This is a genomic window from Bacillus sp. USDA818B3_A (assembly GCF_009928415.1).
Classification (GTDB): Bacteria; Bacillota; Bacilli; order Bacillales; family Cytobacillaceae; genus Neobacillus.
This window is the reverse complement of the sequence record NZ_JAABNN010000004.1, coordinates 241,191-298,861: the sequence shown is the minus strand read 5'-3', so window position 1 is coordinate 298,861 and position 57,671 is coordinate 241,191. Positions and strand designations below refer to the sequence as shown.

General features: G+C 40.2%; 53 protein-coding genes (1 of these 53 only partly in view). 48 read left to right on the top strand and 5 right to left on the bottom strand.

What is annotated here, in order from left to right:
- A protein-coding gene (locus tag GXK58_RS11185; protein WP_160722733.1) for an Ig-like domain-containing protein crosses the window boundary here: on the top strand, positions 1-485 show its final stretch. The gene continues 2,692 nt to the left of window position 1, outside the view; the window shows 485 of its 3,177 coding nt (coding positions 2,693-3,177); the start codon falls outside the window, past its left edge; the stop codon is at positions 483-485.
- A 52-nt stretch (positions 486-537) separates the two neighbouring features.
- Here the strand turns inward: GXK58_RS11185 and GXK58_RS11180 are convergent, their stop codons facing one another.
- Complete coding sequence (locus GXK58_RS11180) at positions 538-1,524, bottom strand: LCP family glycopolymer transferase (protein ID WP_160722731.1); 987 nt, start codon at positions 1,522-1,524, stop codon at positions 538-540.
- Positions 1,525-1,784: 260 nt separating this feature from the next.
- On the opposite strand from GXK58_RS11180, the gene GXK58_RS11175 reads away from it, so the two are divergent.
- The 12 genes from GXK58_RS11175 to GXK58_RS11120 all read left to right on the top strand — a co-directional run bounded on the left by GXK58_RS11175 (position 1,785) and on the right by GXK58_RS11120 (position 13,755).
- Complete coding sequence (locus tag GXK58_RS11175) at positions 1,785-2,579, top strand: glycosyltransferase family 2 protein (RefSeq protein ID WP_202171335.1); 795 nt, start codon at positions 1,785-1,787, stop codon at positions 2,577-2,579.
- A 124-nt stretch (positions 2,580-2,703) separates the two neighbouring features.
- Entirely contained in the window at positions 2,704-4,059 is a 1,356-nt protein-coding gene (locus GXK58_RS11170) for an O-antigen ligase family protein (RefSeq protein ID WP_160722729.1), read from the top strand.
- Complete coding sequence (locus GXK58_RS11165; protein ID WP_160722727.1) at positions 4,056-4,901, top strand: glycosyltransferase; 846 nt, start codon at positions 4,056-4,058, stop codon at positions 4,899-4,901. The genes GXK58_RS11170 and GXK58_RS11165 overlap by 4 nt, the downstream gene beginning before the upstream one ends.
- A gap of 2 nt (positions 4,902-4,903) precedes the next feature.
- Positions 4,904-5,608 carry a glycosyltransferase family 2 protein gene (locus GXK58_RS11160; protein WP_160722725.1) on the top strand — a complete coding sequence of 235 codons (705 nt, stop codon included), beginning with the start codon at positions 4,904-4,906 and terminating at the stop codon, positions 5,606-5,608.
- 124 nt (positions 5,609-5,732) lie between these two features.
- Positions 5,733-6,605: a glucose-1-phosphate thymidylyltransferase RfbA gene (gene rfbA / locus GXK58_RS11155; RefSeq protein WP_160722723.1), complete on the top strand. Its 873-nt coding sequence runs from the start codon at positions 5,733-5,735 to the stop codon at positions 6,603-6,605.
- Positions 6,606-6,626: 21 nt separating this feature from the next.
- Positions 6,627-7,187 carry a dTDP-4-dehydrorhamnose 3,5-epimerase gene (gene rfbC / locus GXK58_RS11150; protein WP_160722721.1) on the top strand — a complete coding sequence of 187 codons (561 nt, stop codon included), beginning with the start codon at positions 6,627-6,629 and terminating at the stop codon, positions 7,185-7,187.
- A gap of 10 nt (positions 7,188-7,197) precedes the next feature.
- Entirely contained in the window at positions 7,198-8,220 is a 1,023-nt protein-coding gene (gene rfbB, locus GXK58_RS11145; protein ID WP_160722805.1) for a dTDP-glucose 4,6-dehydratase, read from the top strand.
- Entirely contained in the window at positions 8,220-9,062 is an 843-nt protein-coding gene (gene rfbD / locus GXK58_RS11140) for a dTDP-4-dehydrorhamnose reductase (RefSeq protein WP_160722719.1), read from the top strand. The genes rfbB and rfbD overlap by 1 nt, the downstream gene beginning before the upstream one ends.
- A gap of 382 nt (positions 9,063-9,444) precedes the next feature.
- Positions 9,445-10,539, top strand: a complete 1,095-nt coding sequence (locus GXK58_RS11135; RefSeq protein ID WP_160722717.1) for a glycosyltransferase family 4 protein — start codon at positions 9,445-9,447, stop codon at positions 10,537-10,539.
- A gap of 166 nt (positions 10,540-10,705) precedes the next feature.
- Positions 10,706-11,029, top strand: coding sequence for a hypothetical protein (locus GXK58_RS11130; RefSeq protein ID WP_160722715.1), 324 nt, complete (start codon positions 10,706-10,708; stop codon positions 11,027-11,029).
- Positions 11,010-12,581 (top strand): LTA synthase family protein, encoded by a 1,572-nt coding sequence (locus tag GXK58_RS11125; RefSeq protein ID WP_160722713.1) that lies wholly within the window; start codon positions 11,010-11,012, stop codon positions 12,579-12,581. The genes GXK58_RS11130 and GXK58_RS11125 overlap by 20 nt, the downstream gene beginning before the upstream one ends.
- 115 nt (positions 12,582-12,696) lie before the next feature.
- Entirely contained in the window at positions 12,697-13,755 is a 1,059-nt protein-coding gene (locus GXK58_RS11120; protein ID WP_160722711.1) for a glycosyltransferase family 4 protein, read from the top strand.
- A gap of 158 nt (positions 13,756-13,913) precedes the next feature.
- On the opposite strand, the gene GXK58_RS11115 is transcribed toward GXK58_RS11120, so the two are convergent.
- Positions 13,914-14,555, bottom strand: a complete 642-nt coding sequence (locus GXK58_RS11115) for a YigZ family protein (protein WP_160722803.1) — start codon at positions 14,553-14,555, stop codon at positions 13,914-13,916.
- A 235-nt stretch (positions 14,556-14,790) separates the two neighbouring features.
- On the opposite strand from GXK58_RS11115, the gene GXK58_RS11110 reads away from it, so the two are divergent.
- The 10 genes from GXK58_RS11110 (at position 14,791) to GXK58_RS11075 (ending at position 21,847) form a co-directional block, all read left to right on the top strand.
- A complete protein-coding gene (locus GXK58_RS11110; protein ID WP_160722709.1) occupies positions 14,791-15,933 on the top strand; it encodes a sensor histidine kinase in 1,143 nt (380 codons plus the stop codon).
- A 49-nt stretch (positions 15,934-15,982) separates the two neighbouring features.
- Positions 15,983-16,672: a response regulator gene (locus GXK58_RS11105; RefSeq protein ID WP_160722707.1), complete on the top strand. Its 690-nt coding sequence runs from the start codon at positions 15,983-15,985 to the stop codon at positions 16,670-16,672.
- A gap of 95 nt (positions 16,673-16,767) precedes the next feature.
- Positions 16,768-17,607, top strand: coding sequence for a DegV family protein (locus GXK58_RS11100; RefSeq protein ID WP_160722705.1), 840 nt, complete (start codon positions 16,768-16,770; stop codon positions 17,605-17,607).
- Positions 17,608-17,677: 70 nt separating this feature from the next.
- Positions 17,678-17,824, top strand: a complete 147-nt coding sequence (locus GXK58_RS11095; RefSeq protein WP_160722703.1) for a hypothetical protein — start codon at positions 17,678-17,680, stop codon at positions 17,822-17,824.
- Positions 17,825-17,857: 33 nt separating this feature from the next.
- A complete protein-coding gene (locus GXK58_RS27520) occupies positions 17,858-17,992 on the top strand; it encodes a hypothetical protein (RefSeq protein ID WP_272928140.1) in 135 nt (44 codons plus the stop codon).
- Between the two features lie 33 nt (positions 17,993-18,025).
- Entirely contained in the window at positions 18,026-18,181 is a 156-nt protein-coding gene (locus tag GXK58_RS11090) for a hypothetical protein (RefSeq protein WP_160722701.1), read from the top strand.
- Positions 18,182-18,214: 33 nt separating this feature from the next.
- The gene (locus tag GXK58_RS27515; protein WP_272928139.1) at positions 18,215-18,349 is read left to right on the top strand and encodes a hypothetical protein; all 135 of its coding nucleotides are present in this window, start codon (positions 18,215-18,217) and stop codon (positions 18,347-18,349) included.
- Between the two features lie 265 nt (positions 18,350-18,614).
- Complete coding sequence (locus tag GXK58_RS11085; protein WP_160722699.1) at positions 18,615-19,622, top strand: nuclease-related domain-containing protein; 1,008 nt, start codon at positions 18,615-18,617, stop codon at positions 19,620-19,622.
- Positions 19,623-19,628: 6 nt separating this feature from the next.
- On the top strand, positions 19,629-21,134 hold the full coding sequence (locus tag GXK58_RS11080; protein WP_337248174.1) for a DEAD/DEAH box helicase: 1,506 nt from the start codon (positions 19,629-19,631) through the stop codon (positions 21,132-21,134).
- Positions 21,131-21,847 carry a ComF family protein gene (locus tag GXK58_RS11075; protein ID WP_160722697.1) on the top strand — a complete coding sequence of 239 codons (717 nt, stop codon included), beginning with the start codon at positions 21,131-21,133 and terminating at the stop codon, positions 21,845-21,847. The genes GXK58_RS11080 and GXK58_RS11075 overlap by 4 nt, the downstream gene beginning before the upstream one ends.
- 19 nt (positions 21,848-21,866) lie before the next feature.
- Here GXK58_RS11075 and GXK58_RS11070 read toward each other — a convergent pair whose 3' ends face one another.
- On the bottom strand, positions 21,867-22,364 hold the full coding sequence (locus GXK58_RS11070) for a spore coat protein (RefSeq protein ID WP_160722695.1): 498 nt from the start codon (positions 22,362-22,364) through the stop codon (positions 21,867-21,869).
- 274 nt (positions 22,365-22,638) lie between these two features.
- Between GXK58_RS11070 and hpf the strand changes: the two genes are divergently transcribed.
- Entirely contained in the window at positions 22,639-23,187 is a 549-nt protein-coding gene (gene hpf / locus GXK58_RS11065; protein ID WP_160722693.1) for a ribosome hibernation-promoting factor, HPF/YfiA family, read from the top strand.
- A gap of 117 nt (positions 23,188-23,304) precedes the next feature.
- Positions 23,305-24,147, top strand: coding sequence for a DUF1028 domain-containing protein (locus GXK58_RS11060; protein WP_160722691.1), 843 nt, complete (start codon positions 23,305-23,307; stop codon positions 24,145-24,147).
- Positions 24,148-24,313: 166 nt separating this feature from the next.
- On the opposite strand, the gene secA is transcribed toward GXK58_RS11060, so the two are convergent.
- Positions 24,314-26,824 carry a preprotein translocase subunit SecA gene (gene secA / locus GXK58_RS11055; protein WP_160722689.1) on the bottom strand — a complete coding sequence of 837 codons (2,511 nt, stop codon included), beginning with the start codon at positions 26,822-26,824 and terminating at the stop codon, positions 24,314-24,316.
- Between the two features lie 497 nt (positions 26,825-27,321).
- Here secA and GXK58_RS11050 point away from each other — a divergent pair, with 497 nt between their 5' ends.
- The 6 genes from GXK58_RS11050 to GXK58_RS11025 all read left to right on the top strand — a co-directional run bounded on the left by GXK58_RS11050 (position 27,322) and on the right by GXK58_RS11025 (position 35,515).
- Complete coding sequence (locus GXK58_RS11050) at positions 27,322-28,737, top strand: cytochrome c3 family protein (RefSeq protein ID WP_237389631.1); 1,416 nt, start codon at positions 27,322-27,324, stop codon at positions 28,735-28,737.
- 24 nt (positions 28,738-28,761) lie between these two features.
- Positions 28,762-29,922 carry a NapC/NirT family cytochrome c gene (locus GXK58_RS11045; RefSeq protein ID WP_160722687.1) on the top strand — a complete coding sequence of 387 codons (1,161 nt, stop codon included), beginning with the start codon at positions 28,762-28,764 and terminating at the stop codon, positions 29,920-29,922.
- A gap of 29 nt (positions 29,923-29,951) precedes the next feature.
- Positions 29,952-30,641, top strand: coding sequence for a tetratricopeptide repeat protein (locus tag GXK58_RS11040; RefSeq protein WP_160722685.1), 690 nt, complete (start codon positions 29,952-29,954; stop codon positions 30,639-30,641).
- 18 nt (positions 30,642-30,659) lie between these two features.
- Positions 30,660-31,628, top strand: a complete 969-nt coding sequence (locus GXK58_RS11035; protein ID WP_160722683.1) for a 6-bladed beta-propeller — start codon at positions 30,660-30,662, stop codon at positions 31,626-31,628.
- 120 nt (positions 31,629-31,748) lie between these two features.
- Positions 31,749-33,545, top strand: coding sequence for a cytochrome c3 family protein (locus GXK58_RS11030; RefSeq protein WP_160722681.1), 1,797 nt, complete (start codon positions 31,749-31,751; stop codon positions 33,543-33,545).
- Between the two features lie 272 nt (positions 33,546-33,817).
- A complete protein-coding gene (locus GXK58_RS11025) occupies positions 33,818-35,515 on the top strand; it encodes a cytochrome c3 family protein (RefSeq protein ID WP_160722679.1) in 1,698 nt (565 codons plus the stop codon).
- A 28-nt stretch (positions 35,516-35,543) separates the two neighbouring features.
- Here the strand turns inward: GXK58_RS11025 and GXK58_RS11020 are convergent, their stop codons facing one another.
- Positions 35,544-37,466 carry an SEC-C metal-binding domain-containing protein gene (locus tag GXK58_RS11020; RefSeq protein WP_160722677.1) on the bottom strand — a complete coding sequence of 641 codons (1,923 nt, stop codon included), beginning with the start codon at positions 37,464-37,466 and terminating at the stop codon, positions 35,544-35,546.
- A 282-nt stretch (positions 37,467-37,748) separates the two neighbouring features.
- On the opposite strand from GXK58_RS11020, the gene prfB reads away from it, so the two are divergent.
- The 17 genes from prfB (at position 37,749) to fba (ending at position 57,139) form a co-directional block, all read left to right on the top strand.
- Positions 37,749-38,850, top strand: a protein-coding gene (gene prfB / locus GXK58_RS11015) for a peptide chain release factor 2 (protein ID WP_160722675.1) whose coding sequence is annotated in 2 segments (ribosomal slippage) — positions 37,749-37,820 and positions 37,822-38,850 — 1,101 coding nt in all. Because the reading frame shifts where the segments join, the coding sequence is not laid out codon by codon here.
- A 429-nt stretch (positions 38,851-39,279) separates the two neighbouring features.
- Complete coding sequence (locus tag GXK58_RS11010) at positions 39,280-40,146, top strand: YitT family protein (RefSeq protein ID WP_160722673.1); 867 nt, start codon at positions 39,280-39,282, stop codon at positions 40,144-40,146.
- A 55-nt stretch (positions 40,147-40,201) separates the two neighbouring features.
- Positions 40,202-40,549 carry a cytochrome c551 gene (gene cccB, locus GXK58_RS11005; RefSeq protein WP_160722671.1) on the top strand — a complete coding sequence of 116 codons (348 nt, stop codon included), beginning with the start codon at positions 40,202-40,204 and terminating at the stop codon, positions 40,547-40,549.
- Between the two features lie 274 nt (positions 40,550-40,823).
- Complete coding sequence (ftsE, locus tag GXK58_RS11000) at positions 40,824-41,510, top strand: cell division ATP-binding protein FtsE (protein ID WP_160722669.1); 687 nt, start codon at positions 40,824-40,826, stop codon at positions 41,508-41,510.
- On the top strand, positions 41,500-42,393 hold the full coding sequence (ftsX, locus tag GXK58_RS10995) for a permease-like cell division protein FtsX (protein WP_160722667.1): 894 nt from the start codon (positions 41,500-41,502) through the stop codon (positions 42,391-42,393). Before ftsE ends, ftsX begins: the two co-directional genes overlap by 11 nt.
- A gap of 259 nt (positions 42,394-42,652) precedes the next feature.
- Positions 42,653-43,996, top strand: coding sequence for a murein hydrolase activator EnvC family protein (locus tag GXK58_RS10990; protein ID WP_160722665.1), 1,344 nt, complete (start codon positions 42,653-42,655; stop codon positions 43,994-43,996).
- Positions 43,997-44,168: 172 nt separating this feature from the next.
- Positions 44,169-45,623, top strand: a complete 1,455-nt coding sequence (locus tag GXK58_RS10985; RefSeq protein WP_160722663.1) for a S41 family peptidase — start codon at positions 44,169-44,171, stop codon at positions 45,621-45,623.
- A gap of 267 nt (positions 45,624-45,890) precedes the next feature.
- A complete protein-coding gene (locus GXK58_RS10980; RefSeq protein ID WP_160722661.1) occupies positions 45,891-47,078 on the top strand; it encodes a PDZ domain-containing protein in 1,188 nt (395 codons plus the stop codon).
- 262 nt (positions 47,079-47,340) lie between these two features.
- Positions 47,341-48,099, top strand: coding sequence for a DeoR/GlpR family DNA-binding transcription regulator (locus GXK58_RS10975; RefSeq protein ID WP_160722659.1), 759 nt, complete (start codon positions 47,341-47,343; stop codon positions 48,097-48,099).
- Positions 48,100-48,246: 147 nt separating this feature from the next.
- Positions 48,247-49,002, top strand: coding sequence for a DeoR/GlpR family DNA-binding transcription regulator (locus GXK58_RS10970; protein ID WP_160722657.1), 756 nt, complete (start codon positions 48,247-48,249; stop codon positions 49,000-49,002).
- 211 nt (positions 49,003-49,213) lie between these two features.
- Positions 49,214-50,077, top strand: coding sequence for a sugar phosphate isomerase/epimerase family protein (locus GXK58_RS10965; RefSeq protein WP_160722655.1), 864 nt, complete (start codon positions 49,214-49,216; stop codon positions 50,075-50,077).
- 184 nt (positions 50,078-50,261) lie between these two features.
- Positions 50,262-50,651 (top strand): tautomerase family protein, encoded by a 390-nt coding sequence (locus tag GXK58_RS10960; protein WP_160722653.1) that lies wholly within the window; start codon positions 50,262-50,264, stop codon positions 50,649-50,651.
- Positions 50,652-50,873: 222 nt separating this feature from the next.
- Entirely contained in the window at positions 50,874-52,349 is a 1,476-nt protein-coding gene (locus GXK58_RS10955) for a CoA-acylating methylmalonate-semialdehyde dehydrogenase (protein WP_442862469.1), read from the top strand.
- 81 nt (positions 52,350-52,430) lie between these two features.
- Positions 52,431-53,249 carry a 5-deoxy-glucuronate isomerase gene (gene iolB / locus GXK58_RS10950; RefSeq protein WP_160722651.1) on the top strand — a complete coding sequence of 273 codons (819 nt, stop codon included), beginning with the start codon at positions 52,431-52,433 and terminating at the stop codon, positions 53,247-53,249.
- Positions 53,250-53,266: 17 nt separating this feature from the next.
- Positions 53,267-54,265 carry a 5-dehydro-2-deoxygluconokinase gene (gene iolC, locus GXK58_RS10945; protein WP_160722649.1) on the top strand — a complete coding sequence of 333 codons (999 nt, stop codon included), beginning with the start codon at positions 53,267-53,269 and terminating at the stop codon, positions 54,263-54,265.
- Positions 54,266-54,279: 14 nt separating this feature from the next.
- Complete coding sequence (iolD, locus tag GXK58_RS10940) at positions 54,280-56,190, top strand: 3D-(3,5/4)-trihydroxycyclohexane-1,2-dione acylhydrolase (decyclizing) (RefSeq protein ID WP_160722647.1); 1,911 nt, start codon at positions 54,280-54,282, stop codon at positions 56,188-56,190.
- An 82-nt stretch (positions 56,191-56,272) separates the two neighbouring features.
- Positions 56,273-57,139, top strand: coding sequence for a class II fructose-1,6-bisphosphate aldolase (gene fba / locus GXK58_RS10935; RefSeq protein ID WP_160722645.1), 867 nt, complete (start codon positions 56,273-56,275; stop codon positions 57,137-57,139).
- Positions 57,140-57,671 lie beyond the last annotated feature (532 nt).

Sequence of the window (57,671 nt, the reverse complement as noted above, 5' to 3'; positions counted from 1 at the left end):
CAAATAAGATCATCAATTTCCCAACTGGAATTTTGGCGAAAACCAATAGTTATTCGGTGAATTTTAGATCACTGCCGTATGTATCATCATCAACCATTTTGGAATCACTCGACCTATTCACAGTTGTGACAGTTAACGGATATAATACCGATGTATATTACAATCCATCAAGTTTAAATTATAATTCTTACCGTTGGTTCCGTGTCGGGGTGAATGGCCGGAGCGGCTGGTTGAATGGACAAAATATTACGATTGTTAATTTGCTGCAGGTGAACAGTGATGTCGATAGTTTACGAATTCGCAGCAGTGCTTCTACAAGTTCGGATTCGACCGTATTAACGTCTGTTGCAAGTGGAACATACCTAAAAGCAGTAACCAGTAATGATAACCTAGTTTCTAGTAATGGCTGGTATCAAGTCTACCTTCCTAATTCAACACAAACAGGCTGGGTTTCAGGAGAATTTGTGAAGCAAATTATTCACTAAATATATAAAAAAAATCCTTTAGGTCTTAGCCTAAAGGATTTTTTTTATTAGATTATTCGATGCTGTCCACTGTTTGTTGGGTTAAACCTAAATGTTCACGCAACTGGTTAGAAAGTTCTTGTCTTGTTTCATCGTCTACATAGTAGTACCAAATTCCATCAACAATTTTCCCTTCGCCGTCCACCTGAAGACTGTCCATTTTTTCAGCAGCAGGTTTATACGTAGATTGAATGCCGATCATATCATCAAGCGTAAGGTTGGTTTTTATATTATCTTCGAGTGCTTCCAAAATGTCGTCGTATTTGGTAAGGGTAGAAAATGATTTTCCTTTTGCGACAATTTTAGAGATAACCTCCCGCTGGCGTTGTTGGCGTCCAAAATCGCCTAGTGGGTCCTGGTGTCTCATTCTCGCATACATAAGAGCCTCTGTACCATTTAAATGGTACTTTCCAACATCAAGGGAAACTCCGTCTAATTCAAATGCATATTTATTGTTTACATCAATACCTCCAACGGCATCGACAATACCTTTGAAGCTTTCCATATTTACTTTAATATAATAATCAATTGGTATATTTAAAAAGTTCTCGACTGTAGCAATGCTTTCTTCGATTCCCCCGTAGGCATAAGCCGCATTGATTTTATCGTATCGTTTCTTATTCGGATTGTCTGGATTTATTAATAATGTTCTTGTATCACGAGGGATACTTAATAGTTTAGTAGATTTTGTTTTAGGGTTAATGGTAGCCACAATCATCGAGTCTGTCCGGCCGCTGTCGCCCTCCCGCTCATCTACCCCTACTAATAAAATGGAGATTGGATCGGAATTATTAAATTCGACCTGTGTTTCCCGCTTTGCGGAAACTTCCCTTGAAAGAGGTGAAGTCATCTTATTCACAGCCTTAGCTACATTATGAAACACACTGTATGCATAAGTAGCGCCGCCTGCCAAAAGGATAACAAGAAATAGCAATGTAACACGAAGCCATTTTACCTTTCTTCTCTTCCCCTGCTTAAGGCTCGATCTAGTTCTATTCATTTATATAATTCCCTTCTAAAGGTATTGATGTTAAAAGAAATACTAAGGGATATTATAATATTGAACAGTCTTAAGTTCAACAGGATTTAAAAAAATCCTCCATAAAAGTACAAGTTTCGCCACAATGATGCTATAATTTACACTTGGTAAGTTGACCATTGAGGAATTAATCATTAACTGTAAGGTTTTTCTAAATATACCTGCAAGATTACTTCCTAAAAAGGTTTAGCCTAGACATAAAAATTATGAGATGAAAGTGTGTGAAAAAAGTGTCTAATGCAAAAGTTGCAATTAGTATTGTGACCTACAATAGTAAACATATCTTTGACGTTTTAGATAATCTGAAAAAAGAATTTGGCCAAGATAGAAACTTTCGCTTTGTAATATTCGATAACCATTCCAATGAGGACTACCAACAGCAGCTTCGTGAGTATATGGATTTTGCAGAGATCACCTTCTATCATGAGAACAATGGTTTTGGATTTGGCCACAACTATAATTTATTGCATGCGGAGGAAAAGTATTTCCTAGTCTTTAATCCAGATATCGTTCTGGTAAGAAACGATTTACTTAAAATGATTGATATGATGGAAAAAGATCCATCGATTGCTTTATTAGTGCCAAAGGTGCTAAATCCTGATGGGACGGTACAGCATTTGATGCGTGACCGCGTATCAGTCTTTGACTATGCGCTCCGTTTTGTCCCTTTTCATTTTGTGAAAAAAATGTTTCACAAACGATTAGCCTCCTATGAACTAAGAAACATTTCTGATGATCACGATGTGGATATCCGGATTGGTTCCGGCTGTTTTATGTTATTGAGAGGTCAGGATTTTAAAGAAGTCGGCGGATTTGATGACCGCTATTTTATGTATTTTGAGGATTATGATCTTTGCCTTGAACTGAAAAAACGAAATAGAAGAATTGTCTATACTCCTTTTTCCCACGTGGTCCATTATTATGAAAGAGGAGCACATAAGAATAAAAAATTGTTTAAGATTTTTATGCAATCGATGTATAAATATTTTAATAAATGGGGATGGCGTTTGTTTTAAGGCTGGAAATGTTTGGGGTTGATTGATGAGATTATCTCCATCAGATTTAGATAAAAATAAAAAAAATGCCAGCACTCTCGGACCAATTTCTTTTGGCACGAGGTAATAGGAGAGGGTTATTTTTATGAATAGATTTGAAAAAGTATTGTTGACGATCTTTTTTATTGAAGTGTTTGTAGGCGGCGGCGGCCGGCTAATTGATTTTGGGATACTATCCATTCGTCAAGTGTTGTTTTTACTGTTGATATTGGTCTATCTGTTTCGACTTATCAAAGAAAAAGCGGTGTTTAATAGAGAAATCAATACATTTTTCCGTCTGAATCCGGTCACAATCGGGGTTTATTTGCTGCTTGGATGGTTTGTCGTAAGCTCCGTTATCGGCGTATTACACGGACACTCGTTAGGTGCCATTGTCACCGATTTTCTGAGGGTATCATACTTTATCGTTTATTTTCCATTGGCCTATTATATTTCTAAAGAACGATTCTCTCTTGAGCGAATCATTACATTATTAAAATATTCTGCACTTACTGTTGCCCTTTTTACGATTATAATCTCATTGATTGGAAAGACCATTGTTCCTGCACCGGATGATTTTAAGCCCTACTATGACTTTTTAAATCGGGTGTTTCCCGGGGATCTGTTCTTTAGACCAAGTCACAGTGTTTTTTATAAGAGCCACTTCTTTGTATTGGTTGGATTGGTGATTGCTTTAAATGACCTCTTCAATAAAAGTAAGAGCAAGCTCAGCATTGCCATTGTCATATTTGCTTCCATCTCTGTCCTTTGGTCAGAAACTAGGGGTTTCCTATTAGCCTTTATGCTAAGTGTATTTATGATTATCGTGTTAGACATTAAAGTTCTTGTCGATCCAATCAAGGGGATGGCAAGGAAAATCCAAAAGTTGTTTCACAATAAGCAATTTATTAAGAAATTTGCTATTTTAGTTATGGTGTTTGTTGCTGTTCCATTCTTGTATAAATATATGACACTCGAACGGTTTGAAGTGGTCAAGGTCGATCCATCTGCGAATGTTCAGCCAAATACGGAACTTGGGGAACAAGAGACAGAAGTCAATGATATAAGTGTGAACCACCGGATTGAATTTATTACTGCTTCTAAAGACATTTTAGTGCATCCTGCAAACCTAGTTTTCGGGACAGGTTATGGAACGGAAATAGCAGGCAGGGTTACTGGAATAGAAATGAGTTTTCTAGATATTTTGGTAGAACAGGGGTTAATCGGACTCGGTATCTGGGGTTTCTTATTTTTGATTATTTACTTTAATTACTATCTTGCCTACAAAAAAGGGCATCATTTATCAACCCTTGATGTCTCGTTATTAGCGGTATTTATGGGTGTGTTATTACTGACAAATATTAACCCTTTTATTAATAATCCGATTGGAATGAGCTTCTTCCTTGTTCTTTTAATTGTGTCCCAACAAAAAAAGGAATTAAAAGATGAGGTACTTCAATGAAAGTCACGGCTGTAATGGTTCTATATAAACAAGCTGTTGAAGAAAGCAAAACATACCGAACTTTACGAAAAACCCTGTTGAAAAAGGAAAATTTTTCCCATGAATTAGAACTAATCATTTATGATAATAGTCCAGAAAAGCAGGATTTCTCCCCTGATCATGACAAGGAGATCTCCATTGAGTATATTCATGATCCCCGCAATTTAGGGATTGCGGCTGCTTACAATTTTGCCTGGTCCATGGCAGCTAATAACGGGAGTGATTGGCTGCTTCTGTTAGATCACGATACCCAATTGACGAAGGACTATGCCCGAGCATTAGACGGCATGTCGGAAATAGATTCGGCTGTTGCTGCAGTGGTGCCGAAGATTACAAGTAACGGCACGATGATTTCTCCTGTATACAGCCGTTATCTGCGTCCCTTAGCTGGGGAGCAGCCACAGACGGGGCTTCAACCCGAACCGGTCATGGCGATCAATTCAGGTTCATTGATCAGGCTCGGATTTTTAACGGAGATTGGTGGGTTTAATTCGGCTTTTCCACTGGATTATTTAGATCATTGGCTATTTCATGAGATTTATAGACAGAGTCGTAAGGTTTGGGTACTGCCGGTTGTTCTTGAACATGAATTATCTGTGATGGATTACAGCCAGGTTTCGATAGGCCGTTATAAAAGTATTTTGGATTCAGAAATTAACTTTTACAAAAATTACAAAATGGATCTATATTCATCCTATCGGAAACAGCTAGTGATGAGATTTTTTAAACAAGTATTAACGGTTAAAAATAAAAAAATTGCCATGTATACGTTAAAGAGGATCTTGAACAGGAAAGAGGGTTAACTATGTTATCGGTTTGTATGGCGACATATAATGGGGAACGATTTGTCATCAGACAACTAGACAGCGTACTTAAGCAGTTGAATTCTGACGATGAAGTGATTGTCGTGGATGATGGCTCAAAAGATCATACTGTTCAGGTAATCAAGGACCATTATGGTGATCGGGTTCAGGTTTACGTGAATGAAAGAAATTCAGGTGTGATTAAAAGCTTTGAAAAGGCGATATCTTTAGCAAAAGGGGATATCCTTTTTCTTTGTGACCAAGACGATGTGTGGGAGGATCATAAAGTCCAAACCGTAGTCACAGCCTTTCAGGAACAACAGGCAGATTTGGTTGTCCATGATGCCTATGTTGTCAATGGGGAGCTGCAGGTCATTAATCCATCCTGGAATGATTTTAACCATAACAACATAAACCAAGGAATTTTTGGGAATATTTTAAAAAACGCTTATACCGGGGCTTTTATGGCTTTTAAAAAAGAAGTAGTCCCATTGATTCTTCCATTTCCTTCTTCGATCGAAATGCATGATCAATGGATTGCACTCGTGTGTATGGTAAAGAAGAAAAAGATTGTTTTTCTAGATACTCCGCTCGTTAAATACGTTCGTCATGGCGGCAATGTGACAGGAATGAAGAAACGGTCACGGATGACCCAGATAAAGGGCCGCCTGCGGACCATTTCAGCAATTGCTGGTTATAAACGTTAGCCTTGAGGTTAAATTTTTGTTACATTTTAAAGACGACTATTCTTTTTACGAAGCCTTTCTTTATAATGGGGAAGGGGTATTTTGGCGAAATTTGTAAGATAAATGTAAGTGAGGAGTTGTTAAAATGAAAGGTATTATTCTTGCGGGTGGCAGCGGAACGAGACTCTACCCGTTAACAAAAGTAGTTTCCAAACAATTATTACCTGTGTATGACAAACCAATGATTTATTATCCACTATCTGTATTAATGTTAGCGGGAATTAAAGACATCTTGATTATCTCTACACCAGAGGATACCGCCCGTTTTGAACAGATTTTAGGCGATGGATCTGATTTAGGAATGAACTTTACATATAAAATCCAGCCGCATCCAGGCGGATTGGCACAAGCCTTCATCATTGGGGATGAATTTATTGGCGATGACAATGTCGCTTTGGTCCTTGGCGATAATATTTTCTATGGCCATGGTTTAACGGAGCTTCTAGGAAAAGCAGCGGCTCGTGAAACGGGAGCCACTGTGTTTGGTTATTATGTGAATGACCCTGAGCGTTTCGGGGTGGTGGAATTTGATAATAACGGCAAAGCTGTTTCGATTGAAGAAAAACCGGAAGTTCCAAAATCCAATTATGCTGTTACCGGTCTTTATTTTTATGACAATCGTGTGGTGGATATCGCCAAAAACATTCAACCTTCCCCGCGCGGAGAATTGGAAATTACCGATATCAATAAGGCTTATTTAGAAATGGGCGAGCTAAGTGTTGAACTATTAGGACGCGGCTATGCCTGGTTAGATACAGGAACCCATGCTTCCCTTTTAGAAGCCTCTCAATTTATTGAAACGGTAGAAAAGCGGCAGTCATTGAAAATTGCTTGTCTTGAAGAGATTGCCTTCAAAATGGGATATATATCAAAGGAAAAGCTGCTCGAGCTTGCTGAACCATTAAAGAAAAATCAGTATGGCCAATATTTGGTGAAAATTGCTGAGCAAGCCAAGTAAACCAGAAGTGAGGGAATAAACATGAATGTGATTGACACAAAATTATCCGGAGTGAAAATCCTCGAGCCAAAGGTTTTTGGTGATCACCGCGGTTATTTTATGGAAAGCTATAACAAAGAATTATTTGAAAAACTAGGATTGCATTATGACTTTGTTCAAGACAACCAGTCCTTGTCTGCACCTGTAGGTACATTGCGCGGCCTGCACTTTCAATTAAATCCAAAGGCACAGACAAAAGTCGTTCGTTGTGTTACAGGCGCTATTTATGATGTGGCCGTTGATATCCGTAAAGGCTCACCTACCTATGGACAGTGGGTGGGAGTCATCTTAAGTGAATATAACAAACGTCAGCTTTTAGTGCCTAAAGGATTTGCCCATGGTTTTTGTACACTGGTGCCTGACACCACAGTGGCCTATAAGGTTGATGAGTATTATTCTCCAGAGCATGATGGCGGTATTCTTTGGAATGACCCGGACCTAGGTATTGATTGGCCTGCATCGGAACCAATCCTTTCTGATAAAGATACAAAGCATCCAACACTAAAAGAAGCCACTCATTTGAATTTTGTGTTTGAGGAATAGGAGGACAATGATGAAATTATTAGTAACAGGCGGTGCCGGCTTTATCGGCAGCAACTTCGTCCGCTACATGGTAAACAAATATCCAAATTATATGATTGTTAATTTAGACTTATTAACCTATGCAGGAAATCTGGAGAATTTGAAAGACATTGAGAATGCTCCAAATTATAAATTTGTCCGCGGAGATATTGCAGACCGTGACTTTATCCATGGGCTGTTTGCAGAAGAGAAATTTGATTATGTGATTAATTTTGCAGCAGAGTCCCATGTTGACCGCAGTATTACAGACCCAGGAATTTTTGTGCAAACGAACATTCAAGGGACATTAGCCTTGCTTGATGCAGCAAAAACATACAGTGTGGCAAAGTACCTGCAAGTCTCTACGGATGAGGTGTATGGTACATTAGGTGAGACAGGCTACTTTACAGAAGAAACACCGCTTGCTGCTAATAGCCCATATAGTGCAAGTAAAGCAGGTGCTGACTTGCTGGTTCGTGCGTACCATGAAACATTTGGCCTTCCGGTTAATATTACCCGTTGTTCTAATAACTATGGACCCTTCCATTTCCCTGAGAAGTTAATCCCATTGATGATTATCAATGCTCTAAACGACAAAGAACTTCCAATTTATGGTGATGGTCTAAATGTTCGTGATTGGCTTCATGTGGAAGACCATTGCCAAGCAATCGATCTTGTTCTTCATAATGGCCGTGTTGGAGAGGTTTATAATGTGGGCGGGAATAATGAACGTACAAATATTGATATCGTGAAAACTATTCTAAAGCAGTTAAACAAGCCTGAATCATTAATCAAATTTGTAAAGGACCGCCCGGGACATGACCGCCGCTATGCAATCGATGCAACCAAATTACGCACCGAACTAGGCTGGTCTCCTAAATACAATTTTGACACAGGGATTGAACAAACCATTAATTGGTACCTAAACAACCAAGAATGGTGGGAAAATATCATCTCCGGTGATTATCAGGATTATGTGAAAAAGCAGTATGGCGATAGATTAGGGGTAGAGTAATGAGAGTAGTTGTAACCGGTGCAGCCGGACAATTAGGTAAAGATGTCCTAAGGGAGCTTGAGAATAAAAATCATGAGGCCTTTGGGTTAGATCGCGAGCAATTAGACATTACGAATGAAGCAGATGTTTTTAGTCTTATTAATGAGGTCAAACCTGATGTGATCTTACACTGCGCCGCCTATACAAACGTGGATGCGGCTGAAGAAGATGAAGATACTGCCTACCAAATCAATGCGCTTGGAACCGAATATCTTGCCAAGGCTGCTAAAGAAGCAGGGGCAAAATTGCTTTATATCAGCACGGATTATGTCTTTGATGGTACCGCAAACGAGCCGTATGAAGTCAACCAGGAAACTAGTCCATTAGGAGCTTATGGCCGGACTAAGTTAGCAGGAGAGCAGCTCCTGCAAAAGCATTTAGACCGATTTTTTATCGTGCGGACTGCCTGGGTATTTGGTATCTATGGAAATAATTTTGTAAAAACCATGCTTCGTTTAGGTGAGGAGCGCGGTGAAGTAGGTGTGGTTCATGATCAAGTAGGTTCACCGACCTATACCGTGGACTTAGCTAAGTTTATGGTTGAGCTCATGGAAACGGACAAATACGGGATTTATCATGCAACTAACAGCGGGGTTTGTTCATGGTATGAATTTGCAGTCGAGATCTTTAAACAAGCTGGACTCCATGTGACGGTTAACCCATTGACAAGTGATCAATTCCCTAGACCTGCGAAACGTCCGGCTTACTCCGTATTAAGTAAGAAAAGAATTGAAGAGGAAGGTCTCACACCTCTTCGTGATTGGAAAGAAGCGCTCGCCGCTTATCTCCAGGAATCTAAATAATTTAAGAAAATGTTAAGGTGCCTCTGTTGTAATAAACAGAGGTTTTTCTTTTAATAAAAACGGGAAACTTTTATATATAAAAGTACGTCTATATAGATGGCCGAACCAAATGGCGATTATAGTAGTATTGGAAGATTATTTGTCACATTCAGCAAAAAGTCATTTCTGATTGAATGGTCCTAAAACATTGTTAAATCTCACTTTCTTGTAAAATAGTCATTTTGGGTGATTTCCAGAAGGTGAAAAAATTGTAGAATGGAAGTGTTTATTTCTTCTATTGGCTGTGCTATAATCCATTAGGGTATGTCTCTAGGTTTCATTGATTTTATTAAATTAGAAAAATAGTAAATTACAAAAAACGGAATGAACCATGGAGGTCTATATGTTCTATTTAACGTTAGCCATATGTTTTTTCTCGGCGATCATTCTCACCCCGCTAGTGAAAAAACTTGCATTCAAAATTGGAGCAACAGATAAACCAAATCAACGAAAAGTTCATCAAAGAATCATGCCGCGTTTAGGCGGATTGGCCATATATATTAGTTTCTTGATTGGAATTGCGATCTTACGTCCAGACGCAAAATCACTTTTACCGATTATGAATCCGAGTGAGAACCTTCATTTGGCCATTATCCTTGGAAGTCTCATCATTATCTTAACCGGTGTACTGGATGATACAAAGGAGATTTCTCCAAAGGTAAAATTATTCGGACAAATATTAGCTTCGTTTATCGTCGTATTTATGGGAGATCTTAAAGTAGAGTTTATTAACCTGCCTTTTGGCGGACAATTAGATTTTGGCTACTTAAGCATTCCAATTACAATGTTTTGGATTATTGGGATTACCAATGCCATTAATTTAATTGATGGCCTTGACGGTTTAGCTGCTGGTGTCTCAACCATTGCTTTATTTGCAATCTCTGGCATGGCGTACCTTATGGGGAACCCGTATGTTATGATTTTAGCACTTATAACCGCTGTATCATCATTAGGTTTCTTGATTTTCAACTTCCATCCTGCCAAAATTTTTATGGGCGATACCGGGGCGTTATTTTTAGGATACTTAATCAGTGTGCTTTCACTGCTCGGATTTAAAAATGTTACCTTTATCTCACTTGTTATTCCAATTATTATTCTAGGTGTTCCGATTTCTGATACATTCTTTGCGATTATTCGCAGACTTGTCAACAAACAACCATTATCTGCACCGGATAAATCCCATTTGCACCATTGCTTATTGCGTTTAGGCTTTTCTCATAAGCAATCTGTGCTAATCATTTATGCAATGAGTTTAGCTTTTGGACTTGTAGCATTTATCTTCTCACAATCCACTGTGTGGGGATCATTGATTGTGATTTTGACATTATTAGTTGCGATAGAGATTATTGTTGAAAAAGTTGGTTTGGTACGTGAAGATTATAAGCCGCTCTTAAAGTTTATGAAGGGCTTCAAGCCAATTAACCTGAAAGATCGATAATCATATAATGATAGAAAAGGCTTTGGACTTGTTTCCAAAGCCTTTCTTGTTCAACAAATTTTAATAAATCTCAAATATAACAAGTAGTAGAATAATGTTTAGGTGTGATGGGAATGAGGCACTATATATAGTGTGCCATTTTCAATACTTTGCTCAGGAGGATATTATGACGTTTAATGAAGTAATGGCTTTGATCATGCCATCTTTTATAGTGTTGCTTTTTTACACAAAGCTTATTAATAAAAGTTTAACGATTTTTGAGGGGATCTGCCATTTAGCCCTATTTATGTTAAGTATAAATTGTTTATGTTATGCAATTTTGACGATCGCTAAAACAGAAGTGATTTTGTTTACTACTATTTTTACCATGAAATACTGCTTATTGGCTGTCTGTATGGGACTTGTCATTGCTTTCTTTTATCGATTGATTGAACTAAATCTAAAAATAAAATTAAGGGTCGAGTCTAGAAATGAAAAAGAAAAAGCATAAATTAATCATCACTTACATAACGATTTTTATTCTGATTTTGAGTACCTTTATTTTTTCCTTTTCCATCTATCTGAAACAAAAATTCGCTGACCAAAGTATAGATGAAATGATTTTTTATCTTGTAAGCGGTACGGAAGGTACATCAAGTGAGGTAGTCATTTCTGCCATCTTATCCAGTTTACTTCCCTTTTTAACAATCTTTTTGATTCTTTATCTGCCCATTATGAGAATAGAAAAAAGGAAGAATATCATTGATGTGACAATAAAAAATAAGCAATTTTCCATTCATCTATTCCCTCATAGGTTATTTTTTAAATATCGATTATTTTATTCGTTCCTTATTTTCATCCTCTCACTATTCACCAGTTATCAGCTGTTAGGTGTCAGGGATTATTTGAAAAGTTTAACCGACTATTCTACTTATATAGATGATCATTACGTTGATGGCAGGGATGTATCAATTACCTTTCCCAAAGAGAAAAGGAACTTAATACTTATCTATTTAGAGTCAATGGAAAACTCCATGATTGATAAGGATAACGGCGGCGGCTGGAGTTATAATGTTATGCCCGAATTAACCACCATCGCAAAGACGAACGTGAATTTTTCAAATTCGGATAAAGTTGGCGGGGCTCTCCCCATCTTTGGCACCACTTGGACAGTTGGGGCAATGGTGGGTACTACATCGGGTATTCCGTTGAAAATACCTGTCAATGGGAATGAGTACACAGCCTCCAGCAAGTTTCTAACTGGGGCCTATACTCTAGGTGATATTTTGAAAAAAGAGGGATATAACCAAGAAATCATGTTTGGGTCAGATGCTAAATTTGGAGGGCGGAGCAATTATTACACGAGCCATGGCAGCTTTGCTATTTCTGATTTAAATACAGCCATTAAAGAAGGAAAGATGACAGAAAGCCAAAAGGTCTGGTGGGGATATGATGACAGCCATTTATTTGAATGGGCAAAAGAAGAAATCACTACGATTGCAAGTTCTAAGAAACCTTTTAACTTCACCCTATTAACAGCTAATACTCATTTTCCGGATGGTTACGTGGAGAGCAAAGCAGAGCATAAATATGACACACAATACGAAAATGTTTTTGCGTTATCTTCCAAACAAGTGTACGAATTTGTTAAATGGCTGCAAAAGCAGGATTTTTATGATAACACCACCATAGTGCTAATGGGAGATCACTTAAGTATGCAGCCTGGAGGATACTTCCAGAAATATACCTACAGTGGATATCAAAGAACTACTTATAACGCGTTTATTAATCCGGCCATGGAGCCTGTCAATTCAAAAAATAGAGTCTTTACCTCTTTAGACATGTATCCAACCATCTTAGGCAGCATGGGAGTGAAAATTAGCGGAGAACGTTTGGGAGTAGGGACCAATTTATTTTCCAGTAAAAAAACGCTGGAGGAAGAACGCGGCCTGGGCTATGTGAATAGCGAGCTGGCTAAAAATTCAAGATTCTATAACGAAAAGATCTTGCAAGGAGATTATTTCGATTTAATGAAAAAGGCCAAAGAGGAAACCAAACAATAGAAAATTATGGATGCCAGGTGTTTAGAATACCTGGCATTTTTAATGACTTTTACCAAACATTAGTTGTTTTTTGATTGCTTTAAATGGATAAACTGACTAATAAGGAGGATGTTTGATGTTTTATCTTACCTTAATCGTTTGTTTTTTCATTTCAGTGATCGCTACTCCGCTAATTAAAAAGTTAGCCTTCCTTATTGGTGCAACAGACCGCCCAAACCAGCGGAAGGTTCACCAGTCGATTATGCCAAGACTTGGAGGATTAGCCATTTATATTAGTTTTATGGCAGGCATTCTCCTTATCCGGCCGGAAAATCAATATTCTTTCGCGATTTTGCTTGGCTGCTTCATCATCATTGTGACTGGCATTTGTGATGATCTGTTTGAATTACCAGCCAAGTATAAAATGCTTGGTCAATTAGCAGCTGCTTGTTCTGTCGTATTTTTAGGCAATCTACAGGTTGTATTCATTAATCTTCCTTTTGGCGGACAACTTCAATTTGGCCTCTTGAGTATTCCCTTTACAATCCTTTGGATTGTAGGAATAACGAACGCAATTAATTTAATTGATGGGCTTGACGGCTTGGCAGCCGGGGTTTCTTCCATTGCCTTAATTACTATCTCAGGAATCGCTCTTATTCAGGGAAATTTATTTGTGGTTGCTGTTGGGTTAATCGTATTAGCCAGTACGTTAGGGTTCTTGCTTTACAATTTTCATCCTGCCAGCATTTTTATGGGAGATACTGGTGCACTCTTTTTGGGATTTATCATCTCCGTTTTATCGCTGCTCGGATTTAAAAACGTAACCTTTATTTCGTTTGTTATTCCCGTCATCATACTCGGAGTACCCATTTCTGATACCTTTTTTGCAATTATCCGGAGGCTTATTAATAAACAGCCCTTGTCTGCTCCAGATAAATCCCATCTCCATCATTGCATGCTTAGAATGGGCTATTCCCATCGTCAAACCGTGTTAATTATCTATGCCATGGCTGCTTTTTTTGGATTGGTTGCAGTCATTTACTCACAGGCTAGAATCGGCGGGGCACTCTTTTTAATTACAGTAGTCATTTTGCTAATTGAAATCATTGCTGAAAAAATCGGTTTAATGGGAAAGGACCATCGCCCGCTGCTTAAGATTTTCCGAACATTAACAACAGTAAAAGACCGCTCTTAACAGGAAAAGGGACTCATGTATTTGAGCCCCTTTAATTATTTAATTCATGAATTACATTGTGAGGATTGTCCAGCACATCCTTGGTCAAGAGGTCTTCCGCTTTTTTTCCCAATTGTTTGTACCGGTAAATAGTACTATAATAGTACTGAGAATATTATTTATTCGCGGATGTAATCATCCTCGAGATAAACGGTATCACCAAGATTCAGGGTGCACTGGCCATTGGTAAGCTCGATCATCCAGTCCTTGAAGACCTGTACCTGGCTTTCGTCAACATAGGTTTCTACTTCAACCGTGTCTAAGTAATGGATTTCTTTAATCGTATATTTGGCGGCACGAAGTTCTTTCTCAATTTTCCCAAGCCAGGTATAATCAAATTTGGCATGAACAATTTGGGAAAGTTTTCTTTCCACAATGCCAACTGCATCAAGACCTTCTGAAGTGGCTTTGCCGTAAGCACGGATCAGACCTCCCGCTCCTAACTTAATACCTCCAAAGTACCGTGTGACAACGACTGCTGTGTCCTTTAGTTTTCGTTTTTTTAATACTTCTAGGATCGGTACACCGGCTGTTCCGCTTGGTTCACCATCGTCATTCGCTTTCTGAATTTGGTCATGCTCGCCAATCAAATAGGCCGAGCAATTATGGGTCGCATCCCAATGCTGTTTTTTTATGGCCTGGATGAATTCCGTCGCTTCCGTTTCGGTTTCCGCTCTTGTTATATGAGCGATAAAACGGGATTTTTGGATCGTAATCTCATGTTCGCCTGTCTTTTTTACAGTTAGGTAACAAGAAAGCATCATTAATATTTCCTTTCATTAGTTAATAAAATATTGTTGTAATATACCTTTAATACAGAAGTAACGTTCGAATGATATAATAGTAATGGTTCAATAGTATAAATTTATTGTAACACTATCATTATATTACTTTCACCCTAGTGGAAGGTCAATATAAGTGTTAAGGTTCGCCATTACCTAAATTTCAAGATAAAATACGTTAAGAACCTAAAGGGAAAACCCTGGAGGCAAAGAAATGAAACTAAAACAATTCAATACGTCGTCCATTGATGAAATTCGTGAAGAGATGATTGACAGAGTCACAAACAGCAAGGGAGATATTTTCCGTATTGGCGAACAGTGCCGTCAAGATTACGAAAGTATGACAACGGAGCTTCGGAATATCAAGGAAATGATGGTTAAGCTTATTGAAGAGGGAAACCAACTCGAGGACCAAGTTCATCAAGCCCGCCTCATGCTGTCTGAAGTAAGTATGAATTTTAAACATTATACCGAAGAAGAAGTTCGTGAGGCATATGAAAAAGCCCACCAGCTGCAAATGGACCTCTCCATCAATTGGCAGTATAAGAAACAATTGTTAGAGAAAAGGGATGATTTAGAGCGCAGGCTCATAGGGTTAAACGACACGATCGACCGCGCCGACCAGCTTATTTCCCAAATTTCTGTTGTGATGAATTACTTGACAAGTGATTTAAAACAGGTAGGGGAAGTACTTGAAACAGCGAAAGCCAAACAAGACTTTGGATTAAAAATTATTGAAGCTCAGGAAGAGGAACGGAAACGTTTGTCCCGGGAGATTCACGATGGTCCAGCCCAGATGCTGGCCAATGTCATTATGCGTTCTGATCTGATTGAACGTGTTTATAGGGATCAAGGTCCGGATGAGGCATTTGCGGAGATGCATAGTTATAAAAAAATGGTGCGTGCCGCGCTTTATGAGGTCCGAAGAATTATATATGACCTCCGTCCGATGGCACTTGATGATTTGGGACTTGTCCCTACCCTAAGAAAATATTTACAAACCATCGAAGAATATCATAACCACTCGAGGATCGATTTTGTTAATATTGGCCAAGAACGCAGGCTTCCTACAAAATATGAGGTAGCATTGTTCCGTATGATCCAGGAGTCTGTCCAAAATGCACTTAAGCATGCCAATGCCTGTGAAATTAAAGTCCGAATGGAAATAACCAATTCTGAAATCACTGTTCTTATCAAGGATAACGGTGTTGGATTTGATACCTCGATTAAGAAACCTGAATCCTTTGGGATGATCGGGATGCGAGAGCGTGTCGATTTGCTTGAAGGTGAAATTACTTACGATTCAAAAATGGGCAAGGGGACATCTGTACTGATTCGTGTTCCACTAATTAACTAAAGAATTTTTTGCGACAAATGTTAGAATTGAAATAAGGGGGAGTACCAAAATGACGACCAAAATTGCGATAATCGATGATCACCAGCTTTTCAGAGAAGGGGTTAAAAGAATACTAGAATTTGAAAAGTCATTCCAAGTGGTGGCCGAGGGCGATGACGGCACGGAGGCTTTAAAAATTGTCGAACAACACCAGCCTGATGTTGTCATTATGGATATCAACATGCCAGGAATGAATGGTGTCGAGGCAACCAGAGAATTGGTTGAACAATACCCTAATACGAAAATTATTATTTTATCGATACACGATGATGAAAATTATGTTACTCATGCGTTAAAAACAGGTGCCTGCGGTTACTTGTTAAAAGAAATGGATGCCGATGCTCTGATTGAGGCAGTCCGCGTTGTTGCCGATGGCGGGTCTTACCTACATCCAAAAGTGACACACAACCTCGTCAATGAATATCGCAAACTTGCTGCGACGACAGGCGGCTCAGGAGGCGGCGGCTATGTTCCAACACTTGAAATACGCCGTCCATTACATCTATTAACCCGCCGTGAATGTGAAGTACTGCAAATGCTCGCGGACGGGAAAAGCAACCGTGGTATTGGTGAATCATTGTTTATCAGTGAAAAGACGGTTAAAAACCATGTAAGTAATATTTTACAAAAAATGAATGTAAATGACCGTACCCAGGCAGTGGTTTCTGCGATTAAAAATGGCTGGGTCGAAGTGAGATAATTATTTTTCAGGGAGCATGCCTTTACGGTGTGTTCTTTTTTTGTTGTATCATATACAATAAAGGGTAGTTCAGAAGACAAGGATGGTACTTTTTTATGAAAACGGCAATTGTCACGGATAGCACCGCGTACATACCGAAGGAATTGCGTGAAAAATGGAATATACATATGATCTCGTTAAATGTCATTTTCGGGACAGAGGTTTATCAAGAAGAAGAGGATTTAAGCGCTAATGCGTTTTATGATGAGATAAAAACAAAAGATTTGCCAACCACTTCCCAGCCGCCGATTGGGAAGTTCGTGGAGCTGTTTGAGGAGCTTTCGTCCGGTTATGATGCAGTAATCTGTGTTCATTTATCGAGCGGAATCAGCGGCACGTATCAAGGGGCGGTCACGGCTGGCACAATGGTTGAGGGAATTAAGGTTTATCCGTTTGATTCAGAAATCAGCTGTATGGTCCAAGGGTTTTATGCGCTGGAGGCGGCTGAGATGGCTGGGCGCGGGGAGCCGGCTGAGGTGATTATGAGCCGGTTGTCGGACTTGCAGAAGTCGGCCCGTGCATATTTCATGGTGGATGATTTATCTAATCTCCAGCGGGGCGGCCGGTTGTCGAGTGCCCAGGCTTTTATTGGCAGTTTGCTTCAGGTGAAACCTTTGCTGCATTTTGAAAATAAGGTGATTGTACCGTTTGAAAAAATCCGCACACGGAAGAAGGCTTTGAAACGGATTGTTGATTTACTTGGAGAGGATGTTTCCGGCGGCGGGGATTACCGGGCGGTTATTATCCACGCGAATCGTGAGGAGGAAGCAGAGGAGTGGCGTCAGGAGCTGTCTGCTTTGTATCCAAATGTGGATTTTGTGATTGGGTATTTTGGCGCTGTGATCGGCACTCATTTGGGTGAGGGTGCGATGGGTATGGGCTGGATGAAAAGATAAGATTTTAAGTTAGCTGCCATTCCGGCCTTTGGCCGGGATGGTTTTTTTGTTTTGCGGCGGGAGATTGGGGTTGGCGGAAATAATGGGGGAAGAGGCGGAAAAAAGTGAAAAGTATGCGGAAATAATGAGAGAGTCGGCGGAAAAAAATCAAAAACCGGCGGAAATCCGCTGCAAACTGGCGGAATCGAAGCGAAGTGCGGGCTGGTTTATTACTTAAAAAGGTCATAGAAAAAGAGAGTTGGCGGAAATAATGGAGAAAGTGGCGGAAAAAAGTGAAAAGTACGCGGAAATAATGAGAGAGTCGGCGGAAAAAAATCAAAAGTCAGCGGAAATCCGCTGGAAACTGGCGAAATCAAAGCGAAGTGCGGGCTGGTTTTGTAATTAAAAAGGTCATAGAAAAAGAGAGTTGGCGGAAATTATGGGAGAAGTGGCGGAAAAAAGTGAAAAGTACGCGAAAAAAAGTGAAAAGTACGCGGAAATAATGAGAGAGTTGGCGGAAAAAAATCAAAAACCGGCGGAAATCCGCTGCAAACTGGCGGAATCGAAGCGAAGTGCGGGCTGGTTTATTACATAAAAAGGTCATAGATTAAGAGGGTAGGCGGAAATAATGGGAAAAGTGGTGAAAAAAAGTGAAAAGTACGCGGAAATAACGAGAGAGTCGGCGGAAAAAAATCAAAAGTCGGCGGAAATCCGCTACAAACTGGCGGAATCGAAGCGAAGGCCAAACTGGTTTATTACATAAAAAGGTCATAGAAAAAGAGGGTTAGCGGAAATAATGAGGAAAGCGGCGGGAAAAAGAGAATAGTGCGCGGAAATAATGAGAGAGTCGGCAGAAAAAAATTAAAAACCGGCGGAAATCTGCTGCAAACTGGCGGAATCAAAACGAAGTCCAACCAGGTTAGTATTTTAAAAAGATCATAGAAAAACGCCACCATTAAAAAAATTAAAAATCCTGTAGGAATCTTTCCTTTTTTGTAGAATTATAAAGAAAAAAGGAGTGATCTATCGTGGTGATCAAAGAACTAACCCTCCCTAGAAGACTCATCTTGACCGAAATCCTAAAAAAATACCTCAAACCAAATCATCCCAAATACCCCGTAATCGAAAAAGAACTCGCCAGAAGATGGGCAGGCTATTGGGGAGAAGCCGCACTAGCCAACTATCTAAAAGAACTGCCATCAGAAAAATACTACATCCTCCACGACCTCCAGCTGCAACTCCACGGCATCCATTTTCAAATCGACACCCTAATACTCACACAAACTTATATCCAAATCATCGAAGCAAAAAACATCATCGGAACATTATACTTTGACAATATCTTCAACCAACTCATCCGAACCAATCCAGATGGAACAGAAGAATCCTTCGAAGACCCGCGCATCCAATGCCGCCGACTGCAATCCCTTCTAGGAAGATGGCTCATCCTGCATAACCTCCATTTGCTCCCCATCGATTACCTTATTTTTTTTAAAAGCTCGAACCGGACCATCTTAAAAACCAGCGGTACAGGTACGGACCTAACAAGGATCTGTAAAGGCAGGGACCTATTTAATAAAATTGAGAACAGCGAAAATCGCTACAAACAAGTAAAAATACAAACGCCAGAAATGATTGAAATAGCCAATTTTCTCTTAAGTAAACACACGCCTAAACAAATAGATATTCTAAAAGAATACGAACTAACAGAAACAGAGCCTATCCAAGGGGTTCAGTGCTCTAGTTGTAAACACATCCCCATGGAATATCAAAAAGGCAAATGGATATGCATCAAATGCGGCTCGAAGTCGAGAGATGGGCATATAGAAACGATTAATGACCATTTTCTCCTAGTTAAACCTACCATCACTAATCGAGAATGTCAGAAAATCCTCCATCTTCCTTCAGCAAACATCACACAAAAAAAGCTCATAGCCCTTGACCTGCCAACATCAGGACATACCAAGAAAAGGGTCTATCATCAATGGCCTGATAACAAAAGTTATATTTTAATAGAAAAAAAACTAAAAGGGTGACCACATTTGCGATTTATCTTAAAAGACCAGCTAATCATCCCAAGCATGTCAACAAACGATCATTCCTTTCCAATCTCAAACCTCCCAACCATCCCACAGCCTGAGCCCAATCCATTATACGCCTACAACAAGGATTTGCAGCACTTTCTAACCGGCAAACAGCTTCTTTTAGATGACCTACCATTCGAACTGACTGAAATTCAAGAACATTACCAAAATGGATATGTTACCTACCGAAAAGGAATCAACAAAAACGGTAAACAACCCATCTGCGCCCGGTGCGGAAACAAGGACCCCCAGTGGTTTGCCACCTTTCCATGCGCCCGATGTAAAGAAAATTGTCTATACTGCCGCAAATGCCTCATGATGGGAAGAATCAGCGAATGCACCCCGCTCATTGGCTGGAATGGCCCGCCCCCGGTAATCCAACTCCCTGATCAAATCATGGCATGGCAAGGCTCCCTTTCTGGAGGACAAAAAACAGCATCTGTCCAGGTCGTCGAGGCCATCCGTCAAAATCAAGAGCACCTGGTATGGGCTGTATGCGGCGCAGGTAAAACGGAGGTACTATTTGCTGGAATTGCGTCCGCCCTCGCCGCAGACAAAAGAATATGCATAAGCACCCCAAGAACAGATGTCGTCCTAGAACTGACCCCGAGATTAAAAGCAGCCTTTCCTGAAATTCCCATCGCATCCCTTTACGGAGGAAGTGAAGACCGTCATCTATATGCACCATTAACCATCGCCACAACCCATCAACTCCTCCGGTTTTATCATGCATTCGATGCGGTCATTTTAGATGAAGTCGACGCCTTTCCGTATACAGCAGAGGAATCACTCCAGCATGCGGCCATTCATGCGCGCAAACCAGAATCGGCAATGATCTATCTCACGGCAACACCCAATACTAAATGGCAGCGAGAATGCCTAACTGGCAAAAGGGCTTATACCACCATTCCGGCCCGTTTCCATCGCAAACCGCTGCCCGTCCCGGAATTTGTATGGTGCGGCAACTGGCAAAAACAGCTTCAAAAGGGAAAACTGCCCCCAAATATCATTCATTGGATTAAAAAACGAATTCAATCAGGCAAGCAGACGTTAGTCTTTTTTTCACATATTCCACTAATGGAAAAAGCCCTGAAAATCCTGCGTCAGCTGCATCCGGCAATTGAGGCGGTCCACGCCGAAGATCCTGACCGAAAAAACAAGGTTCAAAAAATGCGCAACAAGGATATTCCCATGCTGCTCACTACCACCATCCTTGAACGAGGCGTTACTTTTCCGAATATCGATGTGGCAGTAGTGGGTGCCGAGGACTCTATTTTTACCGAAAGTGCTCTCGTTCAAATAGCCGGCAGGGCAGGGCGGAGCAAGGATCACCCAAAGGGTGTCGTGTCCTTTTTCCATTACGGAAAAACCGAAGAAATGCTAAAGGCGAAAAAACAAATTATTACTATGAATCGAGAAGGATTTAAAAAAGGCTTACTTGATGCGCAGGGGGAAGCAAAATGAGTATATTTCAAGAGGACCGCTGTCTCTATTGCCATACCACCATCGTGCCAGTCATTGGCTGGGTGGCGCTATTTTCAAAAGAAAAAGAACCGCTCCTGTGCCCAGCTTGCGAAGGGAAGCTTGAAAAAATTGAAGGGGAAACCTGCCGGATCTGTGCCCGGCCGTTTCACGATTTACCAGAATCCTTCCGTGATGGCGATCTATGCCATGATTGTACTCGCTGGGAGGAGAACCTTGAATGGCAGGGGTTCCTTGAAAAAAACCACTCTCTTTATGTCTACAATGATTTTTTAAAAGAACTGATCGCCACATACAAATTTCGCGGCGATTATGTATTGGCAAAGATATTTGCTGAACATTTTAAAAAAGAAATCTCCCGAATTGTTCCCGACCTGCTTGTTCCGATTCCTCTAAGCGATGAACGGCTGTATGAGCGCGGATTTAATCAGGCAGCAGCGGTTCTAACATTTGCCGGATTGACTCCAGCTGGAATCCTCACGCGCATCCATTCCGAAAAACAGTCCAAAAAATCAAGAGCAGAGCGGATCCATATTCCGCAAGTTTTCAAAATCAATCCTGATGCTGAGATCGAAGGCAAAAAGATCTTATTAATCGATGACATCTATACAACCGGCTCCACACTGAGACATGGAGCCAAACTGTTAAAAGAGGCGGGGGCCGAGAGCATCCAGTCTTTTACGATCTCTAGGTAGCTGCCTCCCCGCCTCCGCATTAGAATCTCATTTTTAGTGCTTTTTGTGCATTTTCAATATCATGTCCGAGTAAAAGAGCTAAATCGTAGGCTGGATAGTATCCATGCTTGTGCATATAGCTAAAGACTCTTTCATGCCCTTGAATGGCGCCCATCAGCTGGTTGGTGAATGTTTTGCGTAAAGCTGGGGTAGCTGTTTCGGTAATGGCGATTGCCAGATTACGTACCATTGTTTTTGATAAGGCTAACAGGTCTGCAGCAAAAAAGCCGATATCTTCGCGGATCTCTTCCTCTTCACGAGTTTGATCGACTGGAGCAGAAGGATAATACTTCAGCAACTCTTTTAGATTTTTTTCAAGGTCTTGAATACACATTCTGTATAATTCTTTTAGCTCAGGGTCGTTAACCATTTTAATGGACATTTTAAGTTTCATTAATCCAACCGACTGGAATGCCACTAACTCATGTAATTCCAAGGTTTCATGCCAGGCAAGGGCTTTTCTATTTTCCTGTTCCATGTTTTGCATCCTCCATTCGTGTTCACATCACTGTAACCTATTCCCAGGGTATTTTAGTGGCAAATTGTCCTCCAAAATAATACAATAAATATATGAATAACCATTCATTTTAGATAAATGAATAATGTCATGTCAATAATTGTATCTACCTTTGTTACTATTTTCTTGTTGTTTTTGTCAATAATTCGACAAAATTTCTGTCGTGATTTAGCAGGAATCTAACAGGGTAAAATAGAATTGTTAATACATAGCCCCATCAAAAGGAGGAGTCCACATGAAGTATAACGTACGTGGCGAAAACATTGAGGTTACTCCAGCAATTAGAGAGTATGTTGAGAAGAAAATTACTAAATTAGAGCGCTATTTTACTGAGGCACCAGATGCAACAGTACACGTGAATCTTAAATTCAATCAAGATAAATCATCTAAAGTAGAAGTAACTATCCCGCTGCCACAATTAGTCTTACGTGCAGAAGAAACAAATGTTGATATGTATGCAGCAATTGATTTAATCACTGACAAACTTGAGCGTCAAATCCGTAAGCATAAAACAAAGGTGAACCGTAAATTCCGTGAAAAAGGGGAACCTTCTTTCACTTTTGCAGCACCTGAAAGCCCTGATGTTCACGATTATGAAGATGAAGATCTTGAATTAGTCCGGACCAAGCGTTTTGATTTGAAACCTATGGACAGTGAGGAAGCAATCCTGCAAATGAACATGCTTGGCCACAGCTTCTATGTTTTCACAAATTCTGATACTAACCGTACCAATGTTGTATATAAGCGGAAAGATGGCCGTTATGGCTTGATTGAAGCTCATTAATATGAATGACTAACGCTGTTCCTTATGGAGCAGCGTTTTTTGGTGAATATAACTTTTTCGATTTGCTAAAGACTGTTTTTCTTATATAATTAACGTAAAAATAGTGGAGGCTACGTCATGACATTTTCTATCGTCGGCTACGATCCCATTGAGAAAGAATGGGGCATTGCTGTCCAATCCAAGTTTTTAGGAGTAGGCGCGGTTGTTCCATGGGCAAAAGCCGGAGCAGGTGCAGTGGCCACCCAGTCGTATGCCAATACTTCTTATGGTCCCAAAGCGCTTGAATTAATGGCACAGGGTAAAACCGCAATGGAGGTAGTTGAGTTATTAATTGCAGATGATCCTGAGCGTGAGATGCGTCAGTTCGGCTTGATTGATGCGGCTGGGAATGCAGCTACGTTCACAGGCAAGGAATGCTATGATTGGGCAGGCGGGATAACCGGGACTCATTTTGCGGCACAAGGTAATATTTTAGTGGATGAAAAAACTGTGGAAGCAATGGCACGAGTGTTTGAAAAGACGGAAGGAACGCTTGCCAAAAAACTCCTGGCAGCATTGGATGCCGGACAAGCTGCAGGCGGCGATAGCAGAGGCCAGCAGTCAGCGGCCCTTTATGTGGTGAAGGAAGCTGGCGGCTACGGAGGGTTTAATGATCGCTATATTGATCTCCGCGTCGACGACCATCCCGCTCCCATTAAAGAGCTGATTCGAATTTTTGAGCTGCAGCAGTTATATTTTTCGCCTTCTAACCCGGACAAGATTGTTCCGATTGAAGGTAAAGTAAAAGCAGATTTAGTGGAGCAGCTGGGAAAATGGGGTTATCTAAAAGGTCATGCTTTTACGGAAGAGGACGTATTTCGCGCCTTAACTAATTTTATTCATACCGAAAACTTTGAAATGAGAGAACAGCCTGCAGGGATGATCGATTCAGAGATATTGGAGTATATGAAAAATAGCTGAAAAAGAGTTATCCCCATGTGGATAACTCTTTTTCTTTGCAGTTACCCACAAAATTCAGAATCTTATACACATTAAACACAGCATTTTTGTTACTATGTGGATAACATTCTTAAATAGATAAAAAGGTCAGCATTATTTCTGCTGACCTTTACTTTAATAGATTTGTTTATTTCCCCGCTCCGCAGCAGTTCTTATACTTCTTACCGCTTCCGCAAATACATGGATCGTTTCGGCCAACATCAATCTGTTTTACCTTTGGCTTCTGCTTCACAGGTTCGCCGTCTTCCTTAGGATTCACGGCTTGGCCTTTTGCTACCTCTTGGCGCTCAAGGTTATTGCGAATCTCCGCCTTCATGATGTACATTGCCGTCTCATCTTCAATCGATTGAATCATCGCTTCAAACATTGCGAACCCTTCATGCTGGTATTCACGAAGCGGATCGATTTGTCCATAAGCACGTAAATGGATTCCTTGTCGAAGCTGATCCATCGCATCGATATGGTCCGTCCACTTAGAGTCAACCGCCCGGAGTGTGACGACCTTCTCAAATTCACGCATTTGTTCAGGGAAGAGAATCTGTTCTTTTTCTTCGTAGCGCTCTTTAACTTTTGCAAAAATCTCTTCGACCATCTCATCCGGCTCTTTGCCTTTTAAGTCCTCAACGGTAATATCGCCCTCATGAAGAAGGTTGGCATGAACATGGTCCACAATTGCTTGGAGATCCCAGTCTTCCTCATCCTCATGGCGAGGGGCGTGGACATCTACATTCCGTTCAATTGAGTTAAGGATCATTTTCTGAACGATGTCACGCAGATTTTCAGATTCCAATACTTCATCACGCTGAGAGTAGATGATTTCACGCTGTTGACGAAGAACATCATCATACTGCAAGAGCTGTTTACGGGCATCGAAGTTATTACCCTCCACTCGTTTTTGCGCGGATTCAACAGCGCGGGAGACCATCTTACTCTGAATTGGCTGGGTATCGTCCATCCCTAGTCTTTGCATCATCGCTTTCATATTGTCAGAACCAAAGCGGCGCATCAATTCGTCTTCCATCGATAAGTAGAACTGAGTCACACCAGGGTCCCCTTGACGCCCAGAACGTCCGCGAAGCTGATTATCGATCCGGCGGCTCTCATGGCGCTCTGTACCAATAACTGCAAGTCCGCCTAGGTCAATGACACCTTCACCAAGCTTAATATCCGTACCACGGCCGGCCATGTTGGTTGCGATCGTTACTGAGCCCTTGTGGCCTGCTTGAGCAATGATTTCTGCTTCCCGTTCATGATTTTTCGCATTTAAGACATTATGTGGAATGCGTTTTTTCGATAAATAATTTGAAATCAATTCAGATGTTTCAATTGCCACTGTACCAACAAGTACGGGTTGTCCTTTTTGATGACGATCGGCAATATCCTCCACCACGGCACGGAATTTGCCGTCCATAGATGAGTAAATTAAATCCGCACGGTCGTCACGGGCAATCGGCCGGTTCGTTGGAATGACAATAACATTCATATTATAAATGTTGCGGAATTCCTCTTCTTCCGTCTTCGCTGTACCGGTCATACCGGCTAATTTTTCATACATACGGAAGTAGTTCTGGAAGGTAATCGTAGCCATGGTCATGCTTTCGTTCTGCACCTCTAGGCCTTCTTTCGCTTCAATCGCCTGGTGCAAGCCTTCACTGTAGCGGCGCCCCTTCATCAAACGGCCGGTAAACTGGTCAACAATGACAATTTCGCCGTCTTGAACGACATAGTCGACATCAAGGTGCATGCTGACATTTGCTTTCAATGCTTGGTTAATATGATGGTTCAAGGTCACATGTGCCATATCAAAGAGATTTTCGATACCAAACGCTTTTTCAGATTTGGCAATCCCTTCTTCAGTCAGCATGACTCCTTTTGTTTTTTCATCATAGGTGTAATCCACATCTTTGGTCAGCATTCTTACAAACGCATTCGCTTGAATATAGAGGGCTGTTGATTTTTGTGCCGAACCTGAAATGATTAATGGTGTACGGGCTTCGTCAATTAAGATCGAGTCGACCTCGTCAATGACCGCATAGAAAAGCGGGCGCTGAACCTTTTGTTCCTTGTAAAGGACCATATTGTCACGAAGGTAGTCGAAACCAAATTCGTTGTTTGTTCCATAAGTGATATCGGCAGCATAGGCAGCCTGCTTTTCATCACTATCCATGCTGTTCAGGTTTAAGCCGACAGTCAGTCCTAAAAACTCATATAACTGACCCATTTCTGTGGCGTCACGGCTGGCCAAGTATTCGTTGACAGTAACAACGTGAACCCCTTTACCAGATAAAGCATTTAAGTAAACCGGCATGGTTGCCGTTAATGTTTTACCTTCCCCTGTCTTCATCTCGGAAATATTTCCTTCATGAAGAGAAATACCACCCATTAATTGAACGTGGTACGGGTATAATCCCAGCACACGGCGGGCTCCTTCACGGACAACCGCGAATGCTTCTACAAGCAAATCATCAAGTGTTTCGCCTTTTTGATAGCGCGCTTTAAATTCTTCTGTTTTCTCACGAAGCTGATCATCCGATAATCTTTCGGTTGCGGCAGCAAGCTCGTCAATCTTAGCCGCGAGCTTATCTAACCGCTTCAACTCGCGTTTGTTCAAATCAAATACTTTATTTAAAATCCCCATACCTGATGAACGCTCCTTTATCCTGAGACTAATTCACAATAAAAAATAACCCTGTCAAATGTACAATAATATCACTTTTCATCTTACCATTTACTTTTTACAGTGACAACAATGTTAAAGCGGAGTAAAAACCGTGATTCTACTATTATATATTATCTGAGCATGAAACGACTAATAAAGCGTTATCAAAGATTCGATTTTTCGTCAATTATGACAGACTGATGGCAGTAAGACTGGGGAGGACAAAAATATGTATATGTTTTGCATAAGTTAACTGTATTTTGTATAAAAATTAATATTGTTCAAATTTAACAATGTGCGCATAGTGCTAACTAAACCCCTGTATAACAACATTTGTATGTTGTTTTTAGGTAAAAACAACCTATGGTGAAGTATGAAAAAATATTCACAAATTGTACATTGGAATATACTCTTGCAATGTTAGATACTACCTTTAGAGAGGTTTAATTGGAAAATAAATAGAGAAAAAGTCCGATATGGGAAGGGTGAGTGAAGTGGCCATCTGGGGGAAAAAGAAACATACAGAGACAGAACCCGAAACTAGAAAAAAGAGAAAAAACATTGGCCCGATTCGTAAACTCTGGCAAAAGTTCAGAGCGATTGACTGGAAAAATCCAGTTAATAGATGGAAGTTATTATTTGTTTCATTAGTTGGTTGTATAGTTGTGTTTGGCGGGGGATATGGAGTCTTACAGATGACCAACTCTCCAACATTTTGTGCGAGCTGTCATGAAATGCAGCCAGAATATTCTTCCTATACAGCCAGCGCCCATAATCAGATTTCCTGTGTCCAGTGTCATATTAAGCCGGGGGCGGTAAATATGATCACACACAAAATGAAATCACTGAAGGAATTGTATTATCACGCAACTGGAGTACCAGAACAGATTGTACAGACAGAAGAAGAAGCCGTCTCCAATGAAAACTGTTTACAATGTCACTCGAAAAACCGCTTAGTTACCGCTTCAGGTGATTTAAAGGTGAACCACAAAGGACATATCGAAGAAGGAGTTCCTTGTATTACCTGTCACGCAGGGGTTGTTCATGCGAAAATGGCGACTCGCGGCATTAATACAGAAGAGGTTCGCGGAAAATGGACAGCAGAAAACGCTGAAAAGTTAATGGAAGAAAAATATTTAAGACCGAATATGGGGACATGCATTGACTGTCATGATCAAGTAAACAACGGTGTGAAACCATGGCTTGACCCTGCATACAGCGTGCCGCCAAATCCTGAAGAGGTTGAGAAAACACTTGAGGAGAATAAAGAAGAGCCAACTGGTAAAGCAACTACTGTTTCTACTGAACCTGCAGCAACGGAAACTGAAAAAACGGATGCAGAAACAGCCGCAGTGCATGACCAAAAAACACAAGAAATTATCCTGCAAGCGATTGGTAAGCAGCAAAAAGATGTCAAGCTCTCAATGGCTTGTGAAACTTGTCATAAAAAGATAGAAGTTCCTAAGAGTCATAAAGTAGAAGGATGGAATGGAAATCACGGTACCACAGCGATCAACAAGCTGGATCAGTGTATGGACTGTCACCAGGATTCAAAATGGTCAAGAGCCATTCCAAAAGAAGATATAATCTCTCTGCTAAAAATGAAAGAAACTCCTAATTATGAACCAAACCTAACGGTTGTAAAAGAGCAAACACGTATTAATAAATACTGCAGTGCCTGTCATACAGACCGCCCTGCTGGTCATGGGAACAGTGATCAATGGTTAACTGCTCATGCTAGTAAAGCGAAAACAGCAGATCAGAAAGAGGAATGTTTTGTCTGCCATGATAATGAGAAACCTGCAGAAGGTACAACCACACCAAAAGCACCAACAGATGTTTATTGTCAATATTGTCATAGAACGGGCTTTAAAGATGATGCAAAAAATTAATTCTTAATCTGGAGGGACGCTTTTATGGAAGAAGAAAAAGAAACACGCTCGGCCCCTCCGCAATATCGTTATAAATTAATAAAAATTTTGACACTAACAGTCTTGTTTCTAGCCCTGTTTTTTGCCTTAGGTACATTTGGGCTAGAGGCAAGCTCAAGTTCATCTTTTTGTTCATCCTGTCATGAGATGAAACCTGAATACTATACTTGGAAAGCTTCTTCCCATAGTGAGGTTGACTGTGTAAGCTGCCATGTACAGCCGGGGGCCAAAAATATAGCCAAAGATAAAGCAGAAGGAATTACTAAAATTTTTGCAAAGGAAACAAATACGTATACAGCGCCAATCCAAATGCCGAAAGAGATACCTAATTCGGCCTGTGAACAATGTCATGATATGAATAACCGTCAAGTGACCTCTTCTGGTGATTTAATCATTCCGCATGATAAACATTTAGCGAAAGATATTAAATGTACACAATGTCACAGCGGTGTTGCACACGGGAAAATCTCTGAAAGGAATGTAACGTTCAAATCAGATTATGACAAGTGGGATAGCTCACTTGGAAAATCAATGATGAGTGAGATTAAGTTCACAAGGACCAAAATGGAAACTTGTATTGAATGCCATGAGGCACGCGAAGTTTCAAATGAATGTAAAACATGTCATTCAAGCGATATGTATCCTAAATCTCATAAACAGGCAACATTTAAAACAGGAGAACATGGCGAAGCTGCTAAAAAGGATATTGACAAATGCAATAGCTGTCATCAATACATGTCAGATGAAGTGATACAAGATTTAAAGAGTATATCGCCGACCCAACAATTTCTTTCGACAGGAACTGTTACCAATAAATCAATTTCAGCAGAAGATTATGCAAGGGAAAATACTTTCTGTAAGGACTGCCACTCAACAAGACCTGCAAGTCACGTAAAAGGGTTTGTTAATTTACACGGCCCACTGGCTGAAAAAGATAAACAAAAATGTTTAACCTGTCACGATTATCAAAAAACAGGATTCAATAAAACTAATACAGTCACTTGTAACACTTGCCATCCAGCCAGTCATGCAGAGAAGAATTATAAAGAAGGGCATCCAATCCCGTTATCTGACACGCAAAAACCGGTTGATAAATGTTATACATGTCACTATAAGCCTAAGTGTACAGCCTGTCATAAGGAATAATTGTAATTTACTAGATTAGGAGGGCTAATATGGAAAGTGCTATTCAGCCTAATGCCCAAGAACCTTCAAGAGAAAAGGCAAAAAAGGCAAAAAAAGATAGAGTTACCTGGTGGCAATCTTTGATTATTCTTGCTGTCACATTAGCAATTTGTTTATCCGCTGGTTATTACGTTAGTGATAAATATCTTTGGAATAAAAAAGATGCGCAACTCGATAAACAGTTAACTTTTTACAAAGAGCAGGTGGATGAAAAACCAAATGATCCTAAACTTAGAATCCAGCTTGGTTACACCTACTATTTAAAAGGTGATGATAGTGCAGCTATTAAACAATACCAAACGGCAAAGAGCTTAGATAAAAACTATTTTGATGCTTATCTCAACTTGAGCATTGTATATGACAAAGAAAAACGTATTGATGATGCCTTACAGATGGCTATCAAGGCTGTAAAGATCTCTCCGAGGGACTATAAAGGCCATCTTTTAAAAGGCAGAAGCTATAGAAAATTAAAGATGTATGACAAAGCAACAGAGGCATTACAAGAAGCATATCGGTTAAAAAACGGAAATACTGATGTTATTTATGAAGCTGGATTAGTTGCAGAAGCTCAAGGTAAGAAAAAAGAAGCAGAGCAATTGTTCAAAGAATCATTATCATTTGATCCAACCTATAAACCTGCATTGAACGCTTTAGATAGATTAAATTCGAAAAACAAATAAGAACAGGAGATGGATTCCTTGAAGAAGAAAACCATGTATATATGGATGGGCACCATCGTTGGTCTTACTGCTGTGTTATTTGCTGTCATTTACTTCTTCAATCTTCAGGATGATGCTGTAAAGGTGGCAAGTACTGTTAAGGGCGGTCCGCCAGAGTTAAGTTACTATTTACAGGGGGACATGGAAACACCTCTTAGTAAACCAATGGATGTCACAAAAATAGGTGAATATGTTTACGTTTCAGATACAAACCATCAACAGATTCAAGTATTTGATACATCTGGGACCCCTATATTTAAGTTTGGTAAAAAAGGGACTGGAGATGGTGAATTCCAATTTCCTTATGGCATTACCGGAGACAAAGATGGAAATGTCTATGTTGCTGATCTTTACAATGGTAAAATTTCTGTTTTTACTCCAAAAGGAAAGTTTATTAAATACTTTACCGATGAAAATAAAAAGGCTGATTTTATTAAGTCGCCTGGCGGACTAAGGATTTATAACAAAAAGTTATACATTACTGATATCCAACAAAATAAGGTAATGGTTTATAGCTTAGAAGGAAAAAAATTATTAGAAATTACCGCTGCCTCTAGCATAGACGACCTATTAAATGCACCAAATTCAGTAACTATTGATGAGGATCAAAATATTATTGTGTCTGATACCGGGAACCAGCGGATCGTCATTTTTAATAAAGATGGTAAATTCACTCGTATTATAAATGGTTCAACAGATGGAAAAGGTGAATCTAAGTTTGTCAATCCGCGCGGTGTGGGTGTTTTGGGTGATGGGACACTGCTAATGGTTGATAACATGACTCATAACATATACGGATTTGATAAAAATGGTAAACAGGTTTATCAGTTTGGAACCATGGGAGCCGAAAAAGAACAATTCTATTTGCCCAACGGATTATTTGTTGACGATAAAGGAGAAGTTTTTGTAACTGATACGGTTAACCAAAGGGTCGGTCTATACTATTAATCTGTTAAACCATTGAAGGAGGTGATGCATCAAGAAGAAGGACATAGGTTTCAAAGGAAATAGAAAAATGAAGAGAGAAAAAGAGAGAGAGAAAGAGAGAAAAAATGGGAGGTTTTTGGAATGAGTAAGATCAAAATGAGTTTCTCACTAATTCTTGCCATCTTTTTAGTGGGAATCCTTAGCACTGCTGCATTCGCGAAAGATCCATATGGACTAAAGCCATATCAATCTGGTTTAGATCTTGTGGTTCCATTTAATGCAAATACAGCGAATGGAGAAACAAAGGATTCAAGTTATGACATGTCACTTAAATTAGGTGATACAGTTGTAAAAAGTTATTATGACATCCATGTTGATGCTACAACTCTTAAGGGGAGTGTAACAATTCCTGCTTCAGTTGTAACACCTGGCACTGTTTATACAGTAGAACTTTATGCTAGATATGGAACAACGCCACTTTCTAAATCTACTGGTTTAGTTACTGATTCACATAACACTGGTATGTATCAATTACCAGATGACCATGTGGATAAAGACGGCAGCGGATTACAAAACGCTAACCAAACTGGTTACAACAATACAAGAAAACAAAGAACTGGTCAAAAAGTTCATGGTTTCTATACTAACAACACAAACTCTTGTGCTAGCTGTCACCAAACACATACAGCAGCTGACGGCGAATACTTATTATTTAAAGACGGTACTTACAGCACATGTTCCGCATGTCATGATGGTACAACAGGTGCCTATAACTCATTTGCTCCAGTTTCAGAGGAAAATGCTGATAGCATTTCAGGGACATTCAACGTTCAGACAGCAGGACACAATGGTTCCCTTCATGATGCAGACGGCTCTTTACAAGTGAGTGCTGCACCAGGAGGAAACAACAATCCTGATACAGCAAAAGGCTCAGTAGGGGCAAGTACTTGGGGTGCAGAATTTGATTGTGCAAGCTGTCACGCTGCGCACGGTTCTGGTACTTCAAGCGAAAACAACTTGAACTTAGACCCTATGGGCTGGGCGCAAGTAGCTTATTCTACTACAACTAAGGATACTCAAAACGGAAAGTTATTCCAAAATCTTAGTGTTAACTCAACAGTGCCAACAACATTCAGCACACCTTACATTCTAGTAAAGAAAACTCTTACTGCTAGTGATATCTCTACTGATAAAACTAAGTACGGCTACTTATATTCTCGTGCTAAATTGGCTGCTGGAGACAAGGTCATCCAAACTTACAGATGGGATGGAAGTAAATATGTTGCCGATTACTCTTTATGGTTAAGAGACAAAGGTCACGTAGGTGCTCCATTTAGTAATGCAGACACATTCTTTAAGGATTCAACTGGAACTGACATTACAAACACATTAAACGTTGTTTGGAAAGATGGTTTTGCATCTGGTTCAGCGGTAGACAATGTTTCAACTGCTCAAATCGCTATCGGTGTTGATGTTGAAACAACAGATAATATTGCTTCTCTATTTGATACTGCAAATGCAAACTATGTTGTGGACAGTGGTCTTCAAATGAGCAAATATTGCTCAGCATGTCACACAGACTATCTATCTGCTACACGTACAAATGACACTGGTACTTACACAACAGCTCACCGCCACAAAACAGGAGCTGACAATTTAACGTGTGTACGCTGTCACTTTGCGCACGGTTCAGAATCTCAGTTAATGAGTGATGCAAACGATCAAAACTATTTTGAAAAAGTAGAAGCAGGAATGACTCCTACTGCTGCACTTGATTATTTAAAAGACCCTAACCCATCATCTGCATTAAAACGTTATACTGGTATGTCAGTATGTTATGCATGTCATGGTCAAGGTGAACAATTCTTAGGTAACCCTAACAACAAAGAGAGACCAGTATCTGGTCAACCTGGAGCTGCAAGGGGATCCAACTACTAAAAAAGTCATCAAATATCTGCCAATATTTGATGACTAAATGAAAAGTATTAAACTCCTAAAACAAGGTAGCAATAGTAATATTGTTACCTTGTTTTTATGGATTTTTCCATATTCCTTCTATTATCCTCTCATTTTGGAAAACTGTCAAAAAATTGCTCTATTTAAGCCCCAAATACACGCCTTTTCATTGCTATAATTGACTTGTAATTCTTATTAATAATGGAAGAAACATGTCCGGCATAAATAAATTAACAGAAAAAGAGATGAATCGAATGAATCTTCTAACAAGATATAAAATAGTATATACCACTAGTTTATTAATCTTATTCCTCTTTTTAATAGGCTTAGCGCTTGCAATTCCAAATAACTTGGTCTCTGCATCTGATATATCTGGAACAGGAATAGTATTACCAGATAATACAGAATTACTTGGAGATGATTTAACCAATATCCCCAAAGATGCTAAGATAAAATTTACTATTGTAGACCAAAAACCTATAGCACAGATAAACGAGCAAAAAGCTATTAAGGTAATACAGGGTGATGCGGAAATCACTGGTACTTCGACATTAAAGGATCTTAACATTCCAGGCATGCTGGCTTATAGTATTACCTTTGAGCCGGAAAATGACTTTGAGCTAAATAAATCTTTTATAGCAAGTATTCAACCAAGTTACATAGGTGATCCTGCAATTAATAAAATTAATAATATATCATTTAAATTTACTACTAAGACAAATGTTGACTGGGAGGACTTTGACGATCAATCTCATCATACAAGTTCCAATCCGCATGGTCATTACACATTAAACACTAATATGTGTTCGACTTGTCACAGTACCCATAAAGGGTCAACCGATACACTAGAAGTAAAACCAAGTGACGATGCCACAGAGAACTATTGCATGGCATGTCACGATGGAACTCTCAATGCACCAGCCATTGAAAATCAAGAAAGTAAAAACCATCATACTGCTGGTATAGACAAATTGCAGCAGCAATCCTGCACTACCTGTCACAACCCACACTTAGATTGGAGTAAAGACAACCCCAATCTATTAAAGGACCATTATGTTTATAATCATAAAGCGGCAGATCTCAACCAAAGAGGACTAACCAGTTTAAAAGTAGATAGCATAGAAAACTCTTGTATAAATTGCCATGAAGAAAACACAGTATTGGATTCGGCTTCTAACACAAATAAAAGTATCTTTGACACGACAACTTTTAAAAATGGTTACTATGAGTTCCTTAAATATAAAAAGGCTCTAACAGCTGACGGCAGTATGGATAATTATTCTTTATGCCTCTCTTGTCATACGGATATCAAGAAATACTATACAGATGGTGTTTCCACACAGCATTCTATTACAGCCCAAGATGGCAGTAAATTGCAAGGGTTCATGCCATGTGCGGAATGTCATGAAACACATGGATCCAATAACTCATATTTATTGAGAAGTACATTTGGTCACGACAATCCAACCGATGGTTTTACATTTACAGGTGGTATAAAAGATTGGGATGTTAATACCGAAAAACAATTTTGTATGAAATGTCATAATGGATCTACATCTATTTATGGTGTCACAGCTAAGCTTCCAAGCCCAGAATATCATTCTAGTCAAACTGAAGCCTGCTCTTTGTGTCATGGTACTGGATCCTTAAATAGTGACCGAATATTGAGTGCGGCTCATGGGCCAAAGTATGTCCCTTTACCTGATCCTGTAACAACTACAACAACCAATGAAACAACAGAAACAAGTGCCGCGAAGGAATCTTCAACTACGACCAATCCAGCTGCGGAAACAAATAGTACAACACAGACTGATACTAGTTCATCGACTTCTGATACTAGCAATGATTCAGCCACGCCTGCATCTGAACCATTACCAGATGATGATGCTAGTTCACCACCAGACGAACAAGTTACCCCAACGACCGAAACGACTGATGTTGTGGCTCCATAAAAAACGAGAGGGAGAACCCTCTCGTTTTTCATTTCCCCTTCAACCACATCTCCAATCCATCAATCTTCTTCCACAACCGCAAATGCATATCTGCATAAACAATCGCTTCATTTTCATCCCCGAAACCATAGTATTCAGGAGGATAGGCAGGCAATCTTTTTTTACCGGTTAAGTACCCAATCACATGTTTATTTTCCTTCTTTGCCCCCTTCAAGAGCATTTCGGCTCGTGCGGTAAAGCCACTTTCATATAATTCCAGCAGCAGCTTGTTGTATAAATGCTGCGCCGTTTCATCATCATATTGTTCTAAGAGCGCATGAGCTTTGTTAAACTCTCCCAAGTCCATATAAGCCACAAACAACGAGAACCGGACACCCTGGTTATCCATAGGGTTTAAATCCAGCAGCTCTTCATATTGCCGGACCGCCTGATCTACATTTCCTAAAAGGGAAAGTGCTTCAGCATAATGAAGCTTTGCCCGCATTAAGGGTCTTGTTTCAAGCAATCCCCAGAAATAGCCCGTGTTTTCTTTGAAAAAGGCTTTGCCAAGTTCTGTTTCCCCGGCCTTGATTCCTTTTTCAAACAGCAAAATCGCTTCCTCTAAGCTCTTTGTTTTTTCCGCAAGAATCACATAGGCATCCACACAATTTGGATTCAGTTTTAATGCTTCTTCAGCCAGCTTATATCGCTGTTTTCCATCGGTTTGCATCGCATCATAAATCAAGCTGCGGGCCCTTTCTTCATTGCGCTTGGAAACCTTTCGTCCTGTCGTTTTCTTCCCATGCTTTTCTGCAGTACCTTGAAGGGTCATGATCGTTGATTGTCCCGGAGCAGGCTCAGAAGCTTGAGAATCTTTATGCTTAGGAAAATCAATCACAGAGGCCAATTGGATGGCAGGCTCTTGTTCATCACTGCTGTCAACAAGCCTGTTTAACTGGGCTATTTCTTCAGCCAATTCATGTTCAAGTTCCGTGACGACCGAGGAAAGGCTTCCTGCAGAAACACCATACAGGTTCGCAAGTTCCTTTTTCGTTAGTCGCCTATCGATGGGTGCAATCGTTGTGACTAAATAATGAAGGGCGGCTACATAAATATTGGGATTTTGAATTCGTTTTTGTTTTTTCTGACAAAAATGATTCCAGAGAACCACACCAGTATCTATCACCGGAGACGGTAGAAATAGTTCCATCTTCTCCTTAAAGAGAAGGGCTATTTCCCTGTAGATAGGAGCAGGCCAGTCCATTTCATCGACTTCCAAGAGTCCTCCCACCATTGGAAGCTCACTGATTACCTCCATGAAGTAGTCAGTCAGATATTCTTGTGGTGTGTCGTAATCATAATCGAAGCTGTTATCTTCAATATAGGAAAAGGCAAGATCCGCGTTGAGGCCAGGTAATTCCAAAAGTGATGGGAAGAATACATTCTTTTGTTCAAATGGCAGCAGGATCCCAATAAAGAACGACCCCTCTTTTACCTGATAGGAATCATTAAAGATCAATGCCTCTAATTGTTCTGAGGTGAAGCCATCTTCAACAGTCAGTGTGTGATCATTAAAAGATACGATCTTCCCGGCAATCGTCCTTGCAGAAGTCCATGATTGCAAAATATGCTTTAATTTAGGGCGTTTTATTTTTCCGGCTTCAGCTGAGATGAATTTTTTAATAACGGTATCACCATCATCCAACTCTGCAAACAGAGCAAACCAAATGGAGTGAATCGCTTCAAAGAATTCCCGCTCCTGTTCATTTTCAAAATCCATACTCTCCTCAAGGATTTCAAAATCTTCTGCGATTTCATGGCCGAAGTGATAATAAGCAAAATGGAGGAATTGTTTTTGAAGATATTCTATTTCATTTACGAGCACCTCGGTGATGGAAATGGCATCATGTGCTCCGCAGCACTTTTTATACTTTTTTCCACTCCCGCAAGGACAAAGTTCATTACGGTTCATCTTCTCCATTCTCCTTTCGGTAATATAGCCTAAACATTTTTTATATATAAGTTATCCGTAAAATCCAATTTGTTCCTATTTAATAGTACCATCTTAGACACAATGAAATATATAAATACTAAGGATATTTAGTGGATTTTTACGTTTTATTTTTGTCTAAACAGAGGAGTGATTTTTAAAAAGTGCGGCCTAATTTTGAATTTAACAGGGTTCTCACGCTATAATGGATAGGGATTGACTAATTTTACAAAGGTAATGATTATTTTTATAGAGGTGAAGAACATGGAATTAGCAGAAATTCGGAATGAACTTGAAAAAACAGCTAAGAAATTAGCGGACTTTAGGGGGTCTCTTTGACCTAGAAAATAAAGAGGCGAGAATTGCTGAGCTAGATGATGAGATGCTGCAGCCTGATTTCTGGAATGATCAGGAGAAGGCCCAGGCCGTTATTAGTGAAGCAAATGCGTTAAAAGATCAGGTGAATGAGTTCATGGGCTTAAACGAGTCTTATGAAAATCTCGAAATCACCTATGAACTTGTCAAAGAAGAGGATGACCAAGAATTAAAGGCTGAACTCGAAGAAGAACTGGAGCAATTGACAAGCCGCCTAGGCCAGTTTGAACTTCAGCTTCTGTTGAGTGAGGAATATGATAAAAATAATGCGATCCTAGAGCTGCATCCAGGTGCTGGTGGAACGGAATCTCAGGACTGGGGATCGATGCTGCTTCGGATGTATACCCGCTGGGCAGAGAAAAAGGGCTTTAAGGTTGAAACGCTTGACTATCTTCCTGGTGATGAAGCCGGAATCAAGAGTGTCACCTTGTCGATTAAAGGGCATAATGCCTATGGCTATTTGAAAGCAGAAAAAGGAGTACACCGGCTTGTTCGGATTTCGCCATTCGATTCATCTGGCCGCCGGCACACCTCGTTTGTTTCCTGTGAGGTCATGCCTGAATTTAATGAAGAAATTCAGGTGGAAGTTCGTACAGAGGATTTAAAAATTGATACTTATCGTGCAACGGGTGCAGGTGGACAGCATATCAATACAACAGATTCGGCAGTCCGGATTACCCACCTGCCAACGGGGGTTGTCGTTACCTGCCAATCGGAACGTTCACAGATTAAAAACCGCGAGTCAGCAATGAAAATGTTAAAAGCGAAGCTGTATCAACGGGAAATTGAGCGCCAGGAGCAAGAACTATTGGAAATCCGCGGTGAACAGAAGGAAATCGGCTGGGGAAGCCAAATCCGTTCCTATGTGTTCCACCCATATTCTATGGTGAAAGACCATCGTACAAGTACGGAATCTGGTAATGTTCAAGCGGTCATGGATGGGGACTTGGATCCATTTATTAATGCCTATTTACGTTCTAGAATTTCATAATATTGAAAGAGCCTTTGCTGATTTACTCAGCAAAGGCTTTTTTACTAAAACGGACGCTTCATTACCCGATGAGGCATGAAAAAAAGGATTTGGGTCAATGAAAGGGCGCTTCATTGTCCCAGGAAGCATGAAATAAGGGATTTGGGTCAATGAAAAGGCGCTTCATTGCCCGAGGAAGCATGAAATAAAGGATCTGGGCAACGACCGCACTTTTCATTGCTCCCAATTATAATTTAATCCATACTTCAGTCGATCAGCCTTTTTCAAAAAGCTCTCTTATGAAATCATGAGGAAAGGCGAATGCTAAGACCAGCGAATGTTCAGGGTATTACCACTTTATCACGTTAACATAATGCCATTTACACCAATATTTATGAAATGCTATACTCACTTTCAGATTTAGATAGAAAAAAGAGGAGAATCTGTTTTATGAACGTATTTGACAACCTAACACAAACCTATCCGAAACTGAGAGTGGCGTTTGAATATATTCTCGTGTTAATAGGAGCGGCAATCATCGCCATAACCTTTAATGTGTTTTTGCTCCCAAACCAAGTCGCCTCGGGTGGAGTAAGCGGAATTAGTACGATTTTAAAGGGCGTTTTTGGATGGGAACCAGCCTATGTTCAATGGGCCTTTAATATTCCGTTATTTATTGCTGGTGTTGTCTTTTTAGGAAAACAATTCGGAGTGAAAACTTTTGCCGGAACCATCTTTTTGCCATTTGTCGTGTTTCTGACGAAGCATCTTGAACCTTGGACACATGATGCCCTTCTTGGCGCATTATTTGGAGGAATAGGCGTAGGACTGGGGCTTGGAATTGTTTTTAGAGGAAATGGCTCCACTGGCGGCACCGATGTAGCCGCGCAAATCATCCATAAATATACCGGTTTTACCCTTGGCAGATGCGTTGTCATCATCGATGGGGTGATTGTTCTCACTGCTGCGGCTGTCTTTGATATCGAAAAAGGACTGTATGCGTTAATTGCCCTCTTTGTGACAAGTAAAACAATCGACCTTATTCAAGTGGGTTTTAACAGCTCGAAAATGGCCATGATCATCACGAACAATCAAGATGAGGTTCGGGAAGGGATTTTGAATAAAATCGACCGTGGAGTGACAAAACTATCAGCATATGGTGGCTTTACAGACCATGAGCGGCCAGTGCTAATGTGTGTGGTAGATCAAACGGAGTTCACAAAATTGAAAAATTTGGTGAAAACCCTTGATCCATCAGCCTTTGTCATTGTTATGGATGCAGCCGAAGTCCTCGGTGAAGGTTTCAAACGTGCGTAACGCTGGTATAATAGTACATTGATGGAAACATTTTCTCGAAAAAGGGGGTCATGGAATGAAGAAAAAACTATCAGCCTTATTACTTGGAACTTCGCTTGTAATGGGTCTTGCTGCCTGTGGAGGTGGCGACAAAGATGAGTCAAAAAATACGGACAACGGCGGGACAACGAAAACAACAGAAACAGCTGATGCTCAAAAAATTTACGACCAAAAATGTTCCAGCTGTCATGGCGGCGATATGAAAGGGGCAATGGGTCCAAATTTAACCAAAGTTGGATCGAAGTATTCAAAAGATGAAATTCTAGACATTCTTAAAAACGGTAAATCAGGTGGAATGCCTGCAGGTTTGGTTACTGGCGATGATGCTGAGACGATGGCTTCATGGCTGGCAGCGAAAAAATAAGGACTATAAGAAAACGCTCTGTTACAATTGACAGAGCGTTTTTTATTTGGATTATAACGGTTTAAATTACGAATTGTGAGATAATTGTCAAGTTTTGTATATAGATTGAAAAGAAACTGTAATATTTTTATCGCTTTTTTTAACAGTTTATGATGTTATAATGAAAATGCGCTAAATTATGCACAAATTGTTTGTTATTATGGACCAATATGGAAAAATACGAAGAATAATGTCGAATTTTATTCGAACTAACTTCGAAAAAAGGTGATATTAAATGTTAGAACTAAAGGAAGTATATAAGAAGTACCCAAATGGTGTAACTGCTATAAATGGTATAGATGTTCGAATCGATCAGGGTGAATTTGTGTATGTAGTAGGTCCGAGTGGTGCCGGTAAATCTACTTTTATTAAAATGATGTACCGTGAAGAAATACCATCAACCGGGACAATTACGATGAATGGCGTTAACCTTGCGAAATTAAAAATGAAAAAGGTTCCGCTGTTCAGGAGAAATTTAGGGGTGGTTTTCCAAGACTTTAAACTCCTTCCGTCTCTAACAGTCTATGAAAATGTCGCTTTTGCCCTTGAAGTTATTGAGGCCCAGCCAAAATATATCCGCAAACGGGTAATGGAGGTTCTCGAACTCGTTGGACTAAAGCATAAGATTAAAATGATGCCTAATGAATTATCCGGCGGTGAGCAGCAGCGTGTTTCCATCGCCCGCTCGATTGTAAATTCTCCGAAGGTGGTTATTGCGGATGAGCCTACCGGGAACCTTGATCCGGAAACGTCTTGGGAAATCATGAAGATATTTGAAGAGATTAATAATAGAGGTACTACGGTTGTCATGGCCACGCACAACCGAGAAATTGTTAATACATTAAAACATCGCGTTATTGCCATTGAAGGCGGAAAGATTGTTCGTGATGAGCAGAGAGGTGATTACGGTTATGAAAATTAGAACTGTAGGCCGTCACGCCCGTGAAAGTTTAAAGAGCATTAAAAGAAACGGCTGGATGACTTTCGCATCCATTGGGGCTGTCACTGTCACATTAATTCTTGTTGGTGTTTTTTTCGCGATTATGATGAACTTAAACAGGGTGGCGGAAACGATTGAACAGGACGTTGAAATCCGTGTTCATATAGATGTTGCTGCAAGTAAACAAGATCAGCAAACCTTGAAAACTCAGATTAGTAGTATTCCAGAAGTTAAGAGTATAGATTTTTCACCAAAAACCCAAGAACTTGATAACCTAGTAAAAAGTCTTGGTGAGGACGGAAAAGCGTTCCAGCTTTTTGAACAAGATAATCCTTTAAATGATGTATTTATCGTTAAAACGAAAAATCCTGCTGATACACCGAAAGTTGCTGAGAAAATTCAAAAGGAAAACTTTGTTGCCAAGGTTAAATACGGTCAGGGTAAGGTTGAAAAATTATTTAAGTTTATCAGTGCCGCTCGTAATGTTGGGATCGTGCTAATTATCGGCTTATTCTTGACAGCTGTATTCTTAATCTCAAATACAATTAAGATTACGATTATTGCGAGACGCCGTGAAATTAAGATTATGAGATTAGTAGGGGCGACGAATAACTTTATTCGCTGGCCGTTCTTTTTGGAAGGCTTATGGCTTGGAATTGTTGGCTCCATTTTACCGATTGTTCTGATTTCAATTGCCTACTATCGTGCTTACGATTATATTGGCCCTAAGCTTCAAGGAACCTTTATTAAGGTATTGCCATTTGATCCATTTGTTTATCAGATGTCGGGCATTTTGATTTTGATGGGTGCCGTCATTGGTGTATGGGGCAGTGTTATGTCCGTACGTAAGTTCTTAAAGGTCTAATTTTTGCCGTGTTAAACTGGGATGCTGATTTCCGCTCCAGGCACTCGCTTTCCGCGGGCGTGCCGGGGAGCCTCCTCGGCGCTTTGCGCCTGCGGGGTCTCCCCTGCCCCGTACTCCCGCAGGAGTCGAGCGCCCTCCGCTCCAATCAGCATCGCTTCAAAATCAACAATTTGTTTTAACACAGTCAATTTTTAAGGAAGGGCGATTTATTGTCCTTCCTTCAAACATGTATAAGTACAGATGGAGGGAACAATTGAAGATGAAGAAATCAGTTATGACCCTTGCTGTTACGGCAACAGTAGGGTTTGGAACAATCTTTGGAGGAACATATACAACTGAAGCTGCATCGATTTCCGGCTTAAAGGGAGAACAAAGCAACATTCAGGAAAAGCGCTCCGATATAAATTCCACTATTACTCAAAAAAACAATCAAATTAGTGATCTGCAAAATCAGCAGGCAAATGTACTGAGTGAAATTACTAGATTAGATAAGGCTATTTCTGACTCAACCAATAAGATTAATGAAACAAATGCTAAATTAGAAAGTACAAAAGCTGAGATTCTTAAACTCCAAGGGGAAATGGAGGTCATTAAAGATCGGATTGAGAAACGTAATATCCTCTTGAAAGACAGAGCACGCAGCTATCAAGAAACCGGCGGTATGGTTAACTATATCGATGTTCTAATGGGGGCGTCCAGCTTTAGTGATTTTGTGGGCCGTGCTAATGCCGTTGTAACCATTATGGAGGCTGACCAAGCAATCCTCAAAGAACACGAGGCAGATAAGCAGGCATTAGAAACAAAGCAAGAGCAAGTGACAGCAAATCTTGCCAGCATCGAAAAGATGGCCGCTGACCTACAGAAATTAAAACAACAATTAAATGTGCAAAAAGCTGAAAAAGATAAAGCTTTAGCGAGCCTTAAGGAACAGGAAGCTGAAGCTCATGAGGGAGTAATGGATCTGCAAGAACAAGATGCACTTCTTGCCGCGCAGCAAACAGCTATTCAACAAGCGATTAAGATGGAGCAAGAAGCACAAGCAAAAGCAGCTGCTGCGGCAGAAGCAAAAGCAACAGCTGCGGCAGAAGCAGCCAAGAGGGCTGCAAGCACTACTGCTAGCAGCGGATCAAGTTCAAGTTCTAAAAGCGCAAGTTCTGGGGCTAGTTCTGTGGCAAGTTCTGGAAGCACACCTGGCGTTTCAAGCGGCATATGGACACAGCCCGCAACCGGTTATTTAAGCTCTGGTTTTGGACAACGAGGCAGTGAAAGACATGTCGGTGTGGACATTGCCAATGGTGCAAGTGTTCCGATTGTAGCGGCAGCAGATGGCGTTGTCAGTCGATCCTATTTATCTAGCACATATGGAAACTGCATCTTTGTCTCACATTCTATTAATGGACAGGTTTACACTACTGTTTATGCCCACATGTCCACACGATTGGTTGGCAATGGGGCAGTTGTGAAAAAAGGCCAGCAGATTGGTGTAATGGGTAACACCGGTGCATCCCATGGCCAGCACTTGCACTTTGAACTTCATAAAGGCCCGTGGACTCAGGATAAGCGTTATGCGATCAGTCCAGTGGGTATTGTACCGCTGCCATAAAAAAGGAAGGAACCGAAGGGTTTCTTCCTTTTTCCTTTTTCCGATACATTTTCTCACCTCATTTCTATCATAACTTGTCTTATCTTTACATATAAGTTAATAATCGGGCAGGAGTTCGGTGCCACTATGAGAAATAGATAGGACAGGCAATTTTTACTTGAGGAGGATTCGGATGAATCGAAAATGGATTGCCCTGTTAATGACAGGCTCATTGCTGACAGGAGCAGGGGGCACTTACGCAGGAATGACTTATTTAAATAAAACCGAAGCAGCATCCAAACTGGAACAAGCAGTCAGTCCCATGCAAGCAGCAGAAAACTCTGAGACAAATACGGACAGCCTTGTAAAGGTAGAACAGGCCTATGATCTGATTTTAAGCCGGTATGTGGAAAAGGTAGATCAGGATCAATTGGTCGAAGGAGCAATCCAAGGAATGCTGTCTGTTTTAAAAGATCCGTATTCGGTTTATATGGACAAGGAGACGGCCAAACAATTCACCCAAACCTTGGAGTCGTCCTTCGAAGGAATCGGGGCGGAGGTAGGGATGGTTGATGGGAAAATTGTCATTGTTTCCCCATTTAAAAATTCTCCAGCTGAAAAAGCAGGCATCAAACCGAACGACCAAATTTTAAAAGTGAATGGAAAAAGTGTCGAGGGCCTTGATCTCAATAAGGCAACCCTTAAAATTCGCGGAAAAAAAGGAACGACCGTTAAATTAGAGATAGCTAGAAAAGGGTTAAAGGAAACGCTGACCATTCCAGTCAAGCGTGACGAAATTCCACTCGAGACGGTTCATACCTCCATTAAAAAACAGGATGGCAAAAAAATTGGCTATATGGAGATTACCTCCTTCTCCGAAGATACAGCAGCAGATTTTAAGAAAGATTTAAAGGCATTGGAAAATGACAATATTAAAGGATTAATTTTAGATGTTCGCGGAAACCCTGGCGGTTTCTTAGAAAGTGTTGGGGAAATTTTAAAAGAATTTGTCCCTAAGGATCAGCCATATGTACAAATTGAACAGCGTAATGGCAAAAAACAGCGTTTCTTCTCAACACTATCAGAGAAAAAAGAGTATCCTGTCCTTGTTCTGGTCAATAAAGGCAGTGCTTCAGCATCAGAAATTCTAGCTGGAGCCTTAAAAGAGGCCGATGGGTATAAGGTTGTGGGGGAAACCACGTTTGGCAAGGGGACCGTCCAGCAGGCGATTCCAATGGGGGATGGAAGTAATATTAAGCTGACATTAGCCAAGTGGCTGACACCAGATGGAAATTGGATTCATAGAAAAGGAATTAAACCGGATGTGGCCATCAATCAGCCGGCCATCTTTGATACCCATCCGATTCAAATCGAGGAGCCGCTGAAAGAGGATATGAATAACGAGCAAGTCAAAAATGCGCAGGAAATTTTAGATGGATTGGGTTTTGAACCCGGACGGACAGATGGGTATTTTAGCGATGAGACGAAAGTAGCCGTGAAGGGCTTCCAGCAGGAGTATAATCTTGTGGCAACTGGAAAAATTGATGAAAAGACAGCAGGTAAGTTAGAAGAGGCAGCTGTGAAGGAAATGAAAAAGGAAAAAAATGATTTACAGTTAAAAATGGCTTTGAAATTAATCACAAAATAAATCCGACAGGGGCTTTTAGCCTCTGTATTTTTTTTGTAGAAAACTGTTTTTTTATTGAAAATTTCCACGGAAATAGGAGAAGTACTTGCTGGAAATGCGATAAATTTACAAAAGCCGGCAGGATTTGGCGAAGTCCCAGCAAAATCTTTGATTTATTTTATTTTCTAAAAAGTAGCAATTTGTTTTATGTTGCTAATTTGGTAAAATAAAGTTTAAGAGAATTTTTTTCATACATTACTAGAATTTTAATAGGGCAGGTGGCAGGAAATGGCAGAGACATGGCTTGTGGAATTTCTAAAAGGGACAGGCAGGTTCTTTCTTCATCCTGTTTTATACTATCTCGTTTTCCTTGCAGGTGTATTAGGTGTTATGAGGGTAAAACGTGAGCGGAAAAATTTCCATATACGGGCTGAGGATGCCTATTTTGAACTTCGACAGTTATTTCCGTTGGGGACCATCATTGGGCTCATCCTATCTATTATTATTGTTGCAGCAGGGATTGCTTTACCATTTGCATCCATTCTTATTATCGCCGGTTTCACGCTAATCTGGTCGCTGACTACGAATATACGGTGGATGTCACCGGCATATACGATTGGGGCGGCATTTTTTGCAATTATTATAATTGCTCAAAATAACTGGTCCATACCGTTCGTTACATCTATTGATGCAGGTGTTTATCCATCCTTGATCGTCGTTCTCGGGTTATTGTTAGTTGCTGAAGGTATTTTGATTTTTAAAAATGGCAGCAGGGGCTCTTCTCCTAAACTAGCAAGAAGTAAGCGCGGGCAAGCAGTTGGGGTTCACGAGGTGAAACGGCTTTGGATGGTGCCGTTGTTCTTGCTGTTCCCTGGAGACGCTCTTGATCTCCCTTTTGATTGGTGGCCCATTTTCCATTTGGGGGCGAAAGAGTATTCGTTCATTTTTGTTCCGTTTGCGATTGGTTTCCATCAACAGATTAAAGGCACGCTTCCCAAGGAGGCGATTCAGCTCCATGGCCGTCGGGTCGTCGTCCTTGGTGTGCTCATTACATTGCTTTCGGCTGCAGGCTATTGGTATCCGTTAATGGCCATCGTTGTTGCTGCCGTGGCTGTGGTTGGACGTGAGCTGTTAGCTTTGTTTGCTTATATGAAAGATGACAGTATGGCGTCGTACTTTTCTAAGAAGAATAATGGTCTGATGATTATCGGAATTATCCCGGAATCGCCAGGGAACAGGATGGGGCTTCAGGTGGGAGAGATTATTTCGAAGGTCAATGGGGTATCGGTCGTTGATGAACATACTTTCTATGAGGCACTGCAAAAAAATCGTGCCCATTGTAAGTTAGAAGTGTTCGACACGAAAGGTGAAATCCGCTTTGTACAACGGGCTCTTTATGAGGGGGACCATCATGAGTTGGGGGTTCTGTTTGTTCAGGATGAACGGAAGTTTGATGATCTGAAATATGTGGATTAGTTTTAAATGAAGAAAGGCTCGCGAATCTCAGATTCCGAGCCTTTTTTGTATGCATTGTGAGTTAGTTAAACAATGCTATTATCTATGACAGTGTTGTTTTATTTTACAGAAAGATATAATTTTATGGTATAGATGCGGGTAATTAGTGAATGAGTTGAGTAGAAATATCTTAAAGTTCATAATAATATTAGTGAATTATTGGTTATTTTTTGATAATATATTTGTTAAATATATTATTATATATCTAGGGGGTAGGAATGTTTTGATTAAGGAAAAGCGTATTAATAAAATTCATGACTATGTGATTGAACAACAACATGCCTCATTAGATGAATTGGTTTCGGTCTTTAATGTATCAAAAAATACAATCAGGCGTGATGTTCAAATGCTGGTGGAACGCGGGGAACTAAAAAAGGTTTATGGCGGAGTATCTGCTGCTACCCATAGAAAACTTGAGTCACTTCAAGAGAGAAAAACACGTAACCAGGAACAGAAAACATCCATTGTAAAAAAGGCAGCCAGTTTTGTGACCGATGGTGATATTATCTTCATCGATTCAGGGACAACAACGATTGAAATGTTTGAATATATTAAGGAGAAGCACCTGACCATTTTTACTAACAGCATGGAATTTATTGTTCGTGCTCTTCCCTATGAACATTTGAATGTGATTTCTATTGGAGGGGTACTTGATCGTCAAACCGATTCGTTTGGCAACCCGCTCAATCTGGACTTACTAAGTGATTACAATATTAAGAAAGCGTTTATGGCATCAACTGGGATCTCAATTTCCATCGGAGTAACAAATGCTTCTCCGCTTGAAAGTAAATTAAAAAAGCTAATTGTTAAAAAAAGTGCAGAGGTCTATCTATTGGTTGACCACGATAAATTTGATCAATATGGAATGATGACCTATTGCGGGTTAGATGAAATTGATTACCTGATTACTGATAGGAGTCCAAAAACAAGTTATCTAGAATTTGCTAAAAAACATACTATCCGGCTTGTAATAGCTACCTAATAATAGAAAATGATTATCTTTTTGAGGAAATAAATAAAAATATTTCATTCTTTTTATAAAAATATAATGAAGTTCTGGTTATTTGTTGGTACTATGGAGTTAGAATAGATATGATGTAAGCGATAACAAATAATAGGGTGAAATGAAATGATTAAGGAAAAACGCATTAAAAAAATATATGATTATGTGATTGAACATCAATCCGCCTCATTAGATGAATTAGTAGAAGTTTTTGATGTATCTAAAAATACAATTAGACGGGATGTTCAAGAGTTGGTCGATCGGGGAGATCTCAAAAAAGTTTATGGCGGGGTATCCTCTGTTCATAAAAAACTTGAATCGTTTAAAGATAGACAAATACGTAATCAAGAGCAAAAAGTTTTAATTTCAGAGATAGCATCTAGCTATGTAGAAGATGGAGATTTTATCTTTATCGATTCAGGCACCACTACGATTGAAATGTTTGGCTTTCTAAAGGAAAAAAACCTGACCGTTTTCACGAATAGTATTGACTTCATTGTTCGTGCTCTTCCATATGAAAATCTAAATGTCATTTCTGTAGGGGGAATGCTGGAACGTAAAACCAATTCGTTTGTGAATCCAAGAAATATGGAGTTATTTAAAGATTACAATATAAAGAAGGCCTTTATGGCCTCAACTGGTATCTCGTTGGTTAACGGGGTAACGAATGCATCACCCTTGGAAAGTGAATTAAAGAAGACAATTGTTAACCGAAGTTCTGAAGTCTATTTATTGGCAGACCACGATAAATTCGATAAATATGGATTAATGACCTATTGCGGTTTACATGAGATTGATTTTTTAATTACGGATCAACTGCCGGATGACTCTTACCAAGAATACGCTAAGAATAACCAAATCCAGCTTGTTATTGCTGAATAGCAGTTTCTTGAAAAATTCCCTTCTAATTGGCTAATCCCATTTAGGAAGGGTTTTTTGTTTAAAATAATAAAAATATATTGATTATTGGCACTGTTAGTATTAATATGTTCTTATAGATAACCAAAAGTTAACCAACACATTATAAAAAGTTGATTTCTGGTATTAATTAAATTGAAAGCGCTATGGCCTACAAAAGAAAGGGGAAATTAGAATGCGTTTAGCATACGATCCGTCACATTATCGTGACAATACGAATCTAAAAGAAACAATTGATGCAGTTGCTAGATTAGGATATGAATGGGTAGAGTTATCTCCACGTAAAGATTTTATTTGGTTTTATGAATATCCAAAGGTTGATAGGCAATTGATAAAGGATTTAAAAAGATATTGTTCCGACGCTGGTGTTCGAATCTCTTCTGTCCTTCCAGTTCAGCAATGGTCTTCGCCAGATGAACAAGAACGCCAAGCTGCCGTAAGAAATTGGAAACGCTGTATTGAAATCACTTCTGATTTAGGCGTAGATTTAATGAACAGTGAATTCGCTGGTGACAAGAGCCGTCCAGTGGAAAGTGAAGCTGCTTTTGTAAAGTCCATGGAAGAGCTAATGCCTATTTTTGAAAGAGAAGGGATTCATTTAAATCTACAATCCCATCCAAACGATTTTATTGAGTTAAACACAGAAGCCATCCGGATGATCCGTGCATTCGATAAAGATTGGATTAAACTGGTTTACTCTGTGGCACATGCTTTCTTTTATGATGATGGGATCGGCGATGTAGCTCAACACTTAGAGGAAGCGGGAGATTTACTTGCCCATGTGTTAATTGCTGACACACTTAATCATAAAGCGGCCTTCGGATTAAGATATATTATTAATCCTCCTAATGCAAACGTAACAATCCACCAGCATTTGAATCCGGGTGAAGGGGAAATAAACTTTGATGCCCTGTATCGAAAATTAAGAGAAATGAAGTTTGATGGAATTGTAACGAATTCAGTATTTGCTTATCCTGATAAACCAGAATGGTCCAATGAAGTTACGTTGAAATCCATTAGAGAAGGTCTGCATATTTAATAGTCTATTTATATTAGAAGTCTATTCTCGATCGTTGAGAAGAGACTTTTTTTCTTATACTATGGACGAAAGTGGTTGACGGAATCTCTAGAATTTATTATGATTTAATCATAATATAACCAAAACTTAATCAATAGTTGATATTTAGTTGCTGGTTAGAATGAAAGCAATGGGAGGAGATTAGATGCCGTTAGTTAGATTTGATTTAATAGAGGGACGAGGTAAGGATGCTATAAAACAATTATTGGATGCCGCGCACCGAGCTGTTGTAGAAGCCTTTGGCGTACCAGAACGGGATCGTTACCAAATTGTCAATCAGCACCCTGCCCATGAATTAATCATTGAAGATACTGGTTTAGGATTTGAAAGAAGCCGGAATCTAGTTATTGTCAGTGTAACAAGTACTCAAAGAAGTGACAAACAAAAGAAGGAATTTTATAAACTCTTAGTAAAAGAGCTGGTAGAATCCTGTGATATGGAGCCAAATGACATCATGGTTTCAATCGTTACAAATGGGGCATCTGACTGGAGCTTTGGTTTTGGAGAAGCACAGTTTTTAACTGGAAAGTTGTAATCATAAGTGCAGTCTATTAATAGTTAGTTTTTATCTAAAAAGTAATAAAAAACTGTTGACTGAAAGCGGTTTTAGTATTAATATGTAATCAAAGATAACCAAAAGATAACCAACAAGTGATAAACAAATGAATAAGTTTATTAGTTTCCTATACTGATAGATGGTCTTTTTAACACTTGTACCAAAATACAATAAAGTTATGATTAAAGGAGGAAGAAAAAAATGTCTAACGTAATCGTAAAAGTTGAAACTCTAAAAAATTACATAAATGGTGAATGGGTCGAAAGTAAAACGACACAGTTTGAAGATATCTACGATCCAGCTAAAAAGGAAATTATTGCAAAGGTGCCACTTTCAACAAAAGAAGAGCTGGATTATGCAGTTGAAGTCGCAGCAAAAGCATTCGAAAGCTGGAAAAAGGTACCTGTGACAAAACGTACGAAAGTCCTGTTTAATTTTCAGCAATTATTAGAAAAGAATAAACAAGAATTGGCTCGTATTATCACGATCGAAAACGGCAAAAACCTTACTGAAGCACTTGGTGAGGTAGGGCGTGGAATTGAGAATGTGGAATTTGCATCAGGTGCTCCTACATTGATGATGGGAGATTCACTTTCAACGATTGCAACAGATGTGGAAGTCACCAATTTCCGTTATCCAATCGGGGTTGTTGGCGGAATTACACCATTCAACTTCCCAATGATGGTACCATGCTGGATGTTCCCAACCGCCATTGCCGTTGGAAATACATTCGTTCTTAAACCATCTGAAAGAACACCATTATTAGCTAATAGATTAGCAGAACTATTAGAAGAAGCTGGTCTTCCTAAAGGCGTATTTAATGTGGTTCATGGTGCACATGATGTAGTAAACGGATTGTTAGACCACCCAGAAGTAAAAGCTATTTCATTCGTAGGTTCAAAGCCAGTTGGAGAATATGTTTATAAGCGCGGAAGCCAAAACCTAAAACGTGTTCAAGCCTTAACAGGTGCTAAAAACCACTCCATCGTATTAAATGATGCAGATTTAGAACTTGCCACCACAAACGTCATTGCTTCAGCGTTTGGTTCAGCCGGCGAGCGCTGCATGGCTTGCGCTGTTGTAACCGTAGAAGAAGGAATTGCTGATGAGTTTCTTGAGAAATTAGTTGAGAAAGCAAAAGCAGTCAAAATCGGACATGGCCTTGATGAGGGTGTATTCTTAGGACCAGTTATTCGCGAACAAAATCAGCAGCGTACATTAGGCTATATTCAAACAGGTATTGATGAAGGTGCTAAACTAGTATGTGATGGCCGTGAAAATGCCCCTGAAGAAGGATATTTTGTCGGACCAACTATTTTCGATGATGTGACAACTGATATGACCATCTGGAAAGATGAAATTTTCGCACCAGTCCTTTCAATTGTTCGTGTGAAACATCTAAAAGAAGCGGTTGAAACCGCCAATAAATCAGAGTTTGCAAACGGAGCATGTATCTATACTTCAAATGCATCTTCGATTCGTTACTTCCGTGAGAATATTGATGCAGGAATGCTTGGTATTAACTTAGGTGTTCCAGCACCAATCGCTTTCTTCCCATTCTCTGGATGGAAATCTTCCTTCTTTGGAACATTACCTGCGAACGGAAAAGACGGTGTAGAATTCTATACACATAAAAAAGTGGTTACGGCTAATTATAAAACACCATCATTCGAATAAGGATCAGCACCATAAAAAGGCTATTATCCTGTCTTTCACAGTCAGGATAATAGCGATTACATAGATAGGAGAGGATTACACGTGAGTAAATTGCTCCGAAAACCCAAACAAAACGAAACGTCACCAGGAGTTACCATCGTTCAGGAAGTAACTAGTGAAAACTCCCCGTTAGAATATGTTGGTTTCAAAGTAGTCGATTTAGCCCCGGGCGCTAAGTATACAGAAGACTTAAGCAAAGTGGAATGCTGCATCGTTGCATTAACAGGGAAAATAAATGTGTCGGCTGGAGAAGAAGTTTTTGAAAATATTGGCACAAGGGAAAGCGTTTTCGAAAAGAAACCGACTGACAGTGTGTATGTTTCCAATGACCGTTCTTTTGAGGTGGAGGGTGTTACACAAGCTCGTGTGGCTCTTTGTTATTCACCATCTAATAAGCAGCTGCCTACAAAATTAATAAAGGCAGAAGAGAATGGAATTGAAAATAGAGGAAAATACAGCAATAAGCGTTTAGTTCATAATATCCTGCCAGATTCCAATCCATCTGCTAATAGTTTACTAGTTGTAGAAGTATTCACAGAAAGCGGAAACTGGTCAAGCTATCCTCCGCATAAACATGATCAGGATAACTTGCCAGAGGAATCATTTTTAGAAGAAAGCTACTACCATGAAATGAACCCGCAGCAAGGATTTGTATTCCAGCGTGTCTATACAGATGACCGTTCCATCGATGAAACGATGGCAGTTGAGCATGGTGATGTTGTATTAGTACCGGCCGGCTATCATCCCGTTGGTGTACCCGATGGGTATGAGTCCTATTATTTAAATGTAATGGCAGGCCCGACACGTATTTGGAAGTTTTACAACGAACCAGCCCATGAATGGATTTTAAACCGTAAATAAAGGAGTGGCTTTTAATCATGAAAATTCAATTTCATTCTGATAGAGAGTTTGATCTTATTGCGATTGGCCGTGCTTGCATGGACTTGAACGCAGTGGAATATAATCGTCCAATGGAAGAAACGATGACATTTAAAAAGTATGTAGGCGGTTCACCAGCAAATATCGCCATCGGTTCATCAAAGCTTGGTTTAAAAGCAGGATTTATTGGGAAACTTGCCGATGATCAGCATGGCCGGTTTATTGAGCAATATATGAGCGGTGTGGGTGTGGATACATCCAACATGATGGTGGATCAAGAAGGTCATAAGACAGGCTTGGCTTTTACAGAGATTAAGAGTCCGGAAGAATGCAGCATTCTAATGTATCGTGATGAAGTAGCGGATCTCTATTTACAGCCATCAGAAGTAGATGAAAATTATATTAAAAAGGCGAAGGTTCTGCTAGTTTCAGGTACCGCTCTTGCCAAAAGTCCTTCCCGTGAAGCGGTTTTAAAAGCGATTCAACTGGCAAAGAAAAATGACGTAAAGGTAGTCTTTGAATTGGACTATCGCGGATATACATGGACATCGCTTGAAGAAACATCTGTTTATTATACATTAGTGGCTCAGCAGGCCGATGTTGTCGTAGGAACACGTGATGAATTTGATGTCATGGAAAATGTAAAGGAAGGCAGCAACGCAGCAACCATCGAACAGCTGTTTAAGCATTCCCCAGAATTAGTTGTGATCAAACATGGGGTAGAAGGTTCCTATGCCTATGCAAAGTCAGGAGAAACATTCAGAGGCCGCGCATACTTAACAAAGGTATTAAAAACGTTTGGCGCAGGGGACTCCTACGCATCTGCCTTCTTATACGCGTTAATTACAGGCAAGGATATTGAAACAGCTCTAAAATTCGGCAGTGCTTCTGCGGCAATTGTGGTAAGTAAGCACAGCTCATCAGAAGCGATGCCTACAGTGGCTGAAATTGAACAATTGATTGAAGAAAGAACAGAGAAAGCAGAACAATTAAGCTAGGGGTGTAAATAGCCATGGGGAAAATTCGATTAACAACGGGTCAAGCTTTAATTAAATTTATCAAACAACAATATATCCATGTGGATGGCCGGGAATTTCCTTTTGTGGAAGGAGTCTTCGCTGTATTTGGACATGGAAATGTACTTGGGATAGGTCAGGCACTTGAGCAGGAACAGGGATCTCTGAAAGTCATCCAAGGTAAGAATGAACAAGGCATGGCTCTTGCCGCAATGGCTTACAGCAAACAAATGCTGCGTCAAAAAATTTACGCGGTAAGCACCTCTGTCGGACCAGGTTCAGCGAACTTGGTAACGGCTGCAGCAACGGCTCTTGCCAATAATATTCCAATGTTATTAATACCAGGAGATACGTTTGCTACCCGCCAGCCTGATCCGGTATTACAGCAGGTTGAACAAGAATATAGCGCGGCTGTCACAACCAATGATGCATTAAAGCCGGTTTCAAGATACTGGGATCGTGTAACCCGCCCAGAACAGCTGATGTCCAGTTTAATTCGTGCGTTTGAAGTGATGACTGACCCAGGAAAAGCGGGCCCTGCTACGATTTGTATTTCCCAGGATGTAGAAGGGGAAGCGTACGATTATGATGAAAAATTCTTTGAAAAGCGTGTCCATTATTTAGATCGCAAAGCACCAGTTGAACGTGAACTAAATGGAGCGGCAGAATTAATCAAAGCTAGCAAAAAACCAGTCATCTTAGTGGGCGGCGGAGCGAAATATTCGCAAGCTCGTGAAATCTTAATGGCGCTTTCAGAGAAGCATAATATTCCATTAGTAGAGACACAAGCTGGTAAATCCACTGTTGAGTCTGATTTTAAGAATAACTTAGGCGGTATGGGGATTACAGGTACATTAGCGGCCAATAAAGCGGCCCGCCAAGCCGACTTAATCATTGGTATCGGTACCCGATACACGGATTTTGCCACTTCTTCAAAAACGGCTTTTAACTTTGAAACAGCTAAGTTCTTAAACATCAATGTCAGCCGACTGCAGGCTTATAAATTGGATGCTTTCCAAGTGGTAGCAGATGCCAAAACCACATTGGAGCAATTAGCACCATTATTAGACGGATATGAAAGTGAATTCGGCCCGATCATTTCTGAACTGAGGGAAGAATGGACTGCGGAGCGCAGCCGCTTGAGCCAAGTAACCTTTAACCGTGAAAATTTCCAGCCGGAAGTAAAAAATAATTTTACTCAAGAAGTACTAAATGAGTATGCTGATGCGCTTAACACGGAGCTTGCGCAGACAACGGCATTATTAGCGGTTAATGATACGGTTGCTCCAGATAGCATCATTATTACTTCAGCAGGATCATTGCCAGGAGATGTACAGCGGATTTGGAATCCAATGGTAACGAATACGTATAACGTTGAGTACGGCTATTCCTGCATGGGGTATGAAGTATCGGGTGCATTAGGAGCCAAATTGGCAGCACCAAATCAAGAAGTCTATTCGCTAGTGGGCGATGGCAGTTTCTTGTTGATGCACTCTGAATTCATTACTGCAATCCAATACAATCAAAAGGTTAATATCGTCCTATTTGATAACTCAGGATGGGGCTGTATCAACAATTTACAAATGGAGAATGGAAGCGACAGTTTCCATACGGAATTTAGAACACACGACAATAAAATATTAACGATCGATTATGCAAAAGTAGCTGAAGGCTATGGTGCTAAGACTTATCGTGTGAATACAGTTGAACAGCTGAAAGAAGCTTTAGAAGATGCCAAACAGCAAGAGGGATCTACACTAATCGATATCAAAGTTCTTCCAAAAACAATGACGGACGGCTATGACAGCTGGTGGAATGTTGGGGTTGCGGAAGTATCTCATAAAGAAAGCATTCAAAAGGCGTATGAAGCAAGAAAACAAAAATTAGAAACTGCAAGACAATATTAAATAATAAGGGTTGGATCAAATTCTCTGGAATTTGATCCGCCTTAATAAGTTTGAAAATTCAGATAAGAGGGGTGAGATAGAAATGATCGCAACATCAAGATTAGTTCCGATGAAAGAAATGCTTGAGAAAGCGAAAAAAGAAAAATATGCAGTCGGGCAATTTAATATCAACAGCTTTCAATGGGCAGAAGCGATGCTGGAAGCGGCTGAGGAGGAACGGTCTCCTATCATTGTAGCCTCATCCGATCGATTAGTAGATTATTTAGGCGGATTTAAGACGATTGCTATGATGGTAAATAGAATTGTAGAGGAAAAGAAGATTACCGTACCTGTTGCCCTTCATCTTGATCATGGGAAAAGTGTGGAACGATGTAAGGAAGCCATTGATGCCGGATATACTTCGGTAATGATTGACGGTTCGCATTATTCTATTGAAGAAAACATTGCCATGACAAAGCAAGTGACGGACTATGCCCGGGTTCATGGGGTGACTGTCGAAGCGGAAGTTGGAACCGTGGGCGGTAATGAAGACGGTCTTATCGGCGGCATTAATTATGCAGATCCACAGGAATGTTTACGGCTTGTCCAAGAAACAGAAATTGATGCACTGGCAGCGGCTCTTGGCTCTGTACATGGTCCTTACCTAGGAGAACCCAAATTAGGGTTTGCTGAAATGAAGGAGATTTCAGAATTAACAAATCTGCCGCTTGTCTTACATGGCGGTTCAGGCATCCCATTACACCAAATCCATCAAGCGATTGAATTGGGTCATGCCAAAATTAATGTGAATACAGAATGCTTGCAGGCATGGACGAGAGCTGTCCGAAATGTACTAGAGAACGATAGAGAAGTGTATGACGCCCGGGCGATCCTTACACCAGGTAAGGAAGCTGTGAAAGAAACAGTCAGAGAGAAGATTAGAGAGTTTAAATCAAGCAATAAAGCATAAATCAACCGGGCGCTGCTTGTAACGGGTTCGGTTAACTATCACAAACAATAAAAAATGACTATCAAAATGTATGTTAATTTGATAGTCATTTTTTATTGGGATATGGCCATTCCTATCGAAAAAATACTGGGGGTCTCTTGTCTACCCAGCTGGACTAGTTTGGAAGCGTTCGGTCGTCAATAGGGTCTCTTGTCTACCCAGCTGGAGCAGTTAGGAAGCGTTCGGTCGTCAATAGGGTCTCTTGTCTACCCAGCTGGACCAGTATGGAAGCATTCGGTCGTCAATAGGGTCTCTTGTCTACCCAGCTGGAGCAGTTTGGAAGCGTTCGGTAGACAATAGGGTCTCTTGTCTACCCAGTTGAACCAGTTTGAAAGCGTTCGGTAGACAATAGGGTCTCTTGTCTACTCAGTTGAACCAGTTTGAAAGCGTTCGGTAGACAATAGGGTCTCTTGTCTACCCATCTGGACTAGTTTGAAAGCGTTCGGTAGACAATAGGGTCTCTTGTCTACCCAGTTGAACCAGTTTGAAAGCG

Excerpts from the sequence above, each read along its gene's own strand:
- iolC (WP_160722649.1), top strand. The coding sequence starts at position 53,267 with ATGAAAATTCAATTTCATTCTGATAGAGAGTTTGATCTTATTGCGATT.
- GXK58_RS11030 (WP_160722681.1), top strand. The coding sequence starts at position 31,749 with ATGAGTAAGATCAAAATGAGTTTCTCACTAATTCTTGCCATCTTTTTA.
- GXK58_RS11130 (WP_160722715.1), top strand. The coding sequence starts at position 10,706 with ATGACGTTTAATGAAGTAATGGCTTTGATCATGCCATCTTTTATAGTG.
- GXK58_RS11125 (WP_160722713.1), top strand. The coding sequence starts at position 11,010 with ATGAAAAAGAAAAAGCATAAATTAATCATCACTTACATAACGATTTTT.
- GXK58_RS11115 (WP_160722803.1), bottom strand. The coding sequence starts at position 14,555 with ATGCTTTCTTGTTACCTAACTGTAAAAAAGACAGGCGAACATGAGATT.
- rfbB (WP_160722805.1), top strand. The coding sequence starts at position 7,198 with ATGAAATTATTAGTAACAGGCGGTGCCGGCTTTATCGGCAGCAACTTC.
- GXK58_RS10970 (WP_160722657.1), top strand. The coding sequence starts at position 48,247 with ATGATTAAGGAAAAACGCATTAAAAAAATATATGATTATGTGATTGAA.
- GXK58_RS10960 (WP_160722653.1), top strand. The coding sequence starts at position 50,262 with ATGCCGTTAGTTAGATTTGATTTAATAGAGGGACGAGGTAAGGATGCT.
- rfbA (WP_160722723.1), top strand. The coding sequence starts at position 5,733 with ATGAAAGGTATTATTCTTGCGGGTGGCAGCGGAACGAGACTCTACCCG.
- GXK58_RS11050 (WP_237389631.1), top strand. The coding sequence starts at position 27,322 with ATGGGAAGGGTGAGTGAAGTGGCCATCTGGGGGAAAAAGAAACATACA.
- iolD (WP_160722647.1), top strand. The coding sequence starts at position 54,280 with ATGGGGAAAATTCGATTAACAACGGGTCAAGCTTTAATTAAATTTATC.
- GXK58_RS11120 (WP_160722711.1), top strand. The coding sequence starts at position 12,697 with ATGTTTTATCTTACCTTAATCGTTTGTTTTTTCATTTCAGTGATCGCT.
- GXK58_RS11070 (WP_160722695.1), bottom strand. The coding sequence starts at position 22,364 with ATGGAACAGGAAAATAGAAAAGCCCTTGCCTGGCATGAAACCTTGGAA.
- GXK58_RS10985 (WP_160722663.1), top strand. The coding sequence starts at position 44,169 with ATGAATCGAAAATGGATTGCCCTGTTAATGACAGGCTCATTGCTGACA.
- GXK58_RS11090 (WP_160722701.1), top strand. The coding sequence starts at position 18,026 with ATGGGAGAAGTGGCGGAAAAAAGTGAAAAGTACGCGAAAAAAAGTGAA.
- rfbD (WP_160722719.1), top strand. The coding sequence starts at position 8,220 with ATGAGAGTAGTTGTAACCGGTGCAGCCGGACAATTAGGTAAAGATGTC.
- GXK58_RS11180 (WP_160722731.1), bottom strand. The coding sequence starts at position 1,524 with ATGAATAGAACTAGATCGAGCCTTAAGCAGGGGAAGAGAAGAAAGGTA.
- GXK58_RS11135 (WP_160722717.1), top strand. The coding sequence starts at position 9,445 with ATGTTCTATTTAACGTTAGCCATATGTTTTTTCTCGGCGATCATTCTC.
- GXK58_RS11110 (WP_160722709.1), top strand. The coding sequence starts at position 14,791 with ATGAAACTAAAACAATTCAATACGTCGTCCATTGATGAAATTCGTGAA.
- GXK58_RS11170 (WP_160722729.1), top strand. The coding sequence starts at position 2,704 with ATGAATAGATTTGAAAAAGTATTGTTGACGATCTTTTTTATTGAAGTG.
- GXK58_RS27515 (WP_272928139.1), top strand. The coding sequence starts at position 18,215 with ATGGGAAAAGTGGTGAAAAAAAGTGAAAAGTACGCGGAAATAACGAGA.
- secA (WP_160722689.1), bottom strand. The coding sequence starts at position 26,824 with ATGGGGATTTTAAATAAAGTATTTGATTTGAACAAACGCGAGTTGAAG.
- ftsX (WP_160722667.1), top strand. The coding sequence starts at position 41,500 with ATGAAAATTAGAACTGTAGGCCGTCACGCCCGTGAAAGTTTAAAGAGC.
- GXK58_RS10955 (WP_442862469.1), top strand. The coding sequence starts at position 50,874 with ATGTCTAACGTAATCGTAAAAGTTGAAACTCTAAAAAATTACATAAAT.
- cccB (WP_160722671.1), top strand. The coding sequence starts at position 40,202 with ATGAAGAAAAAACTATCAGCCTTATTACTTGGAACTTCGCTTGTAATG.
- GXK58_RS11020 (WP_160722677.1), bottom strand. The coding sequence starts at position 37,466 with ATGAACCGTAATGAACTTTGTCCTTGCGGGAGTGGAAAAAAGTATAAA.
- GXK58_RS11160 (WP_160722725.1), top strand. The coding sequence starts at position 4,904 with ATGTTATCGGTTTGTATGGCGACATATAATGGGGAACGATTTGTCATC.
- GXK58_RS11100 (WP_160722705.1), top strand. The coding sequence starts at position 16,768 with ATGAAAACGGCAATTGTCACGGATAGCACCGCGTACATACCGAAGGAA.
- GXK58_RS11075 (WP_160722697.1), top strand. The coding sequence starts at position 21,131 with ATGAGTATATTTCAAGAGGACCGCTGTCTCTATTGCCATACCACCATC.
- GXK58_RS11105 (WP_160722707.1), top strand. The coding sequence starts at position 15,983 with ATGACGACCAAAATTGCGATAATCGATGATCACCAGCTTTTCAGAGAA.
- fba (WP_160722645.1), top strand. The coding sequence starts at position 56,273 with ATGATCGCAACATCAAGATTAGTTCCGATGAAAGAAATGCTTGAGAAA.
- GXK58_RS11165 (WP_160722727.1), top strand. The coding sequence starts at position 4,056 with ATGAAAGTCACGGCTGTAATGGTTCTATATAAACAAGCTGTTGAAGAA.
- GXK58_RS27520 (WP_272928140.1), top strand. The coding sequence starts at position 17,858 with ATGGAGAAAGTGGCGGAAAAAAGTGAAAAGTACGCGGAAATAATGAGA.
- GXK58_RS10965 (WP_160722655.1), top strand. The coding sequence starts at position 49,214 with ATGCGTTTAGCATACGATCCGTCACATTATCGTGACAATACGAATCTA.
- ftsE (WP_160722669.1), top strand. The coding sequence starts at position 40,824 with ATGTTAGAACTAAAGGAAGTATATAAGAAGTACCCAAATGGTGTAACT.
- GXK58_RS11010 (WP_160722673.1), top strand. The coding sequence starts at position 39,280 with ATGAACGTATTTGACAACCTAACACAAACCTATCCGAAACTGAGAGTG.
- GXK58_RS11060 (WP_160722691.1), top strand. The coding sequence starts at position 23,305 with ATGACATTTTCTATCGTCGGCTACGATCCCATTGAGAAAGAATGGGGC.
- GXK58_RS11045 (WP_160722687.1), top strand. The coding sequence starts at position 28,762 with ATGGAAGAAGAAAAAGAAACACGCTCGGCCCCTCCGCAATATCGTTAT.
- GXK58_RS10990 (WP_160722665.1), top strand. The coding sequence starts at position 42,653 with ATGAAGAAATCAGTTATGACCCTTGCTGTTACGGCAACAGTAGGGTTT.
- GXK58_RS11025 (WP_160722679.1), top strand. The coding sequence starts at position 33,818 with ATGAATCTTCTAACAAGATATAAAATAGTATATACCACTAGTTTATTA.
- hpf (WP_160722693.1), top strand. The coding sequence starts at position 22,639 with ATGAAGTATAACGTACGTGGCGAAAACATTGAGGTTACTCCAGCAATT.
- rfbC (WP_160722721.1), top strand. The coding sequence starts at position 6,627 with ATGAATGTGATTGACACAAAATTATCCGGAGTGAAAATCCTCGAGCCA.
- GXK58_RS11040 (WP_160722685.1), top strand. The coding sequence starts at position 29,952 with ATGGAAAGTGCTATTCAGCCTAATGCCCAAGAACCTTCAAGAGAAAAG.
- GXK58_RS10980 (WP_160722661.1), top strand. The coding sequence starts at position 45,891 with ATGGCAGAGACATGGCTTGTGGAATTTCTAAAAGGGACAGGCAGGTTC.